40 protein-coding genes and 3 pseudogenes are annotated in these 57,671 nt (G+C 37.9%); 15 read left to right on the forward strand and 28 right to left on the reverse strand.

Going from position 1 to position 57,671, the window contains the following annotated elements:
- Window positions 1–516: 516 nt before the first annotated feature.
- The 3 genes from pyrF (at window position 517) to ACFIMP_RS06730 (ending at window position 4,318) form a co-directional block, all read left to right on the forward strand.
- The gene (gene pyrF, locus ACFIMP_RS06720; RefSeq protein ID WP_375686153.1) at window positions 517–1,362 is read left to right on the forward strand and encodes an orotidine-5'-phosphate decarboxylase; all 846 of its coding nucleotides are present in this window, start codon (window positions 517–519) and stop codon (window positions 1,360–1,362) included.
- A 349-nt stretch (window positions 1,363–1,711) separates the two neighbouring features.
- A complete protein-coding gene (gene hisS / locus ACFIMP_RS06725) occupies window positions 1,712–3,196 on the forward strand; it encodes a histidine--tRNA ligase (protein WP_375638515.1) in 1,485 nt (494 codons plus the stop codon).
- Window positions 3,197–3,784: 588 nt separating this feature from the next.
- Window positions 3,785–4,318 carry a replication protein gene (locus ACFIMP_RS06730; RefSeq protein WP_375686154.1) on the forward strand — a complete coding sequence of 178 codons (534 nt, stop codon included), beginning with the start codon at window positions 3,785–3,787 and terminating at the stop codon, window positions 4,316–4,318.
- Window positions 4,319–5,198: 880 nt separating this feature from the next.
- Here ACFIMP_RS06730 and ACFIMP_RS06735 read toward each other — a convergent pair.
- Entirely contained in the window at window positions 5,199–5,723 is a 525-nt protein-coding gene (locus ACFIMP_RS06735) for a peroxiredoxin (protein WP_375686171.1), read from the reverse strand.
- A 217-nt stretch (window positions 5,724–5,940) separates the two neighbouring features.
- Here ACFIMP_RS06735 and ACFIMP_RS06740 point away from each other — a divergent pair, with 217 nt between their 5' ends.
- The 3 genes and pseudogenes from ACFIMP_RS06740 to ACFIMP_RS06750 all read left to right on the forward strand — a co-directional run.
- The gene (locus ACFIMP_RS06740) at window positions 5,941–7,569 is read left to right on the forward strand and encodes an alpha-D-glucose phosphate-specific phosphoglucomutase (protein ID WP_375613582.1); all 1,629 of its coding nucleotides are present in this window, start codon (window positions 5,941–5,943) and stop codon (window positions 7,567–7,569) included.
- Between the two features lie 1,084 nt (window positions 7,570–8,653).
- Window positions 8,654–8,989, forward strand: coding sequence for a zinc ribbon domain-containing protein YjdM (locus ACFIMP_RS06745; protein ID WP_273790940.1), 336 nt, complete (start codon window positions 8,654–8,656; stop codon window positions 8,987–8,989).
- Between the two features lie 875 nt (window positions 8,990–9,864).
- Window positions 9,865–9,945: pseudogene (locus ACFIMP_RS06750) on the forward strand (DUF4102 domain-containing protein); the annotation flags it as partial.
- A gap of 434 nt (window positions 9,946–10,379) precedes the next feature.
- Here the strand turns inward: ACFIMP_RS06750 and ACFIMP_RS06755 are convergent.
- The 25 genes and pseudogenes from ACFIMP_RS06755 to ACFIMP_RS06875 form a co-directional block, all read right to left on the reverse strand.
- Window positions 10,380–10,958, reverse strand: coding sequence for a NifU family protein (locus ACFIMP_RS06755; RefSeq protein WP_273723704.1), 579 nt, complete (start codon window positions 10,956–10,958; stop codon window positions 10,380–10,382).
- Between the two features lie 59 nt (window positions 10,959–11,017).
- Window positions 11,018–11,509, reverse strand: coding sequence for a universal stress protein (locus ACFIMP_RS06760; RefSeq protein WP_375612177.1), 492 nt, complete (start codon window positions 11,507–11,509; stop codon window positions 11,018–11,020).
- A gap of 62 nt (window positions 11,510–11,571) precedes the next feature.
- Complete coding sequence (gene trpS / locus ACFIMP_RS06765) at window positions 11,572–12,642, reverse strand: tryptophan--tRNA ligase (protein ID WP_375613581.1); 1,071 nt, start codon at window positions 12,640–12,642, stop codon at window positions 11,572–11,574.
- A gap of 60 nt (window positions 12,643–12,702) precedes the next feature.
- Window positions 12,703–14,274 (reverse strand): murein biosynthesis integral membrane protein MurJ, encoded by a 1,572-nt coding sequence (gene murJ, locus ACFIMP_RS06770; RefSeq protein WP_273790944.1) that lies wholly within the window; start codon window positions 14,272–14,274, stop codon window positions 12,703–12,705.
- Between the two features lie 775 nt (window positions 14,275–15,049).
- Window positions 15,050–18,295 (reverse strand): BID domain-containing T4SS effector, encoded by a 3,246-nt coding sequence (locus ACFIMP_RS06775; RefSeq protein ID WP_375686155.1) that lies wholly within the window; start codon window positions 18,293–18,295, stop codon window positions 15,050–15,052.
- A 317-nt stretch (window positions 18,296–18,612) separates the two neighbouring features.
- A complete protein-coding gene (locus ACFIMP_RS06780) occupies window positions 18,613–20,577 on the reverse strand; it encodes a BID domain-containing T4SS effector (RefSeq protein WP_375686156.1) in 1,965 nt (654 codons plus the stop codon).
- Window positions 20,578–20,881: 304 nt separating this feature from the next.
- On the reverse strand, window positions 20,882–22,165 hold the full coding sequence (locus ACFIMP_RS06785; RefSeq protein ID WP_375686157.1) for a BID domain-containing T4SS effector: 1,284 nt from the start codon (window positions 22,163–22,165) through the stop codon (window positions 20,882–20,884).
- Window positions 22,166–22,519: 354 nt separating this feature from the next.
- Window positions 22,520–23,341 (reverse strand): BID domain-containing T4SS effector, encoded by an 822-nt coding sequence (locus ACFIMP_RS06790; RefSeq protein ID WP_375686158.1) that lies wholly within the window; start codon window positions 23,339–23,341, stop codon window positions 22,520–22,522.
- Between the two features lie 340 nt (window positions 23,342–23,681).
- Window positions 23,682–24,866 (reverse strand): BID domain-containing T4SS effector, encoded by a 1,185-nt coding sequence (locus ACFIMP_RS06795; RefSeq protein ID WP_375686159.1) that lies wholly within the window; start codon window positions 24,864–24,866, stop codon window positions 23,682–23,684.
- Window positions 24,867–25,175: 309 nt separating this feature from the next.
- Window positions 25,176–26,774, reverse strand: a complete 1,599-nt coding sequence (locus ACFIMP_RS06800) for a BID domain-containing T4SS effector (RefSeq protein ID WP_375686160.1) — start codon at window positions 26,772–26,774, stop codon at window positions 25,176–25,178.
- 1,194 nt (window positions 26,775–27,968) lie between these two features.
- Window positions 27,969–28,151: pseudogene (locus ACFIMP_RS06805) on the reverse strand (type IV secretory system conjugative DNA transfer family protein); the annotation flags it as partial.
- A gap of 248 nt (window positions 28,152–28,399) precedes the next feature.
- Entirely contained in the window at window positions 28,400–30,028 is a 1,629-nt protein-coding gene (locus tag ACFIMP_RS06810; RefSeq protein ID WP_375621529.1) for a BID domain-containing T4SS effector, read from the reverse strand.
- 515 nt (window positions 30,029–30,543) lie between these two features.
- On the reverse strand, window positions 30,544–32,460 hold the full coding sequence (gene traG, locus ACFIMP_RS06815; protein WP_375634755.1) for a Ti-type conjugative transfer system protein TraG: 1,917 nt from the start codon (window positions 32,458–32,460) through the stop codon (window positions 30,544–30,546).
- Between the two features lie 155 nt (window positions 32,461–32,615).
- On the reverse strand, window positions 32,616–34,250 hold the full coding sequence (locus ACFIMP_RS06820; RefSeq protein WP_375686161.1) for a BID domain-containing T4SS effector: 1,635 nt from the start codon (window positions 34,248–34,250) through the stop codon (window positions 32,616–32,618).
- Between the two features lie 10 nt (window positions 34,251–34,260).
- Entirely contained in the window at window positions 34,261–34,476 is a 216-nt protein-coding gene (locus ACFIMP_RS06825) for an antitoxin VbhA family protein (protein WP_375610603.1), read from the reverse strand.
- 65 nt (window positions 34,477–34,541) lie between these two features.
- Window positions 34,542–35,612, reverse strand: a complete 1,071-nt coding sequence (gene virB11 / locus ACFIMP_RS06830) for a P-type DNA transfer ATPase VirB11 (RefSeq protein WP_375613571.1) — start codon at window positions 35,610–35,612, stop codon at window positions 34,542–34,544.
- The gene (gene virB10, locus ACFIMP_RS06835) at window positions 35,609–36,769 is read right to left on the reverse strand and encodes a type IV secretion system protein VirB10 (RefSeq protein WP_375613570.1); all 1,161 of its coding nucleotides are present in this window, start codon (window positions 36,767–36,769) and stop codon (window positions 35,609–35,611) included. The genes virB11 and virB10 overlap by 4 nt, the downstream gene beginning before the upstream one ends.
- Window positions 36,762–37,628 (reverse strand): P-type conjugative transfer protein VirB9, encoded by an 867-nt coding sequence (gene virB9, locus ACFIMP_RS06840; protein ID WP_375612192.1) that lies wholly within the window; start codon window positions 37,626–37,628, stop codon window positions 36,762–36,764. The genes virB10 and virB9 overlap by 8 nt, the downstream gene beginning before the upstream one ends.
- Window positions 37,625–38,329, reverse strand: coding sequence for a VirB8 family type IV secretion system protein (locus tag ACFIMP_RS06845; protein ID WP_375610599.1), 705 nt, complete (start codon window positions 38,327–38,329; stop codon window positions 37,625–37,627). The genes virB9 and ACFIMP_RS06845 overlap by 4 nt, the downstream gene beginning before the upstream one ends.
- Window positions 38,283–38,585 (reverse strand): type IV secretion system protein VirB7, encoded by a 303-nt coding sequence (locus tag ACFIMP_RS06850; protein WP_375610598.1) that lies wholly within the window; start codon window positions 38,583–38,585, stop codon window positions 38,283–38,285. Before ACFIMP_RS06850 ends, ACFIMP_RS06845 begins: the two co-directional genes overlap by 47 nt.
- Before the next feature lie 210 nt (window positions 38,586–38,795).
- Window positions 38,796–39,782: a TrbL/VirB6 family protein gene (locus ACFIMP_RS06855; protein ID WP_375686172.1), complete on the reverse strand. Its 987-nt coding sequence runs from the start codon at window positions 39,780–39,782 to the stop codon at window positions 38,796–38,798.
- Complete coding sequence (locus tag ACFIMP_RS06860; RefSeq protein WP_375686162.1) at window positions 39,769–40,254, reverse strand: type IV secretion system protein VirB5; 486 nt, start codon at window positions 40,252–40,254, stop codon at window positions 39,769–39,771. The genes ACFIMP_RS06855 and ACFIMP_RS06860 overlap by 14 nt, the downstream gene beginning before the upstream one ends.
- Window positions 40,251–42,605, reverse strand: a complete 2,355-nt coding sequence (locus tag ACFIMP_RS06865) for a VirB4 family type IV secretion/conjugal transfer ATPase (RefSeq protein ID WP_375612194.1) — start codon at window positions 42,603–42,605, stop codon at window positions 40,251–40,253. Before ACFIMP_RS06865 ends, ACFIMP_RS06860 begins: the two co-directional genes overlap by 4 nt.
- Before the next feature lie 22 nt (window positions 42,606–42,627).
- On the reverse strand, window positions 42,628–42,936 hold the full coding sequence (locus ACFIMP_RS06870) for a VirB3 family type IV secretion system protein (protein WP_212112790.1): 309 nt from the start codon (window positions 42,934–42,936) through the stop codon (window positions 42,628–42,630).
- Complete coding sequence (locus ACFIMP_RS06875) at window positions 42,937–43,257, reverse strand: TrbC/VirB2 family protein (protein ID WP_375638526.1); 321 nt, start codon at window positions 43,255–43,257, stop codon at window positions 42,937–42,939.
- Between the two features lie 398 nt (window positions 43,258–43,655).
- On the opposite strand from ACFIMP_RS06875, the gene ACFIMP_RS06880 reads away from it, so the two are divergent.
- Together ACFIMP_RS06880 and ACFIMP_RS06885 are read left to right on the forward strand one after the other, a co-directional pair.
- A complete protein-coding gene (locus ACFIMP_RS06880) occupies window positions 43,656–44,381 on the forward strand; it encodes a thermonuclease family protein (protein ID WP_375653200.1) in 726 nt (241 codons plus the stop codon).
- Window positions 44,382–45,530: 1,149 nt separating this feature from the next.
- A pseudogene (locus ACFIMP_RS06885) lies at window positions 45,531–45,653 on the forward strand (EexN family lipoprotein); the annotation flags it as partial.
- Between the two features lie 1,039 nt (window positions 45,654–46,692).
- On the opposite strand, the gene ACFIMP_RS06890 reads toward ACFIMP_RS06885, so the two are convergent.
- Entirely contained in the window at window positions 46,693–47,052 is a 360-nt protein-coding gene (locus ACFIMP_RS06890) for a helix-turn-helix domain-containing protein (RefSeq protein ID WP_375686163.1), read from the reverse strand.
- A 1,194-nt stretch (window positions 47,053–48,246) separates the two neighbouring features.
- Between ACFIMP_RS06890 and ACFIMP_RS06895 the strand changes: the two genes are divergently transcribed.
- Together ACFIMP_RS06895 and ACFIMP_RS06900 are read left to right on the forward strand one after the other, a co-directional pair.
- On the forward strand, window positions 48,247–49,092 hold the full coding sequence (locus tag ACFIMP_RS06895) for a TIGR01459 family HAD-type hydrolase (RefSeq protein ID WP_375612197.1): 846 nt from the start codon (window positions 48,247–48,249) through the stop codon (window positions 49,090–49,092).
- Window positions 49,092–50,093, forward strand: coding sequence for a bifunctional riboflavin kinase/FAD synthetase (locus tag ACFIMP_RS06900; RefSeq protein WP_375674947.1), 1,002 nt, complete (start codon window positions 49,092–49,094; stop codon window positions 50,091–50,093). Before ACFIMP_RS06895 ends, ACFIMP_RS06900 begins: the two co-directional genes overlap by 1 nt.
- Before the next feature lie 2,109 nt (window positions 50,094–52,202).
- Here the strand turns inward: ACFIMP_RS06900 and ACFIMP_RS06905 are convergent.
- Complete coding sequence (locus ACFIMP_RS06905; protein WP_375638602.1) at window positions 52,203–52,532, reverse strand: protein tyrosine phosphatase family protein; 330 nt, start codon at window positions 52,530–52,532, stop codon at window positions 52,203–52,205.
- 997 nt (window positions 52,533–53,529) lie between these two features.
- Between ACFIMP_RS06905 and parA the strand changes: the two genes are divergently transcribed.
- From parA to ACFIMP_RS06930, 5 genes are all read left to right on the forward strand, one after another.
- On the forward strand, window positions 53,530–54,159 hold the full coding sequence (parA, locus tag ACFIMP_RS06910; RefSeq protein ID WP_375612200.1) for a ParA family partition ATPase: 630 nt from the start codon (window positions 53,530–53,532) through the stop codon (window positions 54,157–54,159).
- The gene (locus ACFIMP_RS06915; protein ID WP_273790969.1) at window positions 54,156–54,386 is read left to right on the forward strand and encodes a plasmid partition protein ParG; all 231 of its coding nucleotides are present in this window, start codon (window positions 54,156–54,158) and stop codon (window positions 54,384–54,386) included. Before parA ends, ACFIMP_RS06915 begins: the two co-directional genes overlap by 4 nt.
- 1,091 nt (window positions 54,387–55,477) lie before the next feature.
- Window positions 55,478–55,639 (forward strand): EexN family lipoprotein, encoded by a 162-nt coding sequence (locus tag ACFIMP_RS06920; RefSeq protein WP_375686164.1) that lies wholly within the window; start codon window positions 55,478–55,480, stop codon window positions 55,637–55,639.
- A gap of 313 nt (window positions 55,640–55,952) precedes the next feature.
- A complete protein-coding gene (locus ACFIMP_RS06925) occupies window positions 55,953–56,222 on the forward strand; it encodes an EexN family lipoprotein (RefSeq protein WP_375686165.1) in 270 nt (89 codons plus the stop codon).
- A 3-nt stretch (window positions 56,223–56,225) separates the two neighbouring features.
- Window positions 56,226–56,444, forward strand: a complete 219-nt coding sequence (locus tag ACFIMP_RS06930; RefSeq protein ID WP_375613558.1) for an EexN family lipoprotein — start codon at window positions 56,226–56,228, stop codon at window positions 56,442–56,444.
- The last annotated feature ends 1,227 nt before the right edge of the window (window positions 56,445–57,671 follow it).

The following is a 57,671-nucleotide window of genomic DNA, read 5'->3' on the forward strand; positions in this document are numbered from 1 at the left end:
TCGAATGGTGTGTTTTCAGGAATGCGAGTTTCCATGTTTTATCTCCTTGAATATGCTGGAGATACAATGCCTTTTTGCTAATTATGTTCCAAAAGTGAATAGATATGCGCCAAAAAGGAATAGGAAAAATCTAAAGCTAAGATCGAGATCATCATGGTGGGGCATTTTCTTTTGAAACTTTTGTTTAAAGCGCGTTCATAGAGAGTTTTTGTTGATCATAAAAAAGGGGGGTGAAAACGACAAGGCATGCCTATAGGGCTTTATGAGGTCATTATAATATAGATGCTGTTTTGTTTATATTCTTTCATAAATTTGAATTTTTATCTCATGACAACGTCTTGGTCGATAAACATATGATAAGCGTTACGAATGGGAATATATTTATGTTTCATAAATAAAAGCACATTTTGTATAGAGAGCTCTTTCTTTGTGTTTTAGCTATTGTATTCTTTTGACAAATGCTTTTCTTTTTGATTGTATCAAAAAGTTTAAAGAGAGACCTTGTTAGGATATAAAATGTTTCGTTCAACTTTTTTTAAAAATCGTGAAATCTATGGACCTCTTTGTATTGGATTTGATCCGAGCCATAAAGTTTTGCAATCGTGGAAACTAAGCTTTGATTATAAAGGTCTAAAAGATTTTTGTGATATTCTCTTAACAGCAGTTGTTGGTAAAGTAGGTATTATAAAGCCGCAAGTCGCATTTTTTGAATTATATGGTGTGGAAGGTCTTCAAGCTCTCAAAGAACTGATTGAAAATGCACACGAACAAGGCATATTGGTTCTGGCGGATGCAAAAAGGGGGGATATTGGCTCTACTGCTGAAGCCTATGGTAAGGCTTGGCTTGGTCCAAGTAGTGCGTTCAAGGTGGATGCCATGACAGTTAATCCTTTTTTGGGTTTTGATGCTCTTATTCCTCTGATAAAGGTTGCAGAAGAAACAGGAGCAGGGGTTTTTGTGGTTGTTCAGTCTTCTAATCCAGAGGGGAAACAAATACGAAATGCGCTTATTGGTGACCAGACACTCTCTCTTCATCTTGCACAGTGTATTTGTGATTATAATAGTCATTCTTCGGTTATTCATCATAATATTGGCCCCATAGGTGCGGTTATAGGAGCGACATTAGGATCTGAATCAAAAGACACAATCGAGCAGTTAAAAAATAGTCTGTTTCTCGTTCCGGGTATTGGCGCTCAAGGTGGAACAATGACACAACTAGCAAATCAATTTCCACAAAGACTTTGGCAGAATGTTATTCCCTCTGTATCACGCTCTATTACAGATGCTGGACGAAATATTGTTGATTTAAAAAATGTTATCAATTATTTTGCAGAACAAGCGCAAAGCACACTGATGTCTTGAGGATTTTTGCATCTGTAATAAATCTGAAGAATTCTGAAAGGGAGGGGTTTTGAGGGGGATGCTTCCGATTTATCAAGAATCAACTGTCGCTTTGAGGTTTCTTTCAACAAGCACAGATGTCTTTTCATTGAATGTTAAGCGGGCATTTCATGTTGAGCGGGAGGCTATGTTCCTATTGAAAGTACAAATATTTTCAGTAGATTGCCTTAAGGGTAAAGGTTTGCATCTTTTAAAAGCAAAAGCTTATGCATATTGTTACCAGTTTTCAGTTGATAAAGTTATTGCAGCGTTTGTTTCTATAAGATAGACACACGTTATCGGTGAATATATATTGTTGTTAGAGAAAAATATGTTATCAAAACAAGAAAAAACCAAAGCCCGTTTACCCCGTGGGTTTGTTGATCGTACAAGTGCACAGTTGTATGCAACTGAAACAATGATTGCGCAAATTCGTGAAGTTTATGAACTTTATGGTTTTGAAGCACTGGAAACACCAATTTTTGAATATACAGATGTGCTGGGTAAGTTTTTACCGGATTCAGATCGTCCAAATGCGGGCGTTTTTTCGCTACAAGATGATGATGAGCAATGGATGTCTTTGCGCTATGATCTTACCGCGCCTCTTGCTCGTTATTTTGCCGAGAATTTTGAAGTTTTGCCAAAGCCTTATCGCAGTTATCGTCTTGGCTTTGTTTTTCGCAATGAAAAACCAGGTCCAGGGCGGTTTCGGCAATTTATGCAGTTTGATGCGGATATTGTTGGAACACCAACGGTTGCAGCTGATGCCGAAATTTGTATGATGGCAGCTGATAGTTTGGAAAAATTAGGGTTTCAGCATCATGAATATGCCATTCGTCTGAATAACCGAAAAATTCTCGATTGCGTTTTAGAGAAAATTGGTTTGGGGGGAAATGAGCAGGCTGAAAAGCGCTTAACTGTCTTAAGAGCAATTGATAAACTGGATAAATTTGGTTCTGAAGGGGTGCGTTTGCTTTTGGGAAAAGGGCGTTTGGATGAAAGTGGTGACTTTACAAAAGGGGCGGAGCTTAAGGAAAAAGAGATTGAGTGTATTCTTACCTTAACTGCTGTTGGAGCTGAAACAGCAGAAGAAACGCTTGAGGCTCTTAAAGAAGTGGTTGGTGATCATGTTCAAGGGCGTGAGGGAATTCGTGAGCTTGAGGAAATGCAAGCAATTTTTGCCGCAAATGGCTTTCAGAATCGTATCAAGATTGATCCATCGGTGGTGCGTGGACTGGATTATTATACAGGTCCTGTTTTTGAGGCTACGTTGCTGTTTGATGTTTTCAATGATGATGGGCAGAAAGTTGTTTTTGGCTCCGTTGGTGGTGGTGGGCGCTATGATGGATTGGTGGCACGTTTTCGTGGTGAAAATATTCCGGCAACAGGTTTTTCAATCGGGGTCTCACGCTTGATCGCTGCTTTGCAAAATCTTGAAAAGTTGCCTATGAAGGAGACAACAGGGCCGGTTGTGGTGCTGATGATGGATAAAGAGCCAGAGGCGGTTGCTGGTTATCAAAAAATGGTGATGCAGTTGCGTGGTGCGGGAATTCGTGCTGAGCTCTATTTGGGGGCATCGGGGATAAAAGCGCAGATGAAATATGCAGATCGACGCCAAGCGCCTTGTGTGGTTATCCAAGGCTCACAAGAACGTGAGAGCGGAAAAATACAGATTAAAGATTTGATTGAAGGGGCGCGTTTGTCTCATGAAATTAAGGATAATCAAACATGGCGTGAAAGTCGACCAGCACAAGTGACGGTTGATGAAGATCAATTGGTCAAAACAGTACAGGATATTTTAGCCGCCCAAAAATGATAATGGTAAAAGTCTTTATCGAAGTGATTGTTCGAAATATTTTGGAAATTTGAAATTCAATTTTTAAAATTTGTGCTTTGCTCGTTTATACGTGTTGGTGCACGCGTTCAAAAGCGGGGTTTTGAAGTGCGTGCGGCATAAAAGAGAGATTTTTAAGAGATAAATAAGCACTATTTGCTATAAAACGTGCCCTTCTGAGGATGCGATGATAATGCGTTAAAATGAGCAAAAAAATTGTAACGAACAAAAACTCTGAGAAAATTAAAAGGTTTCACGCAACGCTTTCCCAAAAGTTTATAAAAATATTGACAAGTTCATATTGGCTTCATCTTTGAATTCTCATCTATGAGTATCAAATCCTTTGATGTTCTCTTCTTGGACATTACAAAATCTAGCCTTATTGCAAAAGGAGGGAGAACTAGAGCGTTTTATCCTAAAAGACTTTTTAAGCTTCAAAAAACAATGGAATGACTTAAATCGAACAATTTTTTACAGGAGCATGTTTGGATGAATTGTAAGCTGCCATAATGGTAACTTACTGATAATATGCATTTTTCATAAAGTCAATTCTTTAACGGAGAAATGAAAATGGTCCAATATGATTTTACTCTGCTCTATGAACGAAATCCCTTTATTCTTGAAAGACCTGAGAATATTGGAAAATCATTTAAACTTCCTCCTTCAAATTTCGGATTTGAAGATCTTCCGCAAATTACCTTTTCAGGCGCCTCGTCGTGTCGGCGTATGATTTTTGGGTTATCATTTAGTGGTATGAAAGCATTTTTTGTGATGTTGTGGCAGGTAGGGAAAATGTTAGATGAGGGGGATGATGTGGATTTATGGTTTGATCAGATAACATTGGATCATGATATTCTTGAGGAATTTTTGACTTGTGATCTTTCAATTCAAGAACCAGAATATCTTAATTTTGAAAGTTTTAAAGAAGGTATCAAAGAATTAGAAAAGAATAAAATTGTAGCGAAGGGGACAAAAAAAGATTGTTATTTCATCAATCCAGATATTTTTGGTCTTCCTGAATGTGATGAAGATTTTGAGTTGGATGAAGAGGAAGAGATAGAAGCACACTTTACGGTAGAATACCCGAATAAACAACTCCTTTAACCGTTTTTCTCTTAGAGAAAAATAAAAGCTTAGAATAAATGGCTATGAGAACAGCAATGAGTTTGTTTATGGTATGTGAATTGGAATGTTTGCGGGATCTGTTTTGATTTAATATTCTCCATGAATGGTTCTTTATGCAGAGCGGTTTTTATGCCATATTTTCTTCTTTTTATGAGACATAAGTTAATTTGAACTGTGCACCTCTTCAAACAAATGTTTGATCTGTATTTTCTTTCTTGATACTTTTGTGAACTTTGCAGTAATGATGTTCATAGCTCTTGTATTTTGGCGCGTTTACGAGAGGTATTTTTACTCTTTTTAATCGTTTATTCATATGCCAATCCCACTTGCTAATGAGCAAGAAAATAGTTTTAAGGGATTCAATATAAGAAGGGATAAAATAAAACAATCTTATGATATTCGGCTCCTCTCATTCAATATGCAAAATTATAAATTATCTTTATAAATCAATATTGTTCGATACAAAGTTTTTCTCAGTATGAGAAATTTAGCATTGATCTTGCATATTTCATCAATACGTTAGTCCTTGATGTTTCTGAGAGAGTTTTGCATGAATTTGCGCATTTGGCAATTGCATCCCCATTTTTTGATAGCGTGCAACAGCTTTTAACTCTTTGATTTTTTAGCTCCACAACGGGTCCAGATTTTTCATCAGCAATTTTTCAAATTTTTTCAAAGCCGTTAAAGCATGAAATATTTATTGAAAAAATTATTGCTGTAATATTTTCTCACAGAAGGTGTACAATCAACTTATCGTGTCTGCTTTCACGAATAGATGTTGTAAAAAGTAAACGACACAAATCTTCCTCCTCAGGAAATTTGTGTCGTAAAATTTTGTTTAAATAGACGATTGGGGGAATTAGCTTTTCAAGGCTTCTAAAACATGTTGTGGTGAAGAAACTTCATAAGGATCTGTTGCACAATTATCTGAAAAACCTGCTTCTTCGAACCATTGTTCAACCACACCATCATTAATAACAGCTGCATAGCGCCATGATCGCATGCCGAAACCAACATTGTCTTTTGCAACCAGCATACCCATTTTGCGTGTGAATTCACCAGAGCCATCGGGAATTAATTTCACGTTTTTGATATTTTGTGCTTTTCTCCAAGCATTCATGACAAAAGCATCATTGACGGAAAGGCAATAAATTTCATCAATACCCGCTTGTTTAAATTCATCATAGAGTTTTTCAAAATCAGGCAGCTGAAAGGTTGAGCAAGTAGGGGTAAAAGCTCCAGGAAGAGAAAAAAGAATAACACGCTTTCCTTTAAAGTAAGCATCGCTGTTAACTTCTTGCCACCGATAAGGATTGTCTCCATCCACTGATTCATCGCGTACGCGTGTGTGGAATGTTACATTGGGAACTGTTTTTTTCATCATCATGATGCTCCTGTATTCTTTTACGAAAATTTTGTTTTAAAACAGCCTTCGTATTTAAAAACATATGGCAAAAAGCGTTTTAAATAAAAGGGCTTCTTTAAAAATTCTTACTTCTAACGAGTGTGCAAATATTTCACACTTCCGTCAAGTAGAATTAATGGTCGACTTTGGATACTCTTCACCTTAAAATTATAGGAAAGAATATAAAGGTATTGATATGACCATAAAGACAGTTTTAACCACGGCTTTTGAGGGGCAAAAACCGGGAACGTCTGGTTTGCGCAAAAAAGTGTCTGTTTTTCAACAACCCCATTATGTAGAAAACTTTATACAATCTCTTTTTGATAATATTGGACCTCTTGAAGGAAAAATGTTGATTCTGGGGGGGGATGGGCGCACTTTTAATCGTACTATCCTTCAGATTGTGTTGAAGATGGCAGCGGCGCATGGTGTCTCTTGTGTTAAAATGGGAAGGGGCGGTATTCTTTCTACACCTGCTGTTTCGCATCTTATTCGTAAAACTCATGCCCATGGTGGACTTATTCTTTCTGCAAGCCATAATCCTGGTGGTCCAGAAGGAGATTGTGGTATTAAATATAATATTTCCAATGGGGGACCCGCTCCTAATTCTTTATGTGATGCTATTTTTGCAACATCGCAACGTCTTTCTTTTTATAAAATTCTTGAAGCACCAGATATTGATTTAGATAGGCAAGGTACGATCTTTATGGGAGCCATGCGGATTGATATTATTGATCCTGTCGCTGATTATGTTGCTTTGATGCAGGAGCTTTTTGATTTTGACTGTATTGCCAAGGCTGTTGCTCGAGGTCTTACTTTACGGTTTGATGCCATGCATGCGGTAACAGGGCCTTATGCCCATGAAATTTTTGAAAAATGCTTAGGATTTTCTGAAGGGACGGTGGTTAATGGTATTCCTTTGCCAGATTTTGGAGGCGGTCATCCAGATCCCAATTTGGTTTATGCTAAGGATCTTTATGATTTATTGATGTCAGAGCAAGGACCAGATCTTGGCGCCGCCTCTGATGGTGATGGAGACCGTAACCTCATTATTGGTCGTCAACAATTTGTCTCGCCTTCGGATTCTTTGGCTATTATGGCTGAACATGCACACCTTATTAAAGGATATCGAAAAGGTGTTGTGGGGATAGCGCGCTCTATGCCGACGGGGCGTGCTGCTGATCTAGTTGCGGAAAAACACGGATTAAATTTTTTTGAAACGCCAACGGGATGGAAGTTTTTTGGAACCCTTTTGGATGCGGGAAAAGTAACCTTTTGTGGTGAAGAAAGCTTTGGAACGGGCTCTCATCACATCCGCGAAAAAGATGGTTTATGGGCTGTCCTATTTTGGTTAAATCTTGTAGCGGTAACAGAAAAAACTGTCGCACAGATTGTTCAACAGCATTGGTCCACCTATGGGCGTTTTTACACGTTACGGCATGATTATGAAGAAGTCGAAGCAGATAAAGCTTTGGCATTACTAGAGCATTTGCGTGCGCACTTACCACATGCAGGAACTGAAATTTCTGGATTTTTCGTCAAAAAAGCAGATGATTTTACATATCATGATCCCGTTGATCAGAGCGTTAGCACGCGGCAAGGTATACGTATTTTTTTCGAGAATGGAGCAAGGTTGGTGGTTCGTTTGTCGGGAACAGGGACGCTAGGTGCTACTTTACGACTTTATTTTGAACAGTATGAAAGTGATCCGCGCAAACACAATTTTAATCCGCAAGAAGTTCTCCAACCTTTGCAACAGGTAGCACTAAAACTGTTAAACATACAACAAGCATTGGGGCGAGATCGTCCTGATATTATCACCTAAGATCATTGGAATGTTTTTTTGTAAAGGTATGATGATTGATCACATGGATGTGATTTTAGGGGTGTGATTTTATGTGCATAAGGGAGAGCTTAACTCTATTTTTAGGCGAGACTTGTTTTTTCCACCTTTCCATATCAATCGGATTCCTAAAACTGCGGGATTCTTAAAACTAAATGCTGTAGGAAATTATAATCGAGCATAATCGGATCATTTATGTCCAATGGGTTTGCTCAATGGCTTGATAGCAATTTTTGTTTAATAGGGGAATGTTTCTCATACAAAACAAAATACGATCATTGTTGCACATTTCATATGTTTGTTTTAAAGAATCTTCTCTCTCAAGACACTAAAAACGCATCTTATGCGTGTTGCTTTGAAAGGGATAACCGGCCATCCATCCATTGAGCAGCACCATTTTTACGCTTATGAGAGAGTAAGACGGCACCATTATTCACTTTGCCCGCTTTCAATGTTGGCTCTTATATTTGAGAGTATTTAGTATTTTGGATAATCGTTTTACACGGATTTTCCTACTTGTAACATGCAAACAAAAGGCTTTGGTTGTTTCAATGTAAAAGGGGTTGAGAGAATCTCAGCTTATTTATCGGCTTTCATTCAATATACAAAACCATTAACTATGATCATAAATCAGTCTGTTCTCTAACATTATGACTGTTATCTTTACTTAAATAAAAGGTTAAGTTGGGGACATCATTTTCTTGTTTCTCAATGCTGAAATAGTTTTTAGCTCTCTGAGAACGTTTTATTCAGAGATGTTCCTTTTCTAATTGTTTTGTTATCCATTCGTTAATTGCATTGGTGATGTATAAGAAAATGATTTTGATTAATTTATTAGAGAGAATGCAGTGAGTAAATTTTATGATATGCGGGGGGCTTATTTGAGTTGTATAATGATCAATCATTTTTATAAACTTGTGTATAGTATGTGATGATAGCATTCATGAATACAGTTGGCAGATGAGGATTGAAACAAAGGGAAACATTTTTCTAAAATAATGGACAATAAGCACTTCTTGCTTTATGACCAGTCATAATGAATGTTTTTTCTAAAAAAGGGAAATTTATGACCCAATATCCCAAATGTCCTCGTTGTGATTGTCTTTATACTTATGAAGATGGTGAAAATTTTGTGTGTCCTGAATGCGCGCATGAATGGCCACAAAAAAACGATGATACGGTTCTTGCCAATACTGTTTATGATGCCAATGGTCAGATTTTAACAAACGGAGATACCGTTATGGTGATAAAAGATCTGAAAGTAAAAGGCGCTTCATCTGTTTTAAAAGGGGGGACGAAGGTAAAGAATATTCGCTTGGTGGATGGGGATCATAATATCGATTGCAAAATTCCTGGGATCGGTCAGATGAGTTTAAAGTCGGAGTTTGTGAAAAAAGTTTAGGCATTTATCTTCTTGCAATTGTTTTTGCATTTCGTTGGTTTTCTATTTTTACATTCTTCTCTAATTGGGCATATTTTTCTCCAATGGGCTTCTTTTCTTGTTTCATAGATTACACCAATCAGATAGGAGCAATATGTTTTCCTTTATTGCAAAGCCATGTATCGCAGAGAAATAGCGACTCTTTCTTTTCTTTTAATATGGGGTTATGAGGGGACTGGATGTTGACTCATAAGCAACAATAAAAGTGTGCGCTTTATGAGAAAAACAACGCCGTAAAGTAGACAAACTTATTTCTGCTGAATTGAAAAAATATTCTCATTTTTTTATCAGATAATTTCTCAAACAACCATAATAGATCTGGCTTCAATGTATTTATTTTTTATGGGTAGTTACACCTTTTGCGTCATATTTATGGAAATGAGATTGAAAATGATAGAGGAAATTCTTGATTTTAAGAATGGAAAAAGGACGCTATGACCTTGATAAGGTCGTACTGTCATTCATTTTTCAGCTCTTAGTGCTGCAACAGTCTCTTATAAAAGTGTACATAAGAGCTATTAAAAATAGTTTTTGTTATTATCCAGTTTGTGCTGTGTAAGCGGACGATTTTGATTGATGCAATAAAAACAGAATTGAAATAAGAAAAATGTCAGAATTCTCATTCAAGTTGCAAAATGTGATCTTTGTCGAGTGGCTGAAACAACATATTGATTTATAATAATAAATTAGCGTTATTCATATTGAATTAGAACCCCGAATAACGTGGGATTCTCTCATTTCAAATCTGTTCCATGTTGAATCAATTAAAATCACTTGCTTGCACACCACAAGCGGGGCTGGCGTGTGGGTAAAAATGAGGAAAGAAAGGAGTAAAAATGACTCTTATGAATCGTCTTAATGAAAGAGCTGTCGCATCATTAGGGGCTGGCAGATATGATGATGGTGCCGGCTTGCTACAAGAAGTATTTTGCGTGATTTGTCGTTGGAAGCACTGAGAAAGATGAAGCAAATGGGCACTCTATCTTGCAATGTTTTCTTTTTTGTAACGAGGTCGTGTTTTCCTCGTTAAAATTGCATGACAAGATTATAAAACAAAATAAATTTAAAGTGCACATCCATGCATTGTACTTCTGTGTACGTATAAATTGGTTTATTGAAACAACTTATGCTCTTAAAAGGGCAGAAAGCTTTTTAAGGCATATGTGGAGGTGAAAGGTGAGTGAAGGTATCATTATTGGACAGATTTTTTTAACAGTACTCTATTTTTATGGCTGCATGGCTTACTTCGAGAATTTCAGGAATAAAATGACGTAAGATCTTTACATTCCATGTTTGAGCGCTGTTGAAGAGGGGCAATCGGTGTGGTTATTTTACCTATTGAGGTCAATATTTATTGTGGCATGGCTTCAACGCCTAAAACTTCAGGGATAAAATGGCGTAAAAGATTTTCAATACCATGTTTGAGGGTTGCCGTTGAAGAGGGACATCCAGCGCAGGAGCCGCGCATATTGAGATAAACAATACCATTTTCAAATCCACGAAAAGTAATATCTCCACCATCATTGGCAACCGCTGGGCGGATACGCGTTTCAAGCAGCTCTTTAATGGTTAAGACAATATCAGCATCTTTTTCGTCATAAAATTCTTCGTTAAGGGCATGGGTTTGTGCTTGTGTTGTAGCGTTGGTAGTGATCACTGGCTCATTGGATAGAAAATGTTCCATGATTGTGCCTAAAATGACGGGCTTGAGATGTTGCCATTCCCCTTCTTTTTTGCTTACGGTGATAAAATCATAGCCTAAAAAGACACCATTGATATTGGGAATATTAAACAGTTTAGCCGCCAAAGGTGAGTTTTTAGCTGCTTCTTCAGGGTCACGAAATTCTAATACGCCCTCAGAAAGAACCACGCGTCCTGGCAAGAATTTAAGAGTTGCAGGATTTGGGGTGGTTTCAGTTTGAATAAACATAGATTCTCCTTTTATAATGAAGGCTTGGGAAGATCTTACATTGTAGAATATTATATTTTTTAGGCAATAGATCTAATATCTTCATCGGCAAGATTGCTAGGAATAACAATGACAGGGATTGAAAAAGCTGTTCCTTTATTCCCGATTAATTGAACAAGGGGTCCTGGTCCTTCTGTATGTCCACTGGCTGCTAAAACAATCAGTGCAATCCTTTTATCTTCGTCGATCAGTTTAGAAATCTCATCAATTTTTTTTCCTTCACGCACTACTATTTCTGTTTCAAGCGCATGGGTGGTGCGGACTTCACTGGCAATGTCTCCTAATATTTTATGAGCACTTTGCTTTGATTCTGTACGCATAACGTTGTTTACACCCAGAAAATGTTGAAATTCTACACTATCAACGACACAAAGTAATACCAATGTTCTACTGGTATTTTGGGCATGCTGTGCGGCAAACGCAACGGCACGCCGACACTCTGGTGTTTCATCGATAATAACTAAGTTTTTTTTCTTTGGTTCTTTTTTCGGATTTTGGGGTTTGGAAATCATGCACTTTCTCTATTTTGTACAAACGATTTTTTTGCTCTCTACAGTTTTTAGTTTTATTATTTTTATGTATCGTGCAAAAATCCAATAATTTCACGAATTTTTTTCATATTTTCTTCTGCGAGCATACTAGCACGTTTAGCGCCATCATGCAAAACAGAGTCGATATAATCATTTTCTTGATGAAGGCGACGTAATTCTTCTGTTATAGGGGCAAGCTTATGGACAACAAGGTCGGCTAGAGCTGTTTTAAAATGCGAAAATTGTTGACCAGAAAATTCTAAAAGAATCTTTTCTTTGCTAACTTTGGCAAAGGCGGCATAAATACCAAGCAGGTTATCTACTTCTGGTCGTTCTTTTAAAGCGGCAAGGGTATCGGGAAGTGGAGCCGAATCCGTTTTGGCTTTGCGTATTTTTTTTGCGATAAGATCAGCGTCATCGGTCAAATTAATGCGTGAAAAATCTGAAGGATCTGATTTTGACATTTTTTTCGTCCCATCGCGCAAAGACATAACGCGTGTGGCTGTTGTTCCAATCAGTGCTTCTGGAAGAGGAAAAAAGCCTTGTCTTTTTTCTTCATCTGTTTGCATAGAGATGCCAAAATTTAATTCGGCAATACGCTGTGCATAGTCGTTGTTAAATTTTTGTGCAATATCGCGTGTGAGTTCAACATGCTGTTTTTGATCTTCGCCTACTGGAACATGCGTTGCACGATAGACTAAAATATCAGCAGCCATCAAAGTGGGATAGGCAAAAAGCCCGATGGATGCTTTTTCGCGATCTTTTCCCGCTTTATCTTTAAATTGTGTCATGCGTTGAAGCCAGCCGATACGGGCAACACAATTAAAAATCCAGGCGAGTTCAGCATGTTGAAAAACACGTGATTGGTTAAAAATAATGTGTTTTTGAGGATCAATACCGGCGGCTAAAAAAGCTGCTGTCACTGTTCTGGTGGATTCGCGTAAAGTAAAGGGATCTGGGTTGACTGTGAGCGCATGCATATCCACAACACAATAGAGGCAGTGATGAGAGTTTTGCAGTTCAACCCAACGCTGAATGGCTCCAAGATAATTGCCAAGATGTAAATGACCACTCGGTTGTACGCCGGAAAAGACAAGTGGTGTGAAGGTATCCATAGGAGTGCTCTTTCTTCAATTAAGGTTATTCATTTTATTGTTTTTGACAAAGTATAGATATTATGAGCGTTTTTTCAAATTTTTAAGCGTGTGAAAAAAGGAACGGGTGTTGAATAAAAAATAGGCACTAAAATAGATCAAAAATATGCCAATCATGATCCCAGCTAAGGTGATCGCGCGCAAGAAAAATGATGCTTGTGAGGATAAAGGAAAAGACAAAAAACCAAACACATTCAATCCGTAATAGAGGGCTAGTGCACTCAAAAGAGTTGCCATCATGAGACATAATATTCGTTTTATCAGTTGGAAGTCGTATTTCCAATAACCGCGTTTGATAAGGACACTCCACAGCAAAAGGGTGTTGGCCCATCCAGAGGTAATTTCAGCAATAACAATGCCTCGTGCAGATAGAATAGGAAATAATGTTAAGGCGAGACTGATATTGATGAAAACGCAAATACCTGTAAAAATCATCGGTGTTTTGGTATCTTCATGGGCAAAAAAATTAGGAATAAAGACCTTAATAAGAACAAAAGCTGGAAGTCCTAATCCATAAAGTTCTAGTAATTGTGCAACATGGTGTGTTGATTGACTGGTAAATTGTCCTCGCTCAAAGAGCAAACTGACAATGGGAGTGGAGAGCAGCAAAAAAGCAATGGATGCTGGAAGTGTTAACAACAATGTTAATTCAATAGAGCGATTTTGTAAATGGTGGGTTTCTTTATGCTTTTTGCTCCGCAAAGCGCGTGTTAACTCTGGTAAAAGAACGGTTGCAACGGCAATGGCAATTACGCCTAAAGGCAATTGATAAAGACGATCAGCATACATCAAAGAAGAGACAGCACCCGATTGACTAGAAGCAATGTTGGTATTAATAAGCAAATTAATTTGCGTGATGCCACCTGTGATGGCTGCGGGGAATGCTAAAGTTAATAGCTTACGAACATTAGGACTTAAATGGGGCTGGCGGAAGGAAATTTTCATTCCACTTTGACGCAAAGCAAGGGCAATTAAGGTGAGTTGAAGAAGCCCTGCTGCCAATACACCCCAAGAGAGATTTAAGCCGATATGCCAAGCGTCAAGTTTATAGATCCAAGCATAGGCAAGCACACCAATCAGAATAATGTTTAAAAAGAGTGGGGCAATGGCGGCAATAAAATAGCGTCGCAGAGCATTAAGCATGCCCCCCATCATGGCAGCAAGCGACATGCAGGTTAAATAGGGAAACATGATTGCAGTAAAGTGAATTGTAGCGTTAAATTTTGTTGCATCTTCGGTAAAACCTGGGGCAATAATGGTTCGTACCAAAAAAGGCATACTCAGTTCCATCGCAATCGTTAACAGTAAGAGCAGCGAAAAGAGAACGCCAAAGACTTCTTCTGCAAATTTGCATGCCGTTTCGTGACCTTCTTCAGTGATTTTTTTTGCAAAAAGAGGAATGAAAGCAGCGTTAAAGGCACCTTCAGCAAAAAAACGACGAAATGTGTTGGGAAAACGAAAAGCAGCGTTAAAGGCATCAGAAACAGGACCTGTCCCTAGGGCTGCTGCCATAAGCATTTCGCGTACGAAGCCAAAAATACGGCTCATGAGGGTTCCGGAAGCAACTGTTGCAATTTTTTTAATCAATGTCATAAAGATATATCAGCTTTGTTGTAAAAGAGAAGCGATGACAGGAGAAATAAAGCGTTTTAAATCGTAAAAATCTGATCTCTATCCTAATCAAGGATACTTTTTGAAAGCGTTTTACGACGGTGTTTATCTTTCTGTCAACAATGGTGCTTGAAGACTTTTTTATGCTCCTTGTTTACTGTTGTATTAAAATTTTTATTGTTGCCATAAAATAATTAAAATTTCTTTTTCAAACTGAAATATGCGAGTGATATCATAACAGTTTGAAGGGATATATAATGATAATTTCTCTTTATGGGTGATGTCGTGAATAGTGCAACCCAATACCGTTCTGTTTTATGTGAGGGGTGTGACCCTATTAAAGAACGCAAATAAAATAAAAGCGTGGAGCAATACGCAATTTCCATTATTTATTCATTATTAAAAAAACAGCGCTTTAGATGTTTTAAAAAGTCGTAAGGCTGAGCTAAAAGGTGATGGTAAAGCTGGTGATTGGTTTTTACTTTTACGACTTTATGTTCTCCCAAAATTTGTCTGCCCTCCCGTTTTAGAGATTACATAAACAAGAGGATAGGAAGATATGATCTTTCAACAGCATTTTTGCTGTTCAGGTTTCTTTTCACAGTTGATGAGGATAAAATCTGAGGAAATAAGATAAAATTACTCTCTCATGGTTTCCATTCTCGTTGAGGTGCAATTGATTTGCCGATGAAGGCAAGGGGGATAAAGGCTATCATTTTTACCAGAGGGGGCAAAAAAGTTAAAGTTTATAAACCTTTTAGATATTCATTGCCATTGCTTTTGTGTGCTCCGTTTTGTGAGGTTGAATATTTTCTTGTCTTTTGGGACTCTGATTGACGATTTCTGTCATTTTTTGCACTTTAATTGCTTCTTTATCAAGGGTGTTGGAACATTTTTTTTCATTGTTTTTCTTTATAGATTGATGCTGGATAGATTGATACTGGTTTGGTGCGAAGCGCTCATCGAATTTATGGTTATAAAAATACATGGGTTGTATATGCTGTTCTATCTCTTTTATCTGCTTGATTATTTCCATAATCTCTTTTGCTTTAATGGTTGATGTGCCAAGACTCTTCGCAAGTCTTTCAGGATTATTTTCTTTTATAACTTCATGCTCGTTTGAAGATAAGCGCTCATTGATTTTTTTGATATAAGTCCTTATCTCCCCCCTTAATTCAGGAGAGTTTGATAACATTTCTTGCTGTTGTGCTTTTGACAAGGAAAGGAGATTTTTCATCCAAGCCTTAGGCATTTCTACCGACTGTTCACACCGCCTTTGTTTTACATGATGGGTATGGAGAATGTCTCTTTCTGTTTGTTTAGAAATATTGATATAACGATCAATGGCTCTACAGAGGGGCAAAATATTTTCTTCAGCATGGGCGCGCGCGTTGTTTTTTATGCCAAATACATTGCTACCAGAAAGCTTAGAAATCGATTGGGGAGAGGTGGTAATTTGATAGGTGAGTTGTTCTCCTTCAGTATGATTTTCATGGATCATCTCAATTTTTTCCCGCAAAATATGACGATTGCCATAAATGATTTGGCACAAAGTTTCTATTTCTTTTCTTCTTGCTTGAATGGATGCGTTGTTTTTTATCCTTGTGGCAATTTCATTGTTGGTAAGGGGGGCTATTGTTTGTGCGGGGATAAGCACTTCTTGCTGGTTTTGAATTTTTGGTGCTGTAAAGGAGAGGGCGTCACCGATTTTTAATGTCTGTATTTGCTCTGGGGTGAGATCTTTTTTATTTCCCAAGATGAAAATTCCGTTAGCATCAAGCATAAAGCCATTGGGTCCACTGCCTCTGTAAAAGCCTTTATAGGTATGACCTTCTTTTGCTGTTATAATAAGATGATGATGAATACTCTCAAGCCCGATATGTTTCATACTGTCCATGAATTCTTTTAAAATAAGTATTTTTTCTGGATTTGAGATATCTTCAAGCAGATGTTTCATTTCTTCTTTATCGTTATGTTTTAGCGATGCAATGCTGGCAAGATTCATACGTTTTTCTGTTACAAGAGAAAAGTCGAGTGTGTGGCCAGCAACTTGCCCAAGTTTTTCAAAAAACATTCGTTGCGTGCGTCCATTGCCTTCTCTGAAAGGATGTGTATAGTTGAGCTGTATCAACATTTCAGTGACATGTTCAACAAATGTTTCGCGGGTTAAGCCTTTTAAACTATTCGTTTCAGCAAGTATTTTATCTAAATTTTCTAGTCTCTCTTGTATCTGTTTTGCTGAGGCAAAAGAAATACCAGCTTTTTTCATCATTGGCATATAAGCAACGGTACCATCTTCAAATGTAAATGGTTTTTCGCGTGTTTGTCCGGCCCATTCAAAAGTATTTTTAAATAGGGTGTGATGAATATATTGGAGATATGTGGAAGTTAGTTTTTGCGGTGGCGCTTCTTGGCGTAGATGAATGATTGCTTTTGTTGTATCATGGGCACATTGCACTTTTAATTTTTTATAGTCTTTTATACCATATTTATTTTTTAAGGTGATACTATTAGGGCAAAAGAAATTACGGTACATTGTCTTATTTTCTTCGGTTTCAGGCGGTGATGATAATTTCTCCTGTAAGGTGAGAGGGACGGTGTCCGTTTTTCTTGTACCAGTATCCCAGTATACCATTGCTTTTTTTGGGGGCTGTTTTGTTCTTTCTTGATGATCAGAGCGTGTTTCCTTTGTCATTTTGACAGATATTGGATTATTTGTCGCTGTATTACTGCTCTGTAAAATGTTTTTTTGAAAATCTTTTTGCATTTGCCTCATAGCGGAAGCCGATTGAGCAATTGGTTGTGCCATTTGTTCTTTTTCTTGTTCTTGCAAACTTTGGGGCATAACTTCAACGCTGTCATGTAAAGCATGAGGGGCAATCCACGGTGAAAAATGGGCTTGTTCTTTTTTCTTTGTTTGAATGGATGCGTTGTCTTTGCTCTTTTCAGTTATTTCATCGTTTTTAAGAGTGGCTCTTTTTTCTTCTTTTTCTTCTGGAAGCAATGTTTTTTGCTGGTTTTTTTCTGGGTTTTGAACTTTTTGTGCTGTAAAGGAGAGGGCATCACCGATTTTTAATGTCTGTATTTGCTCTGGGGTGAGATCTTTTTTATTTCCCAAGATGAAAATGCCGTTGGCATCAAGCATGAAGCCATTGGGTCCACTGCCTCTATAGGTACCATGATAGGTTTCTCCTTCTTTTGCAACGACAGCGAGATAATAATTTTTTTCATCCAATCCAAGCTCTCTCATAGAGTTGGTGAATTCTCGTAAGAGGAGCAATTTTTCTGGATTTGAGATATCCTCAAGCAGATGCTTCATAGGCTCTGGGTTACCATGTTCCATGGCAGCGGCGCGGACAAAGTCTTTACGTTTTTTGCTCACAAGAGAAAAGTCTAGCTCATGTCCTGCTGCTTGAGAGAGTTTTTCAACAAACAGTCTCTTTGTGCGCCTATTGCCCTCTCTGAAAGGATGCAAGTGGTGCAAATCTATCATTATACCAGCTGCTTGTTCAACGAATTCTTCGTGCGTTAAGCCTTGTAAATTATTCTTTTCAGCAAGCGTTTTATCTAACTTTTCTAGTCCCTCCTGTATTTTTCTGCCAATCGCAAAAGGTTTTGTAAATTCTTTTCTTTTCAAAATGGGCATAGAAGCAACAGAGCCATCTTCAAATGTAAAAGGCTTTTCGCGTGTTTGTCCGGCCCATTCAAATGTACGGGAAAAGAGGCGTTGATGAAGGTATTTTAGATAAGAGGCATTAAACTGCTCTGGTAGAGGTTCTTGATGCAGTTTTATCATTTCTTTTTTTACATCATTAGAACAGCATTCTTTTAATATTTCTTTATCTTTGATGCGGTATTTATTTTTAAGCACTTTGCTATTGGGGTAGAAAAAATTTTGCGCTTCTTCATTGATTTGCTTTGAAATGGCTGCATTAATTACAGAGTGTTGTTCTTGCAATTCTTCCTGTGTAGAGGAGGCACAATGTTCTGTGTTTTCTTTCATGCATATTTCCTTTCAAATGGTAACATTATTTTTTGAAATCTTCTTTGTTTACATTTTTTGCCTTATGTTATTTTCATAGCGTTTTCTTCAAAGAAGAATGCCTATTTGAATGATTGAAAAAATTGACCTTATTCGCATGGAACAAAGTTAAAGTTTATAATTTTGAAGTATTATCGTGAAATTTTATCAATGAATTCTGTAAAATAATGGGGTGTCTTATTCAAAGTTTTCTGTATTTCACACACCGTCTTTGATGCAATCTTGGCAAGATAATTGCACCAAAGTTTTGGATAAAAAGCCAACAATTAGGAGATTTATCACGACAAAGCCATTGCTTTTGATGTTTCGGCTCTGCGCGGTCGAACCTGCGGCTGGTCTTCTTGTCTAGAAGTTTCTGTAACCTCTTTATGCCGCTTTGCTGTTGAGCGTTCAGGCAGCTTCAGGGGCTGCGATAAGCTTTGCTGCTTTTGTAATTTTTTATCGAAATCGGTAGGTGGTTGATAACGTTTTTGTTGTTCTGCCTGATGGTTTTGCACAATGGTTTCTCTTAACTGTTTTACAGTTTCAGCATACTCCTTAATGACGGTACAAAGAGTAGGAAGATTTTCTTCAGCGGCTTTGCGTGCTCCATTTTTTACGCCAAGGACTTGCTTACCAGCAAGTGGAGCAACAGATGCAGAATCCTTTTCAATTTGAAATACAAGCTCTTCTCCCATCTCTGGAATTTTGTGCATATCTTCTATTCTATATTGCAAAATAAATGGATCATTATAAACAATTTGGCACCAATATTGGATCTCTCTTTGACCATATTGAACCGATGGATCTTGTTGAACTCTGCGGGCAATTTCCTCATTTGAGAGAGGCTTTATTTTCTTTTCTGAATTGAGCGGATTTTGTAAATGTTGATTTGTTAGCTCTTCCTCTTGTGTTTGTCGCTGATGTTGTTGTTCCGTGTGAGAACCTTGTAAAATATTTTCACTTTTTGTATATTTTGAAGTATACACATAACCGTTAATGGCAGCACATAGGGTGGGAAGAGTTTCTTCAGCTTTTCTGCGCGCATGGTTTTTTATGCCAAGAACTTTTCTACCAGCAAGCTTAGAAATAGACTTAGGCCGTTCTGTAACATCCCATAAGAGCTGTTCTCCCATATCGGGGTTTTCTTTGATTGCTTCTATTCTTTCATTTAAAATAAGTCGGTCGCCATAAACCTTTTCGCTCAAAAATCGTATTTCTTCTTGATATGCTACGAGCAATAGCTCTCTTTCCATTGTATTAATAGATGGTTTTTGTTCGTGAGACGGTTTTGGTTGTTCAATTGCTGTGTGTGGAGAGGAAGTTTTTGGGACGACAGTATCGCTTTGTTTTCTGTTTTCCATACGGTGCGGTTTTCTTGAAGGCGGGACGGCATATGTTCCACTGTCTTGTGATGATGAACTGCTTTGCTGCCTCACTTTCATATGTGATGATGTTTTGGGTCTAACACTTGGTTCGTGTGTTTCAGGATTTTGAATTTTTGTGCCGTTTTGTGCTCTTTCTCTCATGCGTGGGGGAAGGGGCGGAGCCACTTTTGTCTGTAGAGAAGGGGATTCTTGAGCAGTTGGTTTGTTTTGTTCTCTATCTTTTGCACGCGGTGGTCTTTGTGGGGCCATTTTTATGCGCGTGGAGGGGCTTTCTTGGGTTTCATGCTTTTGGATTTTTGCGTCGGCTTGTGTTTTTTCTCTCATACGTGGGGGCGGGGGCGGGGCCATTTTTTTTTGCGGGGAAGGGGACTCTTGAACTGTTGGTCTATGTTGTTGCCTCTCTTTTGCACGCGGAGGTTTTTGTGGAGCTGCTTTTGTGTGCGTGGAGGAGCTTTCTTGGTTTTTTGAGTTGGAGATTGTTGTGCCGGTTTGTGTTTTTTCTCTCATGCGTGGAGGAAGGGGCGGAGCCACTTTTGTCTGTAGGGAGGGGGACTCTTGAACTGTTGGTTTATGTTGTTGCCTCTCTTTTGCACGCGGGGGTCTTTGTGGGGCTGCTTTTTTTTGTGGGGGAGGCGTCTCTTGGTTTTTGGCGTTAGGAGGCATTGTGCTGGTTTGCATTGGGCTTTTCATACGTGGGGGAGGTGGTGGAGCAACTTTTGGGTGGGGGGATAAATTTTCTGGGCGTTTTTCTACAGTTGCTTTTGGCAAACTTTGAGAAACTTGGGAAGGAGGGGTTCTGGTGGGGGATTGTTCAGCCGGTTGTTGAAATTTTTCCATCATTTCGGTGATAAAAGGGGAGGGATTTCTTTTTTTCATGCATGTTCCTTTCAAACTCTTCCAATATTGTTTTTAAATACTATTTAAAAATGTACGTTGGTTTTTATTCTGTTTTATGCTTTTTCATTTGTTTCTATGAGAGAGGATATGAAACTGAATGGTTTCGCATGATTTGACTCTCTTGGCTCAGATCATATTCATTCTCTAAAGATTGTTTTCTCCAGTGTTTGGGTTAAGGGACGGAAAAATAAATTTTGTTTCAATTTTCTCTCTTTCTTGGCGCAAACACCTCTTTCCTGTGTTGCGCCAAGACGTTGGATTCAACGTGAAAACTTATGTCTGTTTAGCTGGCAAAAGCCATCGCTTTTGGGGCGGCAGTTTTGCGAGGACGAATATCTGTTTCTCTTTGTTGCGTAGAGGGTGTTGCTCCTTCATGCGTTACTGTTGAAAGCTCAACGCGTTGAGCAGACTGTGAGACGCTTTGTTGTTGATGCAAGATTTTCGCTCTCTCAGAAGATGCTTCATTGTGTCCTTGTTTTGTCTGCTGAGTTTTTGAAAGGCTCTCTCTTACTTGTGTTACAGCTGTTGCATAATTGTCAGCGGCGTCAATGAGGTGAGAAAGACCCGCTTCAGCATGTCTGCGTGCTTTATTTTTAAAGCCACAAAAGTTACGACCAGTGTATTTGTTAAAAGACTGAGGATTTCCGGCAAGTTGCTGTGCCAGCTGTTCTATTGTTTCAGGGTTTTGGAAAAGCATTTCCACCTGTGATTGCAAAATGTTTGTGTTGCCAAAAACAACTCCGCACCAATATTGGATTTGGGCATGGTGTCTTCTGACTTTTGAATGTTGGTGAATTTTGGTAGAAATTTCTGTCTCTGAAAGCGTTTCTTTTTCGCGTTGATCTGATTTTTGTAGAAGTTTAGTGACAGCTTCCTTCCCCATTAAGCGTTCATAGTTTTTGAGTTCTTGCTCTGGAGATTGTAAGAGGCTCTCTCTTGCCTGTTTTACGGCTTCTGTATAACAATCAACGGTGACACTGAGAGCGGAATAACTCTCTTCCGCTTGTCTACGCACTCGATTTTTAAAGCCCAACATGCTGGTGCCGGAAAGTTTAGCAAGACTTTCAGGATGGGCTGCCATGCGCCATGAGAGCTCCTCTCCTGCAGCGGGATTTCTTTGAATTTCCTGCATTTTTTCTTGCAAAATGTTTGGGTTACCATAGGCACTTGCGGATAAATGTTGGATTTCTTCTTGATAGGTTCGAACCAATGAATGGTGTGGAAGCAATAGAATGATCTCTTCCTCTGAGAGAACTCTTGTTGCCCTTTGTAATGCTGCTTGTGAAGGAATTGTTGCGTGTGTCGTTTCAGCTTCTTGCGGTCTTTTGGTAGAGCCGCCTCTTGTTAACGAAGCTGTTCGATTTGTTGATGCATATACAGTTTCTTCGCTTAAAAGAGATTGTCTTTCCTCATCTTCTTCCGGTATGGATGACAGTCTTTTGCTTTTTGAAGGCGTTTCTTTAGGAAGGGGAGCTGCGCCTGAGACCTCTGCCGCCGCTTGTTCATAGAGCTTTATAAGTTCTTGTATTGAAGAGGATGGAAAAGGATGAGGGTGTTTTTTTTTCATGCATGTTTCCTTTCAAAAATTGTTTTAGAAAACCTCTTTGGTGCATTCTTGCCTTTTATGCTTGGATCGCTTTGAGACGAAAGAAATATCGAGCTGAATGAGCTTCCAAAGATCTGCGCTATTTGCAATCAGCTTAATGGACATTTGTGTCTTTTATACAGTTTTTTTGTGAAATATTATCAATAAGTTATCAATAGTTATCGTGAATTACAGGCGTCATTTTTAGGACTATTTTTTGTAACATTCTAAAACAATTCTTGGCGCAATCGCGATGAAACGATTTGCGCCAAGAAACTCACTGAAAAAAAGATTAAATGAAAAACAAAAACTATCTGTTTTTATGTTTACGCCCCTTTACATGGCATAAGCCATTCCTTTTTCTCCGTGTCTTTGTCGTTGTGGACTGTGTTCTGGACTATTTTGTTCTTGTCCTCTTTCGTGATGACGATGATGATGATGGTGATGATGGCGTCTTTGTTCCGCTAGAGGGGTTTGCAATAGCTGTTCTTTTGCGTTTTCTACAGCTTTCGTATAACCATCAACGGCATCAACGAGCAATCTAAAACCATCTTCAGCTGCTCTTCGTGCTTGGCTTTTTATGCCAAGTGTTTGGTGGCCCGCAAGCTTATGTATAGACTCAGGATTTTCAGCAAGTTGATTTGAAAGGTCTTTTCCTTTACGGGGATCTGTAAGTATGTCTTGCAAGTGTTTCTGAAAAATATTGTCCTTTCCATAGACAGTTGCACCCCAATGTATGACCTCTTCTCCATATGCTTTAACATGTGGATCTTTTAAAAGTATGACAGTTATTTGCTCCGTTGTGAGGGAAGATGGAGATCTTCCTCTTTGGTGCGGAGCAACCGTTGTATAGTCGGTTTCAGGACTTTCTCTTCCCCGATCAGGATGTCTCCCTCTTGAAAGAGGAGAAACGCTGCTCACTGATGCGTATAGAACTTCCTTTTCACGTTTTGGGGGAGCAACCGTTGCATAGTCGGTTTCAGGACTTTCTCTTCCCCGATCAGGATGTCTCCCTTTGGAAGGAGAAATACTGCTAACGGATGCGTATAGAACGTCTTCTTCTGGGGTTGGTCCGCGCTGGTTTCCTCTGTTTGGTTTATTAACTGTTGCATAGAGGGCTTCTGGATTTGCAGAAGGATGTGAATGATGTTTTTTCATACATATTTCCTTTCAATATTTTTAGAAAACCTCTTTGGTGCATTCCCCACTTTTAGTTTTGATAACTTTTATATAAGGAAGATATCCAACCGAATGACCTCCAAAGATTTCGCGCTATTCGAGAATAGTGTGACGGACCTTTGTGTCTTTTATACAGTTTTTTTATGAAATTTTATCAATAAGTTATGATAAATTATAGGATTCTTTTTAGAACTATTTTTTGTAATATTTTAAAACAACTCTTGGTGCAATCACGATAAAATGATTTGCACCAAGAAACTCACTGAAAAAAAGATTACATGAAAAACAAAAACTATCTGTTTTTATGTTTATGCTCTCCTTACATGGCAAAAGCCATTCCTTTTTCTCCATGTCTTTGTTGTTGTGGGCTGGGCTCTGGACTATTGTATTCTCGTCCTCTTGCGTGATGATGATGGTGGTGATGTCTGTGTTCTGGGTCTCTTTCTGGACTTTCGTGTCTTTGACCTCTTTCTCTTTCCTGTTCACGTGTAAACTGTTTATGGAGCTTTTGTGCCGTATGTATATGCCTCTCAAGAGCTGAGCAAAGGTGGGTAAACTCATCTTCAGCTTCTCTGCGGCTTGGAGATTTTACACCAAGTATTTTGTGACCTGCAAGCTTACCAGCGCTTTGAGGATTTTCTGCAAGGTCCCATAAGATTTGTTCTGCATTTTGAGGATCGTCAAGGATCTTCGCAAGTGGTCCATTCAAAGCATGTTCTTTTCCATAAACAACTTTGCATCGCTCTTGGATTTCTCTTACACCATATTGAAAGCTTGTGTTTTGTAAAAGCCTTGTTGTAACCACATCTTTTGGGGTTCTGGGAGGGGAGATTCTATTTCCGCCAACGCCTAGATAGATGGGATTTTCTAGTTGTTCAGACTCTTGCCCGCCTTCAGCCCCCATGCCAACCGTTGTATAGACAGATTCGAGTGATCTTTGGGGAGAGCGTCCACCATTTGCACCAAAATCAAGCTCTGCATAGAGATGTTCTGGTTCTTGGGGATGTCGTCCACCCTGTGCACCTCCACCAACTGTGTCGTAGGGTGTTTGCCAACCTTGCGCCGCCAGATCCGTTATTGAATAGGGGTTTACGAGTCTGTCGGTGCGTCGCCCATCACTCGGTCTCCCACCAAGTCTGTCATAGGAATTTCCTAGTGGCTTTTGGGGAGCAAAGACCGTTTCTGCTGGTTGTTGAAGTGTATAGTGTTGTGGGTTGCGTTGTTCTTTGGGTGGTTTGTTAACCTTTGCGTAGAGGTCTCCTACATTAGAAGCTCCTAGATTTTGTTGTTCAAGTGGCTTTTGGGGAGCATAGATCGTTTCTGCTGGTTGTTGAAGTGTATAGTGTTGTGGGTTGCGTTGTTCTTTGGGTGGTTTGTTAACCTTTGCGTAGAGGTCTCCTACATTAGAAGCTCCTAGATTTTGTTGTTCAAGTGGCTTTTGGGGAGCATAGATCGTTTTTGGTGGTTGTTGAAGTGTATATTGTTGTGGGTGACTTTTTTTCATGGCTGTTTCCTTTCAATATTTTTAGAAAACCTCTTTGGCGCATTTCCCACTTTTTGATATTTTTTAAGACAAAAGAAGAATATCAAACTGAATGGTATCCAAAGACTTCGCGCTATTCATATTGATATGTAATGGACATTTATGTCTTTTATACAGTTTTTTTATGAAATATTATCAATAAGTTATAGTAGATTACAGGATTCATTTTTAGGACTATCTTTTGTAACATTTTAAAACAATTGGTGGGCGTAATGGAGATAAAATGATTGGTATAAAGAGTTCTGTTGGAAGGCAAAAGTTCACGCGTTTTTAGCCGGTAAGAGCCAGCGATGAGGAACGACTAACTTTCAAGCTGCGAGCTTGGCATTGTGCTTCTTGGGTGTTCTTTACAGTATTCGCAATTTCTTTTGCTTTGCTTTCCGATGTCCCAAGGAGGCAAGCTAGTCTGGTATAATCTTTTTCTTGTATGGCTTTACGATCTTCTGAGGATAGACGATTGTGTAGTTGTCGTGAAAAGGTATGGAGTTCTTGTCGCAGTGAACGAGAATGGAATAAAGCTTCCCTTTGTTGTTCTTCTGGTAAGGCAAAAAGGTTTTGTAAATTTTTTCCAGGTTTTTCGACAGTGTGGTTCAGGCGATTTTGTTCTCTTTGGTGTTGCTCTAGAATTGCATCTTTTGTTTGTTGTGTTATTGCGCCATAATTTTTAAGGGCTTGGCTGAGTTGTGGAACAGCCTGTTCGGCTTGTCTGCGATTTGAACTTTTCATGCCAAGTATTTTACTCCCAGCAAATTTAGAAATTGATTGAGGGTTTTGTAAAGTTTCATCGGCAAACTGATTTCCTAAGTTTGGAGCTGCCGTTATGATATCTAATGTTGTCTTTAAGGCCTGGGTTTTACCATAAACAGTCTTTGATAAATTTTCGATTTCTTTTCGGCTCCCTTCAACATAAGCGTCATTTGAAATCCTTTCAAATAACTCTTCATGGGTAAGAGGGGCTAAAGTTTCTTTTGGGATCAGTGTTTCTTTTAAGCTTTGAACGTTGGTTTTTTGAAAGCAGAGGCGGGCACCGTTTTGTAATGTTTTGACGAGTTCTGGGGTGAGATCATCTTTGTGTCCGACGACGAAAGCCCCTTCTATTTCCATGACAAAACCTTCTGCTGAAAAACCTCTAAAGACGCCTTCATAGGTTACATCTTCCTTTGCTGCAACAACAACACGATCGTTAATTTCATCCAGTCCAGCGTTTCTCATTTGGGAGATGAATTCTTTTAAAACAAGGGATTTTTGTGGATGGGTGATATCTTCAAAAAGATCTTTCATCGGTTGGGAATTGCCATATTGCATGGCTTCAATACAAGCTGTTGTCATGCGTCCTTTTGTGATGAAAGAAAAGTCAATGGTATGTCCTGCGGCTTGTCCAAGTTTTTCCATAAACATTCGATTTACGCGCCCATTGCCTTTTCTAAAAGGATGTGCGTGCTCTAGCACCATAAAAACTTCAGCGGCACTTTCAGCAAATTCTTGGCGCGATAAACCTTTTAAATTGTTCTTTTCATTAAGTGTTTTTTCGAGTTGTGTGAGTTCTTTTTTAATCTGTGGACCGATAGCAAAAGGAACTTCATAACCTTTGGGACGCATCGCCGGCATATGGGCAGTGGTGCCGTCTTCAAATGTAAAGGATGTATCGCGAGTGTAGCCCGCCCATTCAAAAGTTTTGTAGAAGAGGCTCCAGTGGATTAGTTTTAGATAGGAAGCATCAAATTTTCGTGGGGGTGGTTCATGGCGAAAATTGACGGCTGCTTTAGTGACGTCATGAGTACTGCGTTGATACAGTTTTTTAGGGTCTTTGATGCCATATTTATTTTTGAGTGTTTTGGTTCCTTTATATAGATAATTTTGCTCTAACATGTAATCTCTCCTAAGTAGGTAGGGTGGTGGTTGATGAGCGTCTTAAACGCTGCATGTGAAAAATTCCCCTTCGCGTATTCTTTTGAGATTTTGGTTGTTATGAGAGGGAGCACTTTTCCCTCCAGTGTATGGGATGTATCAATCGTTTTGTGATGCTTTTGAAAAGCTTTTCTGATGTTTCCTTTGTTTATTATCTTGTACTGTAAAATGCTGGTATTTAGGACGCTGATATGAATCCCATAAGTAGTCAGAAAATGGATTTTCTATAAATTGACTCTGGGTAAAATCTTCGTTTTTTGAGGTGTAAGGAAGAGGTCAAAAAGAAAAATGTTGCTTAAAATTGTTTTTTTCCTTTAACAAAGTTGTTTGCAAGAGCGCTTTGATGAGGAGCGTGGATATAGCGGGTGTAATCGCTCTTGGTTAGCGGATGGTGCTGGTACTTTTCATACACAGCTCTCAGATTGGTGAATCTATGGGCAAAAGCAGTCATCAAAAATTTTTCTCCATTATGTTTTTCTTATTGTTCCATATGAATATCTTGCCATACGAACATCTCTTTTGTGTATTTTTGCAACAAAATGTTTTTTATTTTTGTATTGTTGCTCTTATTATATTGCGCTGCTTTAAGATCCATAAGAGAGGAAACCCTTTCTTTGGTTGGGGAGAAAAGCCTTTTTCAGCGCTTTATCATTAAAATAGAACACTTTATGATATCGTAAAGGGGGAAAAGCTTGTATAAGAATGATTTATTCATTTTGATGTATATCTTAAATATTTTTTGGGAAAAAATCGATGTTCTTGAGTGTAGGTGTTTTGAGAGTTGTTGTCTCAAAGATCAACCGTTTTTTTTAAGTCTTGATATTGGTGATTAGCGTTGTGAAATGTTTTTGCTTGTTTGTAGGGGATAAATTATAAACAAAAAGCTTTGGAGGAATGTATTTGCAGGACGTTCTCAAGTGGAAATGTTGGTTTGGTTATAGGTGATTTGAGGGGGGTGGACTTTCTTGTAAAGACGATGGGTACTGGTAAAACGATACACAAAATACAAAAAGGAAAACACACGGATTTTTTATCATGTTTTCCTTATGTGTGAAGAAGCGGTCAAAAACTTTTTGTTAACGGGTTTTTAAAAAATAGAAATGTATGTTGTTTTTGTGGTTGGTCTTTTCATAGTTAAGATCTCATAATAGGAAGTTAGTTTTTCTTTTGTGGAGCAAAGCGGTTTTTTGCAGCTGCGGCTAACATTTCTTTCCTTCTGAAATAGATGGCGCAACCACATCGCGAAGGGGAGCCTTGCATCAGAATAATTTGTTCATCTTGACGCATTTCTCGGATAACTTCGTGGGGTAAAATGAGTGCTCTTTTTAAAATATTCATATAACCACGAAAATCGACTCCATCTAAGACAAATAAAATAGGCTTTTGTAACTTTCGTCGGTAGTAATCATGACGTTTAAAAGGAATTAACAATTATCCTGTCCAATTGCTTTGGATATGGTGTATATGCTATGTGCAAAATTGGTGGTAGGGCGCTTAAGTAGTCTGTTTTTTGCATGTATGATAAGAATATTAAAATATCTCTTCCACATAGGTGTTTAAATCAAAAAAACAAAGTTTCATATTTTTTAGTTGGCCATAGCAAGTGTATTTGAACGATTTTGTGTGCGTGTGTAGAATTGGCTATGAGTGTTCCTTGCTTTTTGAACAATGTCGGTAATTTCTCGTGCTTTCTGTTCTGATATACCAATACTTTGTGCAAGTGTTTCATAATCTTTGTTTGTGATCGCACTACATTCGTTTGATGAGAGACGATGTTCTAAACTGTTTATAAAAGTACGGAGCTCTTGGTGTAATTGAGGAGATTGAGACAAGATTTCTCTTTGTTTTTCCGGTGATAAAGCAAAAATATTTTGCAAGTTTTGACTGGGATTCTCTACCGCTTTTCCAAGGCGTTCTTGTTTAATTTTATGGTCTCGAGTGACTATATTATAGGTAGCTTCTACAGTATACACATAATTCTCAATTGCAAGAGAGAGCACATCAAGATAATTTCGAGCGTGTACACGTGCCGGATTTTGTAGACCACATATACTAAAACCTGCAAGAGGAGAAACAGAGTGCGGTGCCTGTTTAATCTGATTAGCAAACTGTCTGCCTAATTCTGGATTTTTAATAATCTCTTCTATCTGTTCGTTTAATACGTTTGCGTCACCATAAACAGTTTTTGCGTAAGCTCGGACTTGCTTTTGAGCTTTGAGAACGTAACTATCTAGCGCAACTGTTTTGGCACATTCACTTTTTGTGAGAGGCGCTAATGTTTCTTTTGGAATAAGCGTGTTTTCAAGCTCTTTGCTGTTGGGGGCGGTAAAGGTAATGATATCACCAGGTTTTAGTGTTTTTAATCGTTCTGGTGTGAGATCATCTTTGCTACCAATGATGTAAGTTCCTTGCACATCGAGTATAAAACCTTCTGAATAACAACCTTTATAAGTTCCTATATAGGTTTCTCCTGCCTTTGTTGCTATAACAAGGCGATCATCCACGTTGCGTCCCGTATTGTTTATGTGGTCCATAAATTCTTTTAAAAGACGTATTTTGGGGGGATTGGAGATATCCTCAAAAAGATCTTTCAACAGTTGTGTATTGCTATATTGCATTGCTTCGCTACAGGCAGCCATCATACGTTTTTGTGTGACAAGCGAAAAGTCAAGCTGATGTCCTGCAGCTTTGGCAAGATTTTCAAAAAAGACTTGTTCTGTGTGCTCATTGCCATCTATGAATGGGTGGATTTTGTGAAGAGAATAAAATAGACTCGTTGCTTCCTTGACAAATTCTTCGCGTGTTAAGCCTTGCAAATTGTCTTTTTCGGCAAGCGTTTGATCTAATTTTTGTAAGAGTTCAGGGATTTCTTCACCGGTTGCAAAATTATTGCCCCATTCCATTCTTTTCATTTCTGGCATGGCGGCAATGCTATCGTCTGTAAATGCGAAGGGGATATGGCGCAGATGTCCAGCCCATACAAAGGTATTTTTAAACAATTGTTGGTGGATATGGCATAGATAAGTTGAATTAAAATATTCTGGCAGGGGTTCTGCACGCAGATTGATCATGGCTTTTTGCCTATCATGTGAGCATTTTTCCAGAAAGCGTTTTAAATCTGTTTCTCCATATCTATTTTTGAGAATTTGGGTACCAAGATAGATATAATTATGGGGTGAGGGAATTCCTTTTGTTTTTTCTTTTGCTTTGGGCATTGTTACATTCCTTATAATGTTACATTGTCTATGAGAGTGTGTTAAACTTTTTGTTTGAAAATCCCCCACGCATATTGTTTTGAGATGTTGAGACTTGGGTGAGGAAAAATCCCTCAAATTCGTAGGTGTTTTTGAGTGTATCAATCTTTATCTTGGCACTTTTTTCTTTTACTGAGAGAGAATGGTTCATTTGGGTTGTTTTCATGCATATTGTCTTTTAATTTTTTTGTAGAAAAATTTCCCTATAAAAGCGGTGCCTTCAAAAGTTTCCTGATAGGATTCTCAAGGCATAGATATGATTGGTATTTATTATTTGGAGATGAGGAGAGTGCTTTATAAAGAAAATTGGCATTGGTAAGCACAGGCATAATACCATCATTTAAAGACTTTTCCCCATATTTTTCTTGTTGTATCAAGCGGGAATTCCTTCTTTATAGGCTTTTATGAGATAGAATCTCTGCTTTTATCCTTTGATGTTTTTGTTTTGATGCATGGCCTCCATTAGAGGGTGCTTTTTAGTTTTTCTTTTGTGGAGCAAAGCGGTTTTTTGCAGCTGCGGCTAACATTTCTTTTCTTCTGAAATAGATGGCGCGTCCACATCGCAAAGGGGGTTGTCCTTGCATCAGAATAATTTGTTCATCTTGACGCATTTCTTGAATAACCTCATGGGGTAAAATCAGGGCTCTTTGTTGGTAATTGACGTTGTATGAACTCTTTCCTAAAGATAAGCCTCTTGATTTGTTCGTTCCGGTTACTTCAACGGTCATTTGACCACAGCGTTCTGAAATGTCTTTGGCAGTTTGGAGATCTTTAATGGCAGCATAGCTGACAAAGGAACAACTTTCAAACCATGAACGTGCTCCTGCTTCTCCAAAGTGGTTGACCAACTGGCCAGAGGATTGATAGAAGAGCATCAAGGATGTACCGTATTTACGTCCACGGTCGCGGGCTTCTTCTAAAATATTCATATAGCCTAAAAGATCAACTTCATCTAAGACAAATAAAACACGCTTTTTATAGTTACCGTCTGCTGTAACCATGGCATTGAGAAAGGCGCCAATAATCACACGTCCAATAGCAGGATAACTGTTTAAAATGCTTGCGGGGAGATTGAGAAAAACATCTGTATTGCCATTGGTAATATCTGAGGAAAAAAAATCATCTCCGCAGACAAGATCTGCATAATTGGATAAAGAAAGCCATTGGGTGTCTTTTGAGGCGGTGGTATAAACCCCTGAAAAGGTTTGCTCTGCCATTTCTGTAAAAATACCAACCATTTCACGAATAAAAGGAGAAGGTGTTGTTTCTTGAATCATGCGTAATTGATTAACAACAGCTGTTTCTGATTGAGAGAGAATACCACGCAATGTTTTTAAATTGCGCTCGCTGTCTTCATATTCATCAGAAAATACAACATGAGCAAGAAGAGCTGTTAATAGATTATGGGCTTGTGTTGAGAAATATTCCGCTGAAGAATTGTCTGATTTTTTATCTGTAAGAAGCAACTTTGAAAAGCTTACAATATTTGCTTCGCGTTGTGTGCGTGGTACGCTGTCGTCTAAAAGCCAATCGATGACATTAAAGTTTTTTGTTAACAATGAGTTAGGATCGAGAACAATGACATTTCTATTTCCCATTTTTTGACGCGCAAATTTGACCATTGGGGCAACTTCTGTTGAAGGATCAAGACAAATAATAGACCCTGGATAGGTTAAACACGTAGGAACTACTGTACTTGTTGTTTTATAGCCACCAGAACCAGCAAAAAAGATCATATGAGTTGAACCAAAATCAAGATTAAAGGTTAGCAAAGGGGCTGTTCCACCCTTTCCCCATGTTGTTTTATTGCCAGGTGCAAAGGGAATGTTGCACACATTATCTTGATCGACACGGTATCTTTCACCCACAACAATTTGCCCATTGGCAGGAAAGATTTTTGCTGCCTCTCTTAAATTCATCCAAGCGGCCTCACCAAAAATACCTTTTTTTGCACGCTTGACTTTACTTTTAGGGGGAAGGGTTGTTACGAATTGAATGATGGAAAAAAAAACACCAATGATGATGCCAAAAACAACCATGGGGTCCATGAATTGAAGAGCATAGCCCCATGTTATTCCTTGTTGGCCAACATAGGGACTTAAACGTTTTATTTCACCACCAATATAGTAAAGAGCGGTTGTTCCAAAAAAGACAACGGAGACAAAAGTGATCATTTTACGCAGGTGTAGTTTTTGCGAGAGACTATACAACAATGAAACAGCAGCCGTTAGTGCTAAGACTAATAAAGGCTCAGAACGAAGTGTCCAATAAATTTGATCGCTTTTTAGTCCATTTGTTATAAACAATAAAAAATGAGGGACAAGGAATATCGTTAAAGCACCTAAAGCGATCGGTGTTAAAATGAGTACCATTTGTGTTTTGGTATATTTCATTGTATTTTACTTTCAATTCTGTCAGAATATGTTGCGAAATGCTCTTTTCCAGGTGTGTGATATGAACTCTCATCTCTTTTTGCAAAGGTGCAGATAACGCCAAACAGTTTTCGCTTATGAGCCTTTCTCATTAAGGAGGAAGGTTTTGTCTATTCTTAGCAGGCCATAGCGAATGCTTTGGAACGGTGCATTGTGCATACTTGTGCTTGCTGGTGTACTTCTTTGGTTTGCTTAATAATTTGTGTAATTTGTTTGGCTTTATTTTCTGATACACCAATGCTTTGAGCCAATGTTTCATAATCATTATTTTGAACTGCTTTATGTTCATTTGGTGAGAGACGGATGTTGATCTTTTTTACAAAGTTGCTGAGCTCTTTTTGACATAAAGGATTTTTTGCTAAAGCTTCTTGCTGTAATTCTTTTGGCAAGGCGAAGAGGTCTTGCAAGCTTTGACTTGGCATTTCTACCATTTTTGCAAGGCGACTTTGTTCTGTTGCATGTTCTTGCGTAATTTCCTTTTCAGCATATTTTACAGCATGCGCAAAATTTACAACGGCAGTACAGAGCATCTCAAGATGATTTTTAGCGTTTGCACGTGTCTGATTTTGTAGTCCACATAAACTGAAACCGGCAAGATGAGAAATAGAGTGCGGTGCTCTTTCAATCTGGTTGGCGAGCTGTTGGCCTAAGCTTGGATTTTTGATGATTTCTACCATCTGTTTGTTTAATGTTTTTGTACTACCATAAACAATTTTTGACAATTGCTGGACCTGTTTTAGGCTTGCGTGGACACAAGAATCTTCTGCAACCATTTGGGCCGTTTCATTTTCTGTCAAAGGGGCTAATCTCTCTTCTGGAATGAGAATGCTTTCAAGCTTTTTTGTTTTGGGAACGGTAAAGGTAAATCTATCACCAGGTTTTAATGTTTTGAGTTGTTCTGGTGTGAGCTGTTCTTTATTGCCGATGATGTAAGCGCCTTTCACATTGAAAGCAAAGCTATCATAACCAGCACCCCTATAGGTGCCTGTGTAGGTTTCATCTTCTTTTGCAACCATAACAGGACGATCATTAACATTGCGCCCAAGTTCTTTCATGTTGCTCATGAATTCCTTTAAAAGAAGTATTTTATTGGGATTAGAGATATCTTCAAACAGATGTTGTATTGGTTCTAGATCACCATTTTCTGCTACAGCAACACTGGCGAGCATCATGCGTTCTTTTGTAACAAGTGAAAAGTCAAGCTGATGCCCTGCTGCTTGAGCAAGCTTTTCAAAAAAGACCCGTTGTGTACGTCCATTGCCTTCTCTAAAAGGATGAAGTTGGTTAAGGGCGTTAAATAAGCTTATTGCTTCAGCGTTAAATTTCTCGCGCGTTAAGCCTTGCAAATTATCTTTTTCGGCAAGCGTTTGATCTAATTTTTGTAAACCGTCTTGGATTTCATCGCCGAGTGCAAAAGGATTTTCCCATCCTGTTCTTTTCATTTCGGGCATGGCGGCTATGGTGCCATCTTCAAATGTAAAGGGGAGATGGCGCATATATCCAGCCCATTCAAAGGTATTTTTAAATAAGTGGTGATGAATAGAGCATAGATAGGAGCTATCAAACTTTTCTGGTAAGGGGGCTTCACGCAGATTAACCATTGCTTCTGCTGTATCATGTGAGCATTTCTCCAGAAAGGATTTTAAGTCTTTTATTCCATATTTATTTTTGAGTGTTGTGGTGTTTGGGTAAACATAATGATGGGGAGAAACTATCTGTATATTTTTTGTCTTTGCTTTTGCTTTTGGCATCGTAGCTTCCTTATAATTTTACGTTGTCCATAAGAGTGTTAAATTCCTCGAGTGAAATATTTCCCTTTGCGTATTCTTCTAAAATTTTGAGTGTTGTAGGATGAAGCGCTATTCCCTCTATCGCATGGGTGCTGATGGCTGCTTCAACGGCTTCACGGCGTTTTTTTAATTCTTCTTCTGTCATCGATAAAAGATTTTCTCTATTTTCTGTTTCGTTGGTTTTCATGCATTTTTCCTTTTATTTGCAATCGTTTCTTTAAAAGAGCCTTTGGCAGCCGGTGTGATCTTCCTTTAGTCCCCTCCAAAGATGTTTCGTTGTTTGAAGGGATCGTAATAAATTTCTGTGACTTTAAATTTTCCTTCAATCCGTTTGCATTGGATGATGATATCAATCATTGAAATCAACAGTCCTCGAATATCATCACGCTCTAAATCACCACCGCCTTCACTTTCTTTGACCAAAAGGGTCATCTGCTCAAAGGCTGCAAGGGCTGTTGAGGCATGAACCGTTGTAATGGAGCCTGGATGACCTGAATTGACATTGCGGATATAATAAAAGGCTGTACCATCTCGAAGTTCTTGCAAAAGAATACGATCAGGACGCATCCGTAAAGATGATTCAAGCAACTCTTTGGGGCCAACGGAGGCTAAGCCTTGTCCATCTTTTGAATAGAACATTGAGACATGGTTAGGGTGTGGTATCACCAATTCTTGTGTATCTTCGATGGTGATAATACGCTCTTCTTGAGGGATTTTTGCGATTAATGCTTTTGATAATGTTGTTTTACCCGAACCGGTTTTTCCCGCAATTAAAATATTTTTCTGGCATTCTACAGCTTGATTTAAAAAGGAGACAAAGTCTTTATTACAGTAGGCATGAGCTAAGTTATGCTCGATGATTTTGAGTTCGTTAAAACGAGAATGATAGTCATGCAAGGGCGTGAAAGATACCCGTTCACATAGCGAGAAGAGGCCCTTATTTGCGAGCTCTTCGAGAGAAAAACTCTGCGATGACGGTTTACGAATTGTCATACTAATCGTGTCTTTTTCGACAGCGGGCGGAATGACAATTTGAATACGCTCATTGCCTGGTAGCGTTGCAGATAATATTGGGTTTTTGTCCGATATGTTTTGCTTGGAATAGGATGCGACAACTTTCGCAATCCCCATAAGCTCATTAAAAGAGAGCCCCGGTGCTTCTATTGTTTTCCATCCATCAAATCCTTCAGTCATGACTTGATAGGGACGATTGATAACAATTTCAAAGAGTCTATCATCTTTCAAAAAAGCACTGATGGGTTCAAGTTTTGTGAGAACAATCGCAACGGTTTCATCGCTCATGGTATGTAAGTTTGAGTTCATTCTAAAGTTACCGCAGAATTTTTGTAAAAGTTTCTTGAAACAGCTCGATTGATAATCTGTTTTTTGTTTTCGATGACTTTCAATTTATAAACGCTGGAAAAATCTAAATCGCGGGCAACAAAGATATTCACCATTTCCCCTTGGTTTTTGGATAATGTTGGAGGAATATTGGCGTAATTTTCTACGAGAATGTTTGCGATGTTTTGTCCTGAAGAGATTGTTTCAGTTTCTTCTTTTTCCTGTTTTTTTGATAAACGTTTATTGGCATAGTGTGTTGCATCTTTTATTAGTGAGACAAGAAGCGCAGACCCAATCCTCTCGAGCCAATGGTTATCAATATCTCCATCCATACCAGAACGCCCTAAAGCATCCGTTGCCGGTGAAGCTAAAGATATAATGATACCATTGGGGGTTTTTGCTCTATTCCATAGTACAAAGAGACGTGTTTGGCCTTTTTTCAATCCGGCGCGATATTCACCAACAATTTGGGTGCCTTTATCAAGAAGCACAACACGACCATTGTCTGATAAGATATCTCTGGAGATGATACAACTGGCAAAACCTTGTTGATCACTGTTGATGGCTGTTTCTAAAATACAAGGAATAGAAGTTCCCATCGCGATGATGTAGTTTCGATTGCCAAGGGTTGAAGCACGAATACCTTCAAGCACTGTGGGTTTGAGAAGATGATTAAAACGTTGTGTCGTTTCATCAGGTTTGCTTTCAAGTTGGTGAGGCAAAGCACCATTATTTGTTTGTGAATCTATTTTGCCTTGTTGTGTACTTGCATAAGCTAATACAGGAGCACGTTGTGCTGCTTCCAGCAGTGAGTTATCAGAATTTAATTGATTGATGTTTGGTGTTGGTAGCTCGACTTTTGGTAATAGAGCGTTATTTCGTTGAGGCTGTTCAAAGGGGGGAGGGGTAGGCTTTGCAGGACGAAAAAGCTCTGTTTGTTTTATAACTTTTCCTTCTTTTGAAGATTCAATGGGTTGCTTTTTGTCTGTAACAAGTGTTGAATAGGCTAAATAAAGACAGACACTGAAAAGAATAATAAGAGCAATAGCTTTCCCCGCATTGTTCTGTTGACTTTTCCCTTGAGCATTTTTTATTGTATCGCGATCATTAATGCTTTTTTCATCCACGGTGTTATTCATGGCTGCTTCCTAGGTTCACTTTACGTTGTACAGATGGTGATGTCGTACCTGTTTCAGGATTAATTCCTTTTGGTACGAACCTTTTGTTAAAGATGCACAATACTTCATTCCCACGTCGTAGCGTGAATTGTGCAGCTGTTGCATGAACAATAACCTTGTTGCCTTTAATCGATTTGGGAATAAGCGCTTCTTGCCCATCAGGCGATACAATGTAAATGGCAGGGATTTCAATGTTGCCTAAAAAGGTAAAGGTTGTTGTTTTCCCATTATCATAGACAGAAGCAGGTTCAATAAGAGATGAGCCTTGAGCTTCATAAGCCCAATTGCGTGGTCCAAAATCTTCATGGATATTTAAAATATCATTGACAAAGTTTTCTTCACGTTGTTTTTCTTTTTCTGCTTCGGCTAATTTCTTACGTAAGGCTTCATCTTCTGGATAACGAAACTTTACCAAGAAATACGTCTCATTGCCGGCTGAAACATCGCCTTCACGGACTTGTAGCTCGAATTGATAAGAGCGTTGTGTTCCATCTTGGCGGCTTGTGACAATTTGTAAATTTGTCACAGGCTGAACTTCACGTGGTTTGAGAAAAACAAAGTGTCCAGCCGGTGCAACTTGCCAAGCAACCGAATTTCCAATTCCTACATAGGTTACTTCTTCATCAACGGCAAATTCTAGTTGAACCGAAGAGCGAATGGAGCCAATGATTTGTACGACGTTGTAGGGGTCATAATTGACAAATCTGATGCGGTTATCTTTACGTGCACTGACAGGCGCTGTTTCCGCAAGTGAGAGAGCTGTGTGAAAGCTGACAGTGATCGTAAAAATTAAAGAGATTGTTTGTAAAAGTCTGATCATTTTATCACCTCTGGATCAGATCTATATTCCGATACTTGAAAACCAAGAGGGTTGATAAGACGATCAGACGTTGAAATGTGTGCGTTCACGTAGGAAAAATTTAAGATTGAAATCCAATGGGAAATATTTTCTTTTTCATTCAAGTCTCTGATCGTTTTATAGTAACGAACTTGGATAAGATCTTTACTTATAAAAGAGATTGATTTGATTGTGATCGTAGCAATCATGTTATGATAAATATTTTGCGGACTTTCTGGATTATTGCCCGCGTACCATTTTGCAAAACGGTTTTGTTCTTTTGGAGAAGATAAAAGAGAGACTAAGCGAAAATTGTTTTCTGCTTCTGATGCTTGAAAACCTTCACGAGCGCGAACATATTGGCTGGCAAAATAACGCGTTATCGCTTCATCATAGTCGTTAGGGGATTCTTTTAGGGCGCTTACAGTATCAATAATGCCTGTTGAGTTATCAACGCGGATAACAAAAGGCTCTACCGTTTTCAAAGGTGTCAAAGCTGCGACAGCTAAAGCCAGCGCAATTGTCATCAATCCAAAAAGCACTGTTAAAGCCATGGAGATTTTCATCCGCACGCGCATGCTATGCATGCGATCAATGTCAAATGAGCGCGCTTCTTTTATATATTCTTCAAGGGCATCACTTTTCACGCATAACCTCCACAGTTTTATCAGATCGTGCTTCATGAATAACCGGCTTTAATAAAGCTGAATTGGCTGTTACTTTTTCACTTTCCAAAGTATTGAGAATGATGGGAGTGGTAACAGGCTTTACACTCTTTTCTGGGTAGACAATGTTTTTATTGTCCCAATTCCACTTATCTTTATTTAAAGCGCGTGTATGTTTGCCATTACAGCGTGGTGGTTTTTTAGGGCCACTCAAAGAGGCACAACCAGTAAGAGCGATTGTTAGGACCATAACAAAAGTTATTTTTCGTTTCATTTTTTGAACTCACAAATATCTTGGAATACAATGCATGAGAGCCTTTGTTCTGAACATTTTTACAAGTTTATGTGATGCAAGGTTTTGATTGGTTTTATTGTTAGACCCAAGATGTTAGATCTTATCTGGAACAGGATCATGGCGTGTACGCCAAAGGGCGCACACAAGGCAAAAACAAAAATGCTTATTCTTTTAAAGAGGTGCTTTATCTTAAAATCGACCACGACCGCCTCCATATTTACCTGCTTTTGCTGCCGCCCCTGCCGCACTTCTAACAGCGTTACCGGCAGCTCCTGAGATTTGTGAAGTGGCACTTTTTACTGCATTGCCACTCGCTCTTGCACCATTGGAAAGCATTGTAAAAATCTGTCCTCCTGAAGAGACACCAGCGTTAAAGTATGGTCCGCCAGAGGCCAGCGCTGTTGCAATACCAGGAAGCGCACGGAAGATAATAACTCCTATGATCGAAATGACGATGACAGGGGGAAAAAGAACATAAATTGATTCATATGAAACTTTGAGAACCTGTAGGATAACTTGACATATAATGGTTCCAAGCATGATTACGAGAACTTGTAAAATGGTAAAATTGATCAAAGTTGTAATCCATGCATCGGAGTATTTTCGCGTTGCATTGAACAAATACAAACTAATGAATAGAGGCCCAAGACCTATAATCATGACGAGTGCAACTTGTGCAAACATTTGCACAATAAAACCACCTATACAAAAAAGAATAACCGCGAGAAGCATGATAGAACCAAGAAGACCCACAATGATCTTTTCAAAAAACCAAGCATTGTATAAGACTTCTTGATAACGCGAACTTGCCTTTAACAAAATATAATCAAAAACATTGGAGCTTGCAGGATTACTGTTAAGCGCATTCCCAATAGCATTGGATAAATCATTGAAGAAAATATCCTTGACATAAGTATTAAATGTATCCGCATTCGTTGCCATTGTTGTAACAACAACGATTTTAACAACATTATTGAGAAGACTATGCATGGAAAGCGCAACGCGACCTGTCATAACATTATAGCCATAAAGAAAGATAAAAATGATTGCGGCGAGATTTAAGGGCGCTGAAATAGCAGAAGACAGCCCACTCACCGTCGTGTCCATCACATTATCAAGGGGTTTTAAAATATACCCAGAAACGCTTTCAAAGGGAGAAAAACTAAAGTCTGACATTTGTACTTGTACTTTCAAGTTTTTCTTTTAATTCTTTTTCTTTTTCTTTTAATTGTGCCTCAAGATATTTATGCTTTTTTTGTTCCTTTTCTTCACGTAATTCATCTTTTGTCTTCGTATCTCTTGCTTGAATCATATCAAGAGACTGAAGTTTTAAAGAAGCTACTTGAAGATCGGCTTGAAGAAGAGAAAGCTTTACTTGAAGATCTTGTCGAAGGGCTTGCAATTCTTCTGGTTTTGTGTCTGGTTTTGATTTAATATTTTCAAGTTGTTGACTTATGTCTTTGATTTTTTTTGCAGTTTCAGTTGCGCTTTTATAAATGTTTTCAGCTGTTTCTGATTTTGCAGCATCTAATTTTTGTGTGTTCTCGAGTGCTTGTTTATAATATTCATCCACATCAGGTGTTGTTTGCGCTATTGCATGAGAAATAAAAGAAAAAGATAACAGTGTAACTAAGCCATATTTTTTCATTGATTTTTTCTCCTTTGATAAAATATGGGCAGCCATTTGTCAGGGGCAGCTCCATATTCGTTGATAATTTCATTCATGAGTTCAATGTTTTTTGTTGTGCCGCTTAAAACGGCGATCTCATCATTCATTCCACGTAAGTTAAGTTCTGCAACGACGGAACTTTGTCCTTGTTTGATGAGAAAACGACGGGATTCTCTGCTTAACTCTGACTGTATCAGTTCAAATTCACGCTCAGTAAGTTTGAAAGCTTCGACATAATCATTGTAATTTGCTTTTTGATTTGGAAAAAATATTTGGGTGGGGCATTGCTCAATGATTGTGTGCGCGATTGTTGAGTTCAAAGCATCTTTAGGGCTTTGTGTTGCAAAGAGCATCATGCCATTTTGTTTACGAATTGTTTTTAGCCGATCTTGCGCAAAAGCTTTAAATGAATCATCTTCTAAAGCTTTCCAGAATTCATCAACGACGATAATGATGCGCCGCCCATCAATCAGATCAAGAATGCGGTGAAAGAGATACATCATTAAGGGGCGCCGAATTTCTTCATTATCTAAGAAATCGGTCATGTCATAGCCAATGAACTGCGCATTTAAATTGAGATCATCTTGGTCATTATCAAAAACCCATCCTAAATCATTGCCTCTAATCCAGCGTTGCAGCCGTATGGCAATTCCTTCTTTGGATGTGTTGTCAAAAAACAGTTGAAGGGCACCAAGAGAGCGCTGGGTTGGGGGTAAGTTTTCCAAGGAATCAATGGCTTTGGCGATATCTTGTCGCTCTTCTTCTGTTACGATTTGCCCTTCAGCGGTCACCAGCTTTAAGATCCAATTACGAAGAAAGATTTTATTTTTTTCGGTGTATTCCATGCCCTTTAAGGGAGCAATACCCGTGGGCTGCCCATTTTTTAAAGGTTTGTATTTCCCTCCTCCAGCCCGTACAAAAATCTCTGCTCCTTGATCTTTATCAAAAAAAACCATTGTTGGATTGTGTTTTTGTAATTGTGCAAGAAGAAAATTAACAATCACTGTTTTACCAGATCCTGATGGACCACAAACAAATGTGTTTCCAAGATCGCCATAATGAAAATTAAAATAGTAAGGTGAACCAGCCTGTGTTTTTAGCAATGCGACAGCAGCTCCCCAAACATTATCGTTCAGTTTGCCAACAGGGAAAGAATGGAAGGGCGATAAAGCGGCAAAATTTCTGCTGGTAATGGCGCCTGAACGCGCACGATAGCTAAAGTTTCCAGGAAGCTGTGCCCACCATGCTGCTTCCAATCCTAAATCTTCTCTGGCAATCACGGCTCCTCCATTGGTTAAATGGGAACGTGCTTTTGATAAGTTTTCAGACAATATTTTAGGATGATCAGCAAAAACAGCTAAAGAAATGTGGTGTTCTCCCAAAACAAAACGGTTTGATTCTAAATCATCTAGCGCTTCATCCAGTGCATCGATTTGTGAGCTAGCACGGTCAGCTGCATTGATCATTTGATTTTGTTTGCGGCTCATAATCGCACTGGCGGCTGCCTTACTTTTAAAGACAAAGGATTGTGTTAAGATGAATTCAAATGGCACCGTAAGCAGACCATCAGTCATACCTGGGCGTGTTTTAGAAGGATACTCTTTCCATCCAAACATGCCCACAAAGCGTTCATTGCTTTCATGGCGAATTTCGATAATTTCTTTCCCAAAAATAACACGATCCGAGTAAATTGTTGAAGCAATAGTTCCAAATGTGAGAGGAATACGCTCACGTCTTCCCCCTACTAGCTGGTGGAGAAATTCACTTTGTTCGGCAAATAAAAGTCCTTCATGTTCATAGATGGATAGCAGACGGACTTCATACTCTTCCAAACCTTGCATAAGATCTTGACTTAACTCTTCGAGTTTACGAATAGCTTCCTCGTCGGGCTCAGATTGTGTTTTCTTGGCTTTGCTCAAGCGCTGAAAAAATGAAACCAGCTTTTCTGTTTTATCCGCGGCCGGATTCCAAAGCAGTGAAATAAATAGATCATTTCTATACAGTTCTTGCGAAACCATTTTCTTTTTATATTTTTCATCTAATGTTGTTGCAAAAGATGAAAGAAAATGACCCTCTGGGTATATCGTTTCACGGCGGCGGATGATGTGAGAATATAAAGCAAGCCGCTCATCTGCGATATTTTTTAAAAGGGTGTTTAATTGGTTGTGTAAAGAATTTAATTGATCAATATCCGCAGTGTCGAAATTTATACCTTCAACAGCCATCACAACCATTAAACAGCGTGAATTTAAAGCAACGACATGTTGGTTGATGTAGCGTATATAGGGAATATATTCTTCAGGCAAAGTTTCCCGTTTCATTATTGACATCTGTTTCACCAGTTTCGTTCCTTCAGCTTAGTTCCTTATACGTGCGGATAAGGCGTAAAGGGGAGGTAGAACCTCCTCCCCATCTGTTGAGGTTTTTTTGTTTTCCTCGGGTATTGAGCCATGCAAATAATACGCGAAATTGATTGTGATCGTACTTTGTCACTTCTCGCAAAATAAAGTGCATCCCAATACCAAGACCAAACATGGTAAAATCACTGGTCAAAATGAAAAGAATGGATGTCGCCATGACATTGAGCGCCATCGCTTCCATTGTAACACCAGCAAACATGGCCGGGCGCGTACAGGCAAGGAAAAGAGTATCTTCGTTCATTTATGTTGTGCCCGCTAATTTGCCGACGAGAGTGGGGGCACCAAAAACAATAGCAATCCCCAGAACACAGTAAGCTGCTTTGCGTAAATCAATAAAGCCGTACATCCAACCAATCCCCACAGCAGCAACACATATAATAGCAATAAGCCTTGCCGTTGGACCCGTCATCATTGTGACAATGTTGTCTAAAACACCATCAAGCTTCCCGAAACCACCTCCATTAGTAGAAGAAGCAGCATAAGAAGGATCTGATACAAGCAATGCTGTAAAAAGCAGCATGGTCACGATAAAAATGATGTTTTGGAATCTATTATCTGTCATTTTACCTCTCTTTAACAAATAATATTTGTTTATATGTCGACATTCCATCGCCTCTAACAAACTGGAGAGTGTTGTCATTTGATGACAGTTTAATTCTTCTCATTTGTTTGTTTTAAAAGCCTTGATCGTGGATCTGTTCACTCTCAAGCTCTTCTTCGTAAAGAGACAGAAGTCTTTTCAAATTGAGATTGTGTTATATGAAAATGGCAATTTTAAGTTGTGTATATTGGTAAAAATAACAATATTAAAATAATGAAAGAAAGAATATCATTCTTTACAAAATGTAGTTAATCTGCAACACTTATATTTGGATTTTTTCTTTAAAAACAAGGGGATTGCTGATCAATAATCTGACATGATAGGAAAAAAACGAATTTTTTGAGCGAGCGTGTTAAGAGATGCTATTTAAATTGATTGTTATTATTTACATTATGGGGGCTACAGTGTGGGGATTAAGCCAATATAAAGATAAAATGGATTTCAGCATTCTTAAAACATTTGAGATGCAAGATATCCAAGGTATTGTCGATCTCTATCGAGAAGAAAAAAAGTTAGGTAAATCTATCACCAAACAGCAATTAGAAAAAAATGAAACAGCTCTCGATGTGCAGAAGAGTGTTTCATTAAATGATGTTGCAAATAATGCTGTTGTTTTTCATGGTAAGGCTTCTGTTACAAGTGGGGTTACATTTAAATTACTGACGCCTGCTGCACAATCTTGGCGCTCACATATCTCCCGTGATATTCATCTTTATGGTGTGGATACATGTGCACCCCGTCAAAAAGCAAGATTAAATGATCAAGAATGGCCCTGTGGTGCGGTTACAACGGCTTGGCTTGTCACCAAAACACTTGGGCAGGATTTATCCTGTAAACAGGCTTTGATGCACAATGGTGTTTATTATGCGCAATGTTTTGTTCAAGGGGTTGATTTAGCTGAGGAAGGTCTTAAAGAAGGTATGTTGGTACTCTCAAAAGAGGAGAAAAATCCTATTCCAGCCCAGTATCATCATGCGGAAGAAAAAGCACGTGGCAATAAGATTGGTCTTTGGTCGAGTGATTTCACTGAACCTTTAAAATGGCGGCGAGATAATGGATCCTATAACCCCTTTGCTAGTCTATGATTGGTTTTAACGAACATATTTACTTAAATTTTTATAGAGAAAACTTTATCAATAAAATTGTACCAAATCGTAGAGCAAATTTGAATAAACGGTGAGATTATTTTCGTTTAGGAAGTAAATGGATGGTACTTCCCTTTTCAAGGGAGGGTTGCTTTCAAAATCGCTTCTCTATTTTTACTTATGTGTTTTATAAAAGCAGGAAAATGTCATTGTTGGTGGCAAAGCATTTTTGAGTATTTGTGTTTGAAGGAGAAAGTGAGGCGATAAAAAACGCTCAAGAAACGGATTTCTAGAGCGGTGTTGATAAAAGTAAAAAATAAACAGACCCCAAAATGGTGTAACGTTTGATATAACGGATAAAATCTTTCACAATGCCTTAAAAGAATTCATAGCAAAAGTTTTTTCATCAGAATTTTTGTCTTCAGGATTGGATCACGTTTTTTACTTCTTTAAAAGTGATCAATCTGTTGCATTCCTTGAAAAGCTTTCATAATTATCTGCTTTTAAATTCAGACTTCCAAATGATGGATGGATTTCAAATAGACTCTACACGAAGAAATCTTCGTAAAATGATTTGCATTGCTGATTGTTTTCTATATATCACAAAACGTTTCTATTTAGGCCTCGATGGAGGAACAATAATCAACATACAAATAGGTAAAAAGAGTTCATACTTTTTTGTTATGGCTTTGTGGTTTAATGATCGTGAGACTTAAGTATTATAATGCTCATAGGCTTTTTATAGGGCTAGGGGCGATGCCTATTGCAATGTAACTATTTGAAATCAGTTGAACAAAAGCATTAATGCGCCTTCTGATTTCATCGTTTGTATTCAGTTTGGGCTCTTTCCCTTCTTATTGTATTTTATGACAAACTCATACGATGGCTATTGTGAGCTCTTCTTGCGTTACTTTACTCAGAGTGTTCACTTTGAAAGCAAGCAAGTGATAGTGAGGCTGTATTCTCATACAGTGTGAAAATTCAACCCTCATTTGGGGGGATGATATTAACAGATAAGGTATTTAAAGAGGAGTAAAATGAAAAAAATTATTTATTATGCATGACTCTATTATTCGTCGTGGGGTGTGAAAAACCTATAGCGTAGAAGATTTAAAAAAAGATGCAAAATTAAGAGAAGAATGGGGAACGAAGTGTTCTCTTTCAGGACAAGCTGTTAAGGAATCTAAAAATTGTCAAAATGTCTTACAAGCAGATACTGAAATGTTTTTCTCGCCAAAGCTTGATGCTCTAGACCGTGGTCATGTATTTTAATAAATACATATTACTCAACAGTAAAGTGTGATATAAAAATTCTAAAATAAAGAAGTTACGGCTTAACGAATGCTCGCTTCTTCAATTGTTATAGCGGAATTTTTTTATCATTTTTCATCTTTCAGATGAGCTCCCCAAATCATATTCGCAATCCTATTGTTTGTTTCAACTTTATCAGATTGAGGATTATAATCATGAGAGAACTGGATAGCATTGTCTTATAGAAATATCTCTCAAGGTATCCAAGCCTATTTTGCGACGCTGTTCGTAAAGGGTATAAGGGTAAATCCATTGAGCCCCCCATCTTTACGCTTCATAACGGAGTAAGCCTTGCACCATCACACAGTTTGTCAGCTTGTGGGTGTTGCTTACAGCTCTTGGTAATTGAGACGGTTCGTTTGAGGCATTTTTAATTCTTACTTAATAGTTTTTATCCATACGCCTCTTCCCACTTGTAACCTGCAAGAGATATAGTTTTGGTTGATTCAACATGGAACAAGTCTGAAATGAAAGAATCTTACGATATTCTGGATTCTCATTCAACATGTAAAATAATAAATTGTCTTTATAAATCAATGTTTTGCCTTATGATAGAGTTGGTGTAGCATTGAGATTTTAGAGGGAAAATATGCCTTTAAGACTCTATAACAGATACTAAGTCTTTAATAGCAGGTATATTAAATGTACATCATTTAAAATAAATAGAGCGTCCATAGCGAAAAGGGGGCCACTCTTTAAATACAGATAAATACTTATTCTGTTGTGCTGTAAAACGCTATTGTTTGCGGGTGTGGTGATATAAGACATAAAACTTTATACATGGGGTGTTTTGATAAGAGAGTGTGATGAATATTCAAGGGAGGGCTTGTTTATATAATTTTGTGAAAGGAACCATATGAAATGGGAAGCTGAGAAGGAGCTATTTTTGAAAAGGCGGATCGTTTATCAATCGGTTTGAGGAGGGGGGCATCCTTTTGGGGTGTGGGGAGAAAGACAAGAATAGGGTGTGTAGCACTTTATAGCTATGCTTTAAAGCGTTTTAATTTTGATCACAAATTAAGTTTAAAATCGCTTTCTGCTTGACAGATGTGAGGACTCTAAAACTTTTTAAAAGCAAATATTCCTCTTTGCTCGAGGCGATTTCATCATAATGGTACGGGGCGTTGTCTTTTTTGATGATATCAGTGTAAAAAAAGGCAAGTGGAACATTCAAAATATCGGAAATTTCCTTTAAACGTTCTGCGCTCACGCGATTTAAGCCTTTTTCATACTTTTGGATTTGTTGAAAAGTGACACCTAAATGATGCCCTAATGTTTTTTGAGACATTTTTAGCACTTTTCGCCTAAAGCGAATTTTTTTGCCTACAAAAAGATCAATATTAAGATTTTGAGCTTGCATTTTCCCCCTCCAGGTGCGAGCGCCCTCGCATTGGTATTCCGGGAGCTTGAAAACACTGAACCCTAGTCAGCATTTTGCTTTTAGTGCTTGGAGCACCTGGACATAGCAAAATCTCCCGGAATTCCGGGATACCCACATAGTGGGTTTATTTTTACGCTAGGGTTTCGGGTTTTCAAGACCCCTTTTGATCGTTGCGTATGCGATCAAAACATTTTTCGATTCATAAAGTAATTTTAGGAGATTGGCAATAAAAATAGTTTTTCTTGAGACGGATAGATTTTTTAAAATAGGAGGTTGTTTGCCTTTCAAAGTTTTAAGGTTTGCTTACTCAACTCATGACATCAGATATGCATTTTACGAAGGTAAACCTTGGTTTTTAAGCTCAAGTCACCGCTTACGGTGCTGTCCTTAACCAATAATCAAAATGACTTGTTTTGATGCGTCTGAGATATCATGATGATAGGGGAAAGCTTTTATGAGTAAAGAGCCCTCATGCAAAATAAACTCAAAACATTATAGATCTTATTGTTGTATATTCACATGTTTGTTTTAGAAGATATTTCTCAATGTTAGCGCCTATTTTACAATGGTGCTTCGTAAAGTATATAGCGTAAAAGCCTCTATGAATGGGATAAAAGCTATATTGCTATCTTTACTGAAAAAAAGATGCTCGGACGGCACATACTCTCTGCCAGTTCAAAATATTACGACAGTTTTTGCCTTTGAAAGGGAGCCTAAGAGCTATTTTTTCTTTCTTCACGTGTTTTTATCTGTACGCTCTCTGCTTATAATATGTAAGCGAATAGGTTTTGATTGATTCAATATAAACAAATTTGAAATGAGAAAATATATTGGGCTTTCTCATGATGCATGTTTTTAAGAGGGGGATACGTTTATTTTCTCAGTGAAGAATTTGAGTATTTTAGATAAAAAACTCTATCAACGTCGTTGTTGTTAGAATTAAAATTTTTATGAGAAAAATAGCATTGGGGAATGATAAGCTTTTGCTATCAAGCATTTTAGAATTTTGCACAACTTAATGATAACTTAGTTATTTTATCATTTCTTATGATCTCTATAGACGATAAAAAGTTGGGATATGGTTTGAGAAAGCAGATGACACAAGTATTATCTTTCGGTAAGTAGTTTTGAAGTAAAAGACAGCTTTAAATGACAAATAGAGATAGGTGCTCCATGAATGAACTTACCCATATTGAGACTATTATAGCGCATTATGATGCTGTTTTTTGTGATGTGTGGGGTGTTGTGCATAACGGTGTACATGCATTTGAACCAGCGTTGAAGGCGTTGTATAAAATCCGACAAATGGGAAAAACTGTCATTTTATTAACTAATTCTCCTCGGCTACGGGAAGATGTTGCTGCTCAATTACAAAGCATGAATGTTCATAGCGACTATTATGATGCCATTATCACTTCAGGGGATGTAACGCGCGATCTCATTCAGACTGCTCCACGTAAAGTTTTTTTCATTGGTTCACAACGTGATTTGGTGCTGTTTGAAGGGTTAGAGTGTGAATTTGTTGAAGAATGGGAGGCTTCTGTTGTCGTCTGTAGCGGTTTTCTTGAAGATTTTGACGAAGAACCCTCTGCTTATGAGGAGATGTTTCGTCGCATGCGGTCGCGGAATTTACCTTTTATTTGTGCGAACCCAGATGTGATTGTCCATTATGGAAATAAAGAATTTTGGTGCGCTGGTGCATTGGCTCGTCTTTATCAACAATTAGGGGGGGAAGTGCGCATTGCTGGAAAACCTCACGCGCCTATTTATGAATGTGCCTTTGAAAAACTTCAAAAAATACGGGGAACAGTAGAAAAAAGTCAAGTTTTAGCTATTGGTGATGGTCTTTTAACGGATATTAAGGGGGCGGCTCACTTTGGTCTTGATGCCCTTTATATTATGGGGGGGATTCATCATTATGATTATACGCAAAAGGGTGTGGTTGATAAGCAAGCTTTGCATTCTTTTCTTGAACATCATGGTTATAAACCACAAGCAATCATGTGGGCACTTCAGTAATGACTAATTTTTTGCGTCTTCAGGGAATTCATATGTTTCCCTCGGCTTGGCGGGGAGCAGTGTTGGCACTTGGAAATTTTGATGGTGTTCATTGTGGGCATCAGGTGGTGTTGCAAAAAGCACTTGATTTCGCGCGTATAAAAAAGAAACCAGCTGTTGTTTTAACTTTTGAACCCCATCCAAGAAGTTTTTTTCAACATTCAGCTCCTGTCTATCGTTTGACAGAGGCAGCTGAAAAAGCTGAAATTTTTAAAACCCTTGGTTTTGACGGCGTGATTGAACAGCCCTTTGATGCACAGTTTGCCGCTCTTTCAGCGGACGAATTTATTAAGTCGTTTTTAAAGGAAGTTTTTGATGTTTCAGTTGTGGTGACAGGCGAAAATTTTCAATTTGGTCATCAGAAAAGTGGAAATGTACATCTTCTTTGCCAAAGAGGAGAGAAATATGGATTTGAGGTTGTGCAAGTTCCTTGCGTTGCTCGTCCTCAAGAGTCACAATCTTTGATCATTTCCTCGAGTTTTATTCGGCAACTTCTCTCACAAGGGGAAGTGGACAAAGCAGCCCATTTGTTAGGGTATCACTATCGGATACGCTCCAATATTATTCAAGGTGAAAAACTTGGACGTCTTTTGGGATTTCCTACCGCTAATCAAATGTTGCCTCCCCAAGTTCGTTTGGCTCATGGTGTTTATGCGGTACGTTTGCGTCGTGCGAACGGTGTTTTGTATGATGGTGTTGCAAGCTTTGGTTGTCGTCCAACGGTTGTTAAGGATGGGGCGCCCCTTTTGGAAACCTATTTGTTTGACTTTAACGACGACCTTTATGGGGAAAGCTGTATCGTTTCTTTTTTCCAGTTTTTGCGAGGACAAGAAAAATTTGATGGGCTTGAACCTTTGATTGCGCAAATGCATCGTGATGAAAAAAAAGCAAAAGAAATTTTAAAGACAGTACAACCATTATCAACGTTGGATAGGCTGCTTACTTTTAAAAATATGTCCTAAACTGATCTGAAAAAGAGAGAAGAGCTGTAAAAATAGCACTTAAAGTGATTATAATCACAAAGATATATTCCAAAACATCGTGGAATATATGTTTTTTCCGTTGTTGAGAGGGAGAATCGAATATCTGAAGATCTGATTTTGGCATCATTTTTTTCAAAGTTAACGTTATGGTTTTTGTTGTCATTCAAAACTTTACTGCTTGTTTCTTTCTGATCCGTTAAAACTCGTCATAAAAGATGCAGTAAAGAATAAGCAACCAGCCTATTTAGCAATAATAGACGTGAAGAAGGAGAAAGGCTGTTTTTAAAATTTCTTGCGATTTTAAGCTTATAGTTTGATAAAATTTAATTGATGACTTTTTTTATTTTAAAAGGTTATTGTTTCTTTTTTCTAATTTGGCTTATTATGTCATTTATGCTGTATCATCGTTTATGATGAGAGTTGGTTCGTGTAACCTTACGCATGTGATATTTTGTATTATGTAATGAATATTTTTAAAAAAGTTTTGTTTGTCGAGTCTTGTGAAGAAGATTAGTGGTCAGCAGCAGTTTTCGTGCTGACCAATCACGTAAACGAGAATGAAGCTGCTGGAAAATGCTTTAAGTTTCGTTTCTCTTGTATATTGTGATGGGGAATGCATATTAAGGAGACTGCGATTGATTGTAGATAAAAGAAATCATTGCGAGAAAGCAGGTGTATTGTTTCAAAATTTCTAATGCTTTTGATGGATAAAGGCACAATTTTGTTGTCGTAACACGTCAATCTTTCAGATTTTCAAGTTAAAAACTATCCATATATTTCCTTTGTCTTTCACAAATGTAACGCCCATAATGAAAAGGAAAGACAGTCTTGTAAGGATATGAAAATACAAAGCCAATAATGTTTTGTTGTTTTTTGATAGAAATATTGGATAAAAGTTAGAACATCTTTCCAATCTATGTTCGGTCTATTCGTGACTGTATCGTATTGTTTTTCTTATAAAACTTTTTCTTTAGTGTTCCTCAACGCGAGCAGTATGTTTGAGACAAAGATTAAAACGCTTTAGTGCTCTCTCTGCTGTTACAGCTTTTGTATACCAGATGGGGAGAGTCTATTGCTATATTCATTTGGATAATCTCTGAAACCGGTTTACAGCCTTATTGGGGAAAAATATGAAGTTATAAAGGGGAAAATCAGTCCAGATGACAGTCTTTTTTAAATTAGGCTTTGCTACTTTCAAAAGGGTTCAGAGCAATATCTCTTAAATCATGAAAATAACAGCTTCAGGCTTTTGTTGTTCTTTGAATAGGATATCACGCCCTACAGGTAAAATAAAATGCTGGAATATCCTTGTTTTGCTAATTTATGCACTTCTTTTAAAGAAATATCTCTCAACGCTTCTCATATTCATTTTCATGATGGCTCTCATGAATGGTATCTTGAAAGCTCCGTTGAGCGCTATCATCTTTATGCCTAATAAAAGAGCAATCCGACACCATCCGTTATATTGACAAGCCTTTAGTGTTGTACAGTCTTGGCTATTTGAGAGCGTTTATGAGAGTTTGTTCTTAACTCGTTTTATTTCACACGAATATTTCTTGCTTGTGACATGCAAGAAACACGCTTTTGATTGATTCACTATAAATAGACTTGAGAGAATCTTACGGTATTAGGATTTATCACTCAACGTGCAAAATAATTAATTGTTATAAATCAATATGTCGCAGTTAATCATAGATTATGGCTTACGGCTTTTTTATAAAATACTCTGCATGCCGTTTATTCGGAATATGGGTTTTCTTAGTGGTTTTACTGTCGTTTTAGGTGTCTGTGGCGTACGAATGAGCTCGTATTGGTAAAGGAAGAGAAAAAGAAGGTGGAGCAGTGATAAAAGGTGAGGTGAAAATAATTTTCTTCGATCATCATATGAATTTTCACGCATTTTTATGGCTTCGGGTGTGTATGCTTGTTGTATATTGAGGAGCAAAGCTTGCTTGTAGAGTTTTATGAAGTGGCAAGCCAAAGGAAAGGCGCAAAACAAAGATTATTGACAGATTGTTTTTTACAAATCGATGCGTATTTAAGAATTTTCGTCTTTTAAGGTGCGTAGGAAATGTGCGAACCCTCTGTTTAAAGACGCGCTAAACGATAAAGATGCAGCGAGCGTGATCCGTGATGACAATAGGCAAGAAGAGGCAGAGAGGCTGTTTTTAAAATTGTTTGCATGGCTTCAACAGCTGACTTTTCTATAGTTGGAGGAGAAATGGGAATGTGATAGGCTTTTATGCCATATTCATTTGCGACCGTTTTAATGCTAGAAAAGTCAGGTTGATGGAGCTCTTCGTGATCGGGGCGGTTACAGATAATTGTTTTAAAACCAGCTTGTGCCAATGTTTTGATATTTTCTATGCTAAGTTGGGTGCTGATAAAAATATCAGGTTCAATTTGTTGTAAATTCATTTTTGTTTATTCCCAATTGCACGATCTTCACGATACCCTCTGGTCTGGTATATAGAAAGAACATAATGAAGGTAAGTTTTTCAGTGGCATCTTAACAAAAATATTCTTTTTGTCGAGAAGATCTATTTGGGAAAAATGAGCTGTAAGATGCAAAATATCTCACTCCGCAACATGTTCGTTATGCGATCTTATAAAAGACGGATGTTTGGTCTTTATGGATAATCTATAGTGTTTACTCAGCATAGACATTTCATTGTGTTGTTTGTTTACGCGCTTGCTAGAGGTACCCTTATTTCTCTTAAGCCCATTTTACTCTGTCGAGCGTCAAAGAGTATAAAATTCATGGATCACCACCCTTTTTACGCTTATGAAGAAGGAAGTCGGTACCATTGTTATATTTGCCAACCCCCAATATTGTAATAGTTCTTGGTACTGGAGATTCTGCATAAGAAGCATTTTAAATCCTTTCTTGTACAGTTTTTGCCCACACGCCAATCCCGCTTTTAACGTACAAGAGATATGATTTTGATTAATTTAATATAAGAGGCATGAAATGAGAGAATCTTCCTGATTTCAGCTCTCTCATTCAACGCGTAAAACAATGAATTCTCCTTATAGTTTGTTGTATATTCAGAGTGGAGCTTGTTTGTAGAGTTGTATTAAGTGGATAGCATGAAGGGAGAAGCCCAAAAGGCCGGCGCAAAATAAGAAGCTGGATCATTTACAGCGCATTGTTTACAGATCGACATGGATTTAAGAATCTTCGTTTTAGGGAGGGGGAAGAAGAGCATGCCTCTTTTAAATTTATTTTGTTCTTTTCAAGAATATCATCTTCATAATGTTTTTGCTCATGCTAAAAGAATATTATAAAAAATTGCGGGCTATTGTTATTTATCCTAAAAATAGGAGAAATGGTTATTTTGCACGTATTGGATGCTTGTTTCTTTTATTACTTTCTGTATAATCGTAAAAACGATAATGCTGAAAGGCGTAATAAATGATTATTGGACTTTTGAATCAAAAGGGAGGTGTCGGAAAAACGACGTTGAGTGTTAATCTTGCGGCCAGTTTTGCCCGTACCGGTCTACGGGTATTGCTTATTGATGTTGATCCACAGGGAAGCGCATTGGATTGGGCTGCTGCGCGTGAAGATGCACCTTTGTTTTCGGTTATTGGTTTACCGCGTGCAACGGTTCACAAAGAGATTACACAGATTGGTCATGGTTATGATCATATTATTATCGATGGTCCTCCGCGTGTAACTGATCTTGCTCGTAGTGCTCTTATGGCTTCGGATTTGGTGCTTATACCTGTTTTGCCTAGTCCCTATGATATTTGGGCAGCGGATGGAATTGTAAAGCTGATTGACGAAGCACGTGTTTATAAAGAAAATCTCAAATCTGCTTTTGTTATTAATCGTAAAATAGTCAATACAGCGATAGGGCGTGATGTGAACGAAGCTCTTGGTATATACCCTGTGCATGTTCTTTCTTCTAGCGTTGCGCAGCGCGTGATTTTTGCAGAAGCAGCAGCACAGGGGAAGGCGGTTTATGAAGTTGATAAGCAAGGACCAGCAGCAGCAGAGATTGAAGCGGTTGCAGCCGAAATCAAGGAGTTAGCGCGATGAATAAAAAAATTAAAATCGGCACAAAACCAACGAATAAATCAATTCCTTTAACAGCGGATGCATGGGTAGGAAGCCACAAAGGGAGCATGAGTGGAGGTATGAAGCGCCTCACGATTGATATACCAGAAAGTTTGCATCGGTTGATTAAGGTCAGTTGTGCAAGTCGTGGAACTAAAATAGCTGATGAGGTCCGCGAATTGCTTTCACAAAAATACGGAAAAGTGTAAAAAATGATACGATAATTTCGTTGGTTTGAGTGCTTTTTCTAGAGATGATATCGATTGTTTTTATACGAAGTTAATAATAAAAGTGCTCTTCTTTTTTCACGATGGTTGCTTCATTCAAGTTGTTTCTCATAAGGTTCTGTATCATCGCATGAAAGAGCTATGAGTTTGCGAAAAATTCTCCGTTTCAAACTTTTCCCTATAAATGTGATAATCATCATACTACTTGTGATCTTATCCGCTAGATGAGTAGATAAGTTTATTTTCCATAAAATTATCTTGATAATGATTTTAAACATCAGGTTATTTTTTTGTTTATTGTACTTAATACATGCGTAAATAATGTAATTAAGAGTAGCGTTGATTATTTTTTTCTGTTATGCAGCAATCCGTTTTATTAAATTATATTCATGTTTATAAGGGGGGGGGGATAAAAATAAGTAAAATTTACTGATATTGACGCGCTATAAGTTTTCCTAATAAACAAAAGAAGTCATTGAGCATATTATAGACAATATTTCTTACATTTATATGATTTTATAGTCTTAAATAGTTAATGCCAGTTGTAATGATACGCAAGGCAATAGGCTTTTTTCTTCAATTGGAATGTATAAGATCGCTTTTTTAGCATTTCTATTGGCTTTTAAAAAGTACAGGGGGGACTTAAAGCTTTCTTTCTTTTCCGGTGGTTTAGAAATGATAAGAGCGCAATCTGTTGATTAAAAGGTGTATTTTTTCGTTTGCAGGGAATTTGCAATGGATATAGGCATGACGAATTTTGGGTAAGATATCGTGCTGCTTCTCGTTACCAAGAGGTTCTTGAAGGAAAAGAAATGATTAAAAAGCTTTTTGAGAATGTCAAGATATCAGAATTTTTGCTGAAGTTTTAACACTTCAAATACAAAGAGCTGCCGTGCAGATAATGTTACAAATACAAGTCTGATAAATGAAAGGCAGTTTTCATGATTTAACATGTTTGCGTTGGAAGTGTACGTATTTGCAAAGGAAAATTAGACGCAAGGTCACAATATAGGAGGGGATGTGAACCCAAAGATATTGTTAATAAAATATAAAACAAAGAGAGGGGTTAAATCATGAACAAGATCATTATAACAGCGCTACTGCTTTGCGTGGGACTTGTCGTTTCTGGTTGTGAAAAAACTTATAGCGTAGCAGAATTTAAGAAAGATAAAAAATTGATGCAAGAATGGGGAAAGAAATGCGATAAAATGGGCCCCTCTGCTTTTGCAACCTAAGAATTGTCAAAATGTCATGCAAGCCGATATGGAACTTTTTCAAGAGCATTATAGAAATCTTGCAAAGGAACTTCGTGAAAGTAGCAAAAAGGGGAATGAAACTGAAAAATAGCAGGACAATAATTAAATCATAAAAATATATTGATAGCGGTATTTTTCTTTGTACGCGATTTATCATCATAGATTGGGAAAAATCGCGCACAGAAGTGGATTTTAAAATTTTTGAAAATGCACAATGAACCGAATGTACAATTTTAATCGGGTGCTAAATTGTGTCCTAAACTTTGTAAATTTGAAAAAGGGGAATTTATTGATGAATAAAGCCATTATTATAGCATTGCTGCTTTGTACTGGACTTGTCGTTGCTGGTTGTGAAAAAACTTATAGCGTAGCGGAATTTAAGAAGGATCCCAAATTACTCGAGCAATGGGCAATGAAATGCATGATATCAGAGGATTTAGATTCTCAAAATTGTAAAAACGCAGATAAAGCGTATCGTGAAGTTCATGCCCGAGATTGGCCTGGTTCAAGCTTTGTACATGATGACGAGAAAAAAACTGAAGAGAAAAAGGAAGGAAATTAAATCATGAATAAAGTTATTATTACAGCATTGCTGCTTTGTACTGGACTTGTCGTTGCTGGTTGCGAAAAAAACTACAGCGTAGCGGAATTTAAGAAAGATAAAACATTACTCGAAGAGTGGGCAAAAAAATGTGAAAAGCTGGATCAATCTTCTATGGAGAAATCTAAAAATTGCCAACATGCCAGACAAGCATATATGGAACTTATGTTTGGCATTAATTAAAAACATACAGCTCAATAAATAAGGAATTGTTTAGTTATTGATTCTATTACGTTTTTTAGGCTCTCTCTAACTTTTAGAGAGTCTTTTTATGGCTTCAAGAATTAGTCGTTTACGATCAGTACTCTTTGTGTAAACGTATGCTATACTGTCATTTGTTCAGCTCAAAAGTGCTTTCAATTGTAGATAGTATTGCCTCCCAATGAGTTGTTACGTGTTACTGCTAATTTTTTAATGTTTTGGTTACATGTATTTAAAATATGAGATTAAATCTATCTTTGGGGTGTTTTTTTGCGTTTATCACAAATAAATGTTTCATCACACTAAGATCGTCTTTAAGTGTTGCGGCTAATTTCGGAAAAATTAGGAGGAAACATTTGTTTGGAAATTACGTTCTCTGTTTTAATAAAGAGAAAAACATTCTGAATAGAATTATTATCGTTTCATACTCAAATGTTTTTCTCAAACTATTTTTAAAAAATTTCTTTTGATTTGAGAATATTATAACATTAGTTAAGTTGTGAGACAGTTTTGCTAGGACGGTTTTGCTGGATGTGTGAGGAATTGAGCGCTCTCCACATCTTTTCATTTTTCTCCTCTCTTTTCTGAGTTTGCAAGGTTTTTCCTTGTTATTTTTTTATCTTACTTGTGTCGTGATATTATCATGTTGAGCGGTGGAGCGCATATAAAACTTTACGTATGAGGTGTTTTTTGTTCTCGAGTGTGTGATGAATGTTTTTCTGAATAACACTTTGATTTATAAAAATAATTTAATTATTTTATGTTGAATAAGGATCTCGAATAACGTAAGCTTCTCTTATTCCAAATCTGTTCTCGGTTGAATTAATTAAAACCATCTTCTTGCATGGTACAAGCGGGGAGAGCCGTGTGGATAAAAACTGTTGAAGAAAGACGTAAAAATGCCTCTTATGAATTATCTCAAGTGCTAAAGTTTTGTTGGCAACATTTGGGGCTGAAAAAGTGTGTGATGCTGCTGGTTTATTCTTTCATAAGGGTAAAGATGGTGTTCAATAGATTTATCATAAGCTTCATGAAATATTATTCTTTAGAATTGTGATATGCCCTGAAGGGGAAATTTACTCAATAAAGAGACAAATTATTTACAGATCATATCTGATAGAAAATTTTGTTTTTTAAGGTGGGAGTGAAGTTAAGATTCAAGATAGCGTGAAAAGACGGACACTGATGGTTAAAAATGCATACAAAAAG

It is taken from the genome of Bartonella sp. AP65SXKL, assembly GCF_042195725.1.
GTDB lineage: Bacteria > Pseudomonadota > Alphaproteobacteria > Rhizobiales > Rhizobiaceae > Bartonella.

Bases quoted from the DNA above. Each gene is read 5' to 3' on its own strand.
- ACFIMP_RS06900 (WP_375674947.1), top strand. From the start codon at position 49,092: ATGACTAATTTTTTGCGTCTTCAGGGAATTCATATGTTTCCCTCGGCT.
- ACFIMP_RS06780 (WP_375686156.1), bottom strand. From the start codon at position 20,577: ATGAAAAAAAGAAATCCCTCCCCTTTTATCACCGAAATGATGGAAAAA.
- ACFIMP_RS06800 (WP_375686160.1), bottom strand. From the start codon at position 26,774: ATGTTAGAGCAAAATTATCTATATAAAGGAACCAAAACACTCAAAAAT.
- ACFIMP_RS06790 (WP_375686158.1), bottom strand. From the start codon at position 23,341: ATGAAAAAACATCATTCACATCCTTCTGCAAATCCAGAAGCCCTCTAT.
- ACFIMP_RS06930 (WP_375613558.1), top strand. From the start codon at position 56,226: ATGAATAAAGTTATTATTACAGCATTGCTGCTTTGTACTGGACTTGTC.
- ACFIMP_RS06875 (WP_375638526.1), bottom strand. From the start codon at position 43,257: ATGACAGATAATAGATTCCAAAACATCATTTTTATCGTGACCATGCTG.
- ACFIMP_RS06865 (WP_375612194.1), bottom strand. From the start codon at position 42,605: ATGTCAATAATGAAACGGGAAACTTTGCCTGAAGAATATATTCCCTAT.
- ACFIMP_RS06825 (WP_375610603.1), bottom strand. From the start codon at position 34,476: ATGAAAACCAACGAAACAGAAAATAGAGAAAATCTTTTATCGATGACA.
- ACFIMP_RS06810 (WP_375621529.1), bottom strand. From the start codon at position 30,028: ATGCCCAAAGCAAAAGAAAAAACAAAAGGAATTCCCTCACCCCATAAT.
- murJ (WP_273790944.1), bottom strand. From the start codon at position 14,274: ATGACATTGATTAAAAAAATTGCAACAGTTGCTTCCGGAACCCTCATG.
- ACFIMP_RS06740 (WP_375613582.1), top strand. From the start codon at position 5,941: ATGACCATAAAGACAGTTTTAACCACGGCTTTTGAGGGGCAAAAACCG.
- traG (WP_375634755.1), bottom strand. From the start codon at position 32,460: ATGAAATATACCAAAACACAAATGGTACTCATTTTAACACCGATCGCT.
- parA (WP_375612200.1), top strand. From the start codon at position 53,530: ATGATTATTGGACTTTTGAATCAAAAGGGAGGTGTCGGAAAAACGACG.
- ACFIMP_RS06860 (WP_375686162.1), bottom strand. From the start codon at position 40,254: ATGAAAAAATATGGCTTAGTTACACTGTTATCTTTTTCTTTTATTTCT.
- ACFIMP_RS06905 (WP_375638602.1), bottom strand. From the start codon at position 52,532: ATGAATTTACAACAAATTGAACCTGATATTTTTATCAGCACCCAACTT.
- ACFIMP_RS06895 (WP_375612197.1), top strand. From the start codon at position 48,247: ATGAATGAACTTACCCATATTGAGACTATTATAGCGCATTATGATGCT.
- ACFIMP_RS06795 (WP_375686159.1), bottom strand. From the start codon at position 24,866: ATGAAAAAAAGTCACCCACAACAATATACACTTCAACAACCACCAAAA.
- hisS (WP_375638515.1), top strand. From the start codon at position 1,712: ATGTTATCAAAACAAGAAAAAACCAAAGCCCGTTTACCCCGTGGGTTT.
- ACFIMP_RS06775 (WP_375686155.1), bottom strand. From the start codon at position 18,295: ATGAAAGAAAACACAGAACATTGTGCCTCCTCTACACAGGAAGAATTG.
- ACFIMP_RS06890 (WP_375686163.1), bottom strand. From the start codon at position 47,052: ATGCAAGCTCAAAATCTTAATATTGATCTTTTTGTAGGCAAAAAAATT.
- ACFIMP_RS06755 (WP_273723704.1), bottom strand. From the start codon at position 10,958: ATGTTTATTCAAACTGAAACCACCCCAAATCCTGCAACTCTTAAATTC.
- pyrF (WP_375686153.1), top strand. From the start codon at position 517: ATGTTTCGTTCAACTTTTTTTAAAAATCGTGAAATCTATGGACCTCTT.
- ACFIMP_RS06855 (WP_375686172.1), bottom strand. From the start codon at position 39,782: ATGTCAGACTTTAGTTTTTCTCCCTTTGAAAGCGTTTCTGGGTATATT.
- ACFIMP_RS06880 (WP_375653200.1), top strand. From the start codon at position 43,656: ATGCTATTTAAATTGATTGTTATTATTTACATTATGGGGGCTACAGTG.
- ACFIMP_RS06820 (WP_375686161.1), bottom strand. From the start codon at position 34,250: ATGCCAAAAGCAAAAGCAAAGACAAAAAATATACAGATAGTTTCTCCC.
- ACFIMP_RS06850 (WP_375610598.1), bottom strand. From the start codon at position 38,585: ATGAAACGAAAAATAACTTTTGTTATGGTCCTAACAATCGCTCTTACT.
- ACFIMP_RS06845 (WP_375610599.1), bottom strand. From the start codon at position 38,329: ATGAAGCACGATCTGATAAAACTGTGGAGGTTATGCGTGAAAAGTGAT.
- ACFIMP_RS06870 (WP_212112790.1), bottom strand. From the start codon at position 42,936: ATGAACGAAGATACTCTTTTCCTTGCCTGTACGCGCCCGGCCATGTTT.
- ACFIMP_RS06920 (WP_375686164.1), top strand. From the start codon at position 55,478: ATGAACAAGATCATTATAACAGCGCTACTGCTTTGCGTGGGACTTGTC.
- ACFIMP_RS06735 (WP_375686171.1), bottom strand. From the start codon at position 5,723: ATGATGAAAAAAACAGTTCCCAATGTAACATTCCACACACGCGTACGC.
- trpS (WP_375613581.1), bottom strand. From the start codon at position 12,642: ATGGATACCTTCACACCACTTGTCTTTTCCGGCGTACAACCGAGTGGT.
- virB11 (WP_375613571.1), bottom strand. From the start codon at position 35,612: ATGAACTCAAACTTACATACCATGAGCGATGAAACCGTTGCGATTGTT.
- ACFIMP_RS06785 (WP_375686157.1), bottom strand. From the start codon at position 22,165: ATGAAAAAAAAACACCCTCATCCTTTTCCATCCTCTTCAATACAAGAA.
- virB9 (WP_375612192.1), bottom strand. From the start codon at position 37,628: ATGATCAGACTTTTACAAACAATCTCTTTAATTTTTACGATCACTGTC.
- virB10 (WP_375613570.1), bottom strand. From the start codon at position 36,769: ATGAATAACACCGTGGATGAAAAAAGCATTAATGATCGCGATACAATA.
- ACFIMP_RS06760 (WP_375612177.1), bottom strand. From the start codon at position 11,509: ATGATTTCCAAACCCCAAAATCCGAAAAAAGAACCAAAGAAAAAAAAC.
- ACFIMP_RS06730 (WP_375686154.1), top strand. From the start codon at position 3,785: ATGGTCCAATATGATTTTACTCTGCTCTATGAACGAAATCCCTTTATT.
- ACFIMP_RS06745 (WP_273790940.1), top strand. From the start codon at position 8,654: ATGACCCAATATCCCAAATGTCCTCGTTGTGATTGTCTTTATACTTAT.
- ACFIMP_RS06915 (WP_273790969.1), top strand. From the start codon at position 54,156: ATGAATAAAAAAATTAAAATCGGCACAAAACCAACGAATAAATCAATT.
- ACFIMP_RS06925 (WP_375686165.1), top strand. From the start codon at position 55,953: ATGAATAAAGCCATTATTATAGCATTGCTGCTTTGTACTGGACTTGTC.